This window comes from Salmonella bongori NCTC 12419, assembly GCF_000252995.1.
In the GTDB taxonomy this organism is placed as follows: Bacteria; Pseudomonadota; Gammaproteobacteria; order Enterobacterales; family Enterobacteriaceae; genus Salmonella; species Salmonella bongori.
Window position 1 is genome coordinate 3,801,965 of the sequence record NC_015761.1, and the last position, 57,671, is coordinate 3,859,635.

The 57,671-nt window shown below is 52.8% G+C and carries 54 protein-coding genes and 4 tRNA genes (2 of these 58 running past the window's edge); 44 read left to right on the plus strand and 14 right to left on the minus strand.

Annotated features, from left to right (window positions below):
* The 4 genes from SBG_RS17975 to rep form a co-directional block, all read left to right on the plus strand.
* Window positions 1-523, plus strand: the 3' portion of a protein-coding gene (locus SBG_RS17975) for a Crp/Fnr family transcriptional regulator (RefSeq protein WP_001024026.1). Its footprint begins 179 nt before the window's first position; the window shows 523 of its 702 coding nt (coding positions 180-702); its start codon lies off the left edge, out of view; the stop codon is at window positions 521-523.
* A 28-nt stretch (window positions 524-551) separates the two neighbouring features.
* A complete protein-coding gene (locus SBG_RS17980; protein WP_001182423.1) occupies window positions 552-1,295 on the plus strand; it encodes a nucleoside phosphorylase in 744 nt (247 codons plus the stop codon).
* Entirely contained in the window at window positions 1,295-2,023 is a 729-nt protein-coding gene (gene pnuC, locus SBG_RS17985) for a nicotinamide riboside transporter PnuC (RefSeq protein ID WP_000345355.1), read from the plus strand. Before SBG_RS17980 ends, pnuC begins: the two co-directional genes overlap by 1 nt.
* A 99-nt stretch (window positions 2,024-2,122) precedes the next feature.
* Complete coding sequence (gene rep / locus SBG_RS17990; RefSeq protein ID WP_001238845.1) at window positions 2,123-4,147, plus strand: DNA helicase Rep; 2,025 nt, start codon at window positions 2,123-2,125, stop codon at window positions 4,145-4,147.
* A gap of 67 nt (window positions 4,148-4,214) precedes the next feature.
* Here rep and gppA read toward each other — a convergent pair whose 3' ends face one another.
* Window positions 4,215-5,696 (minus strand): guanosine-5'-triphosphate,3'-diphosphate diphosphatase, encoded by a 1,482-nt coding sequence (gppA, locus tag SBG_RS17995; RefSeq protein ID WP_001089456.1) that lies wholly within the window; start codon window positions 5,694-5,696, stop codon window positions 4,215-4,217.
* Between the two features lie 136 nt (window positions 5,697-5,832).
* On the minus strand, window positions 5,833-7,098 hold the full coding sequence (gene rhlB / locus SBG_RS18000) for an ATP-dependent RNA helicase RhlB (RefSeq protein ID WP_000047519.1): 1,266 nt from the start codon (window positions 7,096-7,098) through the stop codon (window positions 5,833-5,835).
* A 144-nt stretch (window positions 7,099-7,242) separates the two neighbouring features.
* Between rhlB and trxA the strand changes: the two genes are divergently transcribed.
* The 20 genes from trxA to SBG_RS18095 all read left to right on the plus strand — a co-directional run bounded on the left by trxA (window position 7,243) and on the right by SBG_RS18095 (window position 24,417).
* Window positions 7,243-7,572: a thioredoxin TrxA gene (gene trxA / locus SBG_RS18005; RefSeq protein WP_001280776.1), complete on the plus strand. Its 330-nt coding sequence runs from the start codon at window positions 7,243-7,245 to the stop codon at window positions 7,570-7,572.
* A 249-nt stretch (window positions 7,573-7,821) separates the two neighbouring features.
* The gene (locus SBG_RS23260) at window positions 7,822-7,905 is read left to right on the plus strand and encodes a rho operon leader peptide (RefSeq protein WP_134820045.1); all 84 of its coding nucleotides are present in this window, start codon (window positions 7,822-7,824) and stop codon (window positions 7,903-7,905) included.
* Between the two features lie 87 nt (window positions 7,906-7,992).
* A complete protein-coding gene (gene rho, locus SBG_RS18010; RefSeq protein ID WP_001054532.1) occupies window positions 7,993-9,252 on the plus strand; it encodes a transcription termination factor Rho in 1,260 nt (419 codons plus the stop codon).
* Window positions 9,253-9,491: 239 nt separating this feature from the next.
* Window positions 9,492-10,595, plus strand: coding sequence for a UDP-N-acetylglucosamine--undecaprenyl-phosphate N-acetylglucosaminephosphotransferase (gene wecA, locus SBG_RS18015; protein WP_001050946.1), 1,104 nt, complete (start codon window positions 9,492-9,494; stop codon window positions 10,593-10,595).
* An 11-nt stretch (window positions 10,596-10,606) separates the two neighbouring features.
* Window positions 10,607-11,653, plus strand: a complete 1,047-nt coding sequence (gene wzzE, locus SBG_RS18020) for an ECA polysaccharide chain length modulation protein (RefSeq protein WP_000193418.1) — start codon at window positions 10,607-10,609, stop codon at window positions 11,651-11,653.
* Between the two features lie 55 nt (window positions 11,654-11,708).
* A complete protein-coding gene (gene wecB / locus SBG_RS18025) occupies window positions 11,709-12,839 on the plus strand; it encodes a non-hydrolyzing UDP-N-acetylglucosamine 2-epimerase (protein ID WP_000866681.1) in 1,131 nt (376 codons plus the stop codon).
* Window positions 12,836-14,098, plus strand: a complete 1,263-nt coding sequence (wecC, locus tag SBG_RS18030; RefSeq protein ID WP_000011248.1) for a UDP-N-acetyl-D-mannosamine dehydrogenase — start codon at window positions 12,836-12,838, stop codon at window positions 14,096-14,098. Before wecB ends, wecC begins: the two co-directional genes overlap by 4 nt.
* Complete coding sequence (rffG, locus tag SBG_RS18035) at window positions 14,098-15,165, plus strand: dTDP-glucose 4,6-dehydratase (protein WP_000822158.1); 1,068 nt, start codon at window positions 14,098-14,100, stop codon at window positions 15,163-15,165. Before wecC ends, rffG begins: the two co-directional genes overlap by 1 nt.
* 32 nt (window positions 15,166-15,197) lie before the next feature.
* Window positions 15,198-16,079 carry a glucose-1-phosphate thymidylyltransferase RfbA gene (rfbA, locus tag SBG_RS18040; protein WP_000676073.1) on the plus strand — a complete coding sequence of 294 codons (882 nt, stop codon included), beginning with the start codon at window positions 15,198-15,200 and terminating at the stop codon, window positions 16,077-16,079.
* The gene (gene rffC / locus SBG_RS18045) at window positions 16,057-16,737 is read left to right on the plus strand and encodes a dTDP-4-amino-4,6-dideoxy-D-galactose acyltransferase (RefSeq protein ID WP_001145146.1); all 681 of its coding nucleotides are present in this window, start codon (window positions 16,057-16,059) and stop codon (window positions 16,735-16,737) included. Before rfbA ends, rffC begins: the two co-directional genes overlap by 23 nt.
* 4 nt (window positions 16,738-16,741) lie before the next feature.
* The gene (gene rffA / locus SBG_RS18050) at window positions 16,742-17,872 is read left to right on the plus strand and encodes a dTDP-4-amino-4,6-dideoxygalactose transaminase (protein WP_000612085.1); all 1,131 of its coding nucleotides are present in this window, start codon (window positions 16,742-16,744) and stop codon (window positions 17,870-17,872) included.
* A gap of 1 nt (window position 17,873) precedes the next feature.
* On the plus strand, window positions 17,874-19,124 hold the full coding sequence (gene wzxE, locus SBG_RS18055) for a lipid III flippase WzxE (protein ID WP_000050282.1): 1,251 nt from the start codon (window positions 17,874-17,876) through the stop codon (window positions 19,122-19,124).
* Complete coding sequence (locus SBG_RS18060; RefSeq protein WP_000137504.1) at window positions 19,121-20,200, plus strand: TDP-N-acetylfucosamine:lipid II N-acetylfucosaminyltransferase; 1,080 nt, start codon at window positions 19,121-19,123, stop codon at window positions 20,198-20,200. Before wzxE ends, SBG_RS18060 begins: the two co-directional genes overlap by 4 nt.
* Window positions 20,197-21,555, plus strand: coding sequence for an ECA oligosaccharide polymerase (gene wzyE, locus SBG_RS18065; RefSeq protein ID WP_000055603.1), 1,359 nt, complete (start codon window positions 20,197-20,199; stop codon window positions 21,553-21,555). Before SBG_RS18060 ends, wzyE begins: the two co-directional genes overlap by 4 nt.
* A complete protein-coding gene (gene wecG, locus SBG_RS18070; protein ID WP_000149479.1) occupies window positions 21,552-22,292 on the plus strand; it encodes a lipopolysaccharide N-acetylmannosaminouronosyltransferase in 741 nt (246 codons plus the stop codon). The genes wzyE and wecG overlap by 4 nt, the downstream gene beginning before the upstream one ends.
* 205 nt (window positions 22,293-22,497) lie before the next feature.
* Window positions 22,498-23,883, plus strand: a complete 1,386-nt coding sequence (gene thrP, locus SBG_RS18075; RefSeq protein ID WP_000818385.1) for a bifunctional threonine/serine APC transporter ThrP — start codon at window positions 22,498-22,500, stop codon at window positions 23,881-23,883.
* A gap of 102 nt (window positions 23,884-23,985) precedes the next feature.
* Window positions 23,986-24,062 (plus strand) — tRNA-Arg (locus tag SBG_RS18080).
* 54 nt (window positions 24,063-24,116) lie between these two features.
* Window positions 24,117-24,192, plus strand: a tRNA-His gene (locus tag SBG_RS18085).
* Window positions 24,193-24,212: 20 nt separating this feature from the next.
* A tRNA-Leu gene (locus SBG_RS18090) sits at window positions 24,213-24,299 on the plus strand.
* A gap of 41 nt (window positions 24,300-24,340) precedes the next feature.
* A tRNA-Pro gene (locus SBG_RS18095) sits at window positions 24,341-24,417 on the plus strand.
* Window positions 24,418-25,006: 589 nt separating this feature from the next.
* On the opposite strand, the gene hemY is transcribed toward SBG_RS18095, so the two are convergent.
* The 4 genes from hemY to hemC are packed head-to-tail and all read right to left on the minus strand — an operon-like array spanning window position 25,007 to window position 29,087.
* Entirely contained in the window at window positions 25,007-26,203 is a 1,197-nt protein-coding gene (hemY, locus tag SBG_RS18100) for a protoheme IX biogenesis protein HemY (RefSeq protein WP_024135150.1), read from the minus strand.
* Window positions 26,204-26,205: 2 nt separating this feature from the next.
* Window positions 26,206-27,387 carry a uroporphyrinogen-III C-methyltransferase gene (gene hemX / locus SBG_RS18105; RefSeq protein WP_000138970.1) on the minus strand — a complete coding sequence of 394 codons (1,182 nt, stop codon included), beginning with the start codon at window positions 27,385-27,387 and terminating at the stop codon, window positions 26,206-26,208.
* 21 nt (window positions 27,388-27,408) lie between these two features.
* Window positions 27,409-28,149, minus strand: a complete 741-nt coding sequence (hemD, locus tag SBG_RS18110; protein ID WP_000026034.1) for a uroporphyrinogen-III synthase — start codon at window positions 28,147-28,149, stop codon at window positions 27,409-27,411.
* On the minus strand, window positions 28,146-29,087 hold the full coding sequence (hemC, locus tag SBG_RS18115; RefSeq protein ID WP_015703079.1) for a hydroxymethylbilane synthase: 942 nt from the start codon (window positions 29,085-29,087) through the stop codon (window positions 28,146-28,148). The genes hemD and hemC overlap by 4 nt, the downstream gene beginning before the upstream one ends.
* A gap of 376 nt (window positions 29,088-29,463) precedes the next feature.
* Here hemC and cyaA point away from each other — a divergent pair, with 376 nt between their 5' ends.
* Window positions 29,464-32,010 carry a class I adenylate cyclase gene (cyaA, locus tag SBG_RS18120; RefSeq protein WP_000281708.1) on the plus strand — a complete coding sequence of 849 codons (2,547 nt, stop codon included), beginning with the start codon at window positions 29,464-29,466 and terminating at the stop codon, window positions 32,008-32,010.
* Window positions 32,011-32,136: 126 nt separating this feature from the next.
* On the opposite strand, the gene cyaY is transcribed toward cyaA, so the two are convergent.
* Complete coding sequence (cyaY, locus tag SBG_RS18125) at window positions 32,137-32,457, minus strand: iron donor protein CyaY (RefSeq protein ID WP_000999924.1); 321 nt, start codon at window positions 32,455-32,457, stop codon at window positions 32,137-32,139.
* Between the two features lie 138 nt (window positions 32,458-32,595).
* On the opposite strand from cyaY, the gene lptM reads away from it, so the two are divergent.
* The 8 genes from lptM to corA all read left to right on the plus strand — a co-directional run bounded on the left by lptM (window position 32,596) and on the right by corA (window position 39,766).
* Window positions 32,596-32,799, plus strand: coding sequence for an LPS translocon maturation chaperone LptM (gene lptM / locus SBG_RS18130; protein WP_000799881.1), 204 nt, complete (start codon window positions 32,596-32,598; stop codon window positions 32,797-32,799).
* 37 nt (window positions 32,800-32,836) lie between these two features.
* Window positions 32,837-33,661: a diaminopimelate epimerase gene (gene dapF / locus SBG_RS18135; RefSeq protein WP_001160664.1), complete on the plus strand. Its 825-nt coding sequence runs from the start codon at window positions 32,837-32,839 to the stop codon at window positions 33,659-33,661.
* Window positions 33,658-34,365, plus strand: coding sequence for a DUF484 domain-containing protein (locus tag SBG_RS18140; RefSeq protein WP_000812754.1), 708 nt, complete (start codon window positions 33,658-33,660; stop codon window positions 34,363-34,365). Before dapF ends, SBG_RS18140 begins: the two co-directional genes overlap by 4 nt.
* Window positions 34,362-35,264: a tyrosine recombinase XerC gene (gene xerC, locus SBG_RS18145; protein ID WP_000128601.1), complete on the plus strand. Its 903-nt coding sequence runs from the start codon at window positions 34,362-34,364 to the stop codon at window positions 35,262-35,264. The genes SBG_RS18140 and xerC overlap by 4 nt, the downstream gene beginning before the upstream one ends.
* Window positions 35,264-35,980: a 5-amino-6-(5-phospho-D-ribitylamino)uracil phosphatase YigB gene (yigB, locus tag SBG_RS18150; protein ID WP_001213564.1), complete on the plus strand. Its 717-nt coding sequence runs from the start codon at window positions 35,264-35,266 to the stop codon at window positions 35,978-35,980. Before xerC ends, yigB begins: the two co-directional genes overlap by 1 nt.
* 138 nt (window positions 35,981-36,118) lie before the next feature.
* Window positions 36,119-38,281, plus strand: a complete 2,163-nt coding sequence (uvrD, locus tag SBG_RS18155; RefSeq protein WP_000383442.1) for a DNA helicase II — start codon at window positions 36,119-36,121, stop codon at window positions 38,279-38,281.
* A gap of 323 nt (window positions 38,282-38,604) precedes the next feature.
* Window positions 38,605-38,661: a YsgD/CorL family protein gene (gene ysgD / locus SBG_RS23265; protein ID WP_212723238.1), complete on the plus strand. Its 57-nt coding sequence runs from the start codon at window positions 38,605-38,607 to the stop codon at window positions 38,659-38,661.
* A 154-nt stretch (window positions 38,662-38,815) separates the two neighbouring features.
* The gene (corA, locus tag SBG_RS18160) at window positions 38,816-39,766 is read left to right on the plus strand and encodes a magnesium/cobalt transporter CorA (RefSeq protein WP_000947141.1); all 951 of its coding nucleotides are present in this window, start codon (window positions 38,816-38,818) and stop codon (window positions 39,764-39,766) included.
* A gap of 95 nt (window positions 39,767-39,861) precedes the next feature.
* On the opposite strand, the gene SBG_RS18165 is transcribed toward corA, so the two are convergent.
* The 4 genes from SBG_RS18165 to yigI all read right to left on the minus strand — a co-directional run bounded on the left by SBG_RS18165 (window position 39,862) and on the right by yigI (window position 42,791).
* Window positions 39,862-40,338: a DUF943 family protein gene (locus tag SBG_RS18165; RefSeq protein WP_000790636.1), complete on the minus strand. Its 477-nt coding sequence runs from the start codon at window positions 40,336-40,338 to the stop codon at window positions 39,862-39,864.
* On the minus strand, window positions 40,338-41,183 hold the full coding sequence (locus SBG_RS18170; RefSeq protein ID WP_024135152.1) for a YPO3983 family protein: 846 nt from the start codon (window positions 41,181-41,183) through the stop codon (window positions 40,338-40,340). Before SBG_RS18170 ends, SBG_RS18165 begins: the two co-directional genes overlap by 1 nt.
* A 200-nt stretch (window positions 41,184-41,383) precedes the next feature.
* Window positions 41,384-42,280: an EamA family transporter RarD gene (rarD, locus tag SBG_RS18175; protein WP_000339087.1), complete on the minus strand. Its 897-nt coding sequence runs from the start codon at window positions 42,278-42,280 to the stop codon at window positions 41,384-41,386.
* 43 nt (window positions 42,281-42,323) lie between these two features.
* Window positions 42,324-42,791, minus strand: a complete 468-nt coding sequence (gene yigI / locus SBG_RS18180; protein ID WP_001277139.1) for an acyl-CoA thioesterase YigI — start codon at window positions 42,789-42,791, stop codon at window positions 42,324-42,326.
* Window positions 42,792-42,955: 164 nt separating this feature from the next.
* Here yigI and pldA point away from each other — a divergent pair, with 164 nt between their 5' ends.
* The 3 genes from pldA (at window position 42,956) to rhtC (ending at window position 46,424) form a co-directional block, all read left to right on the plus strand.
* Entirely contained in the window at window positions 42,956-43,825 is an 870-nt protein-coding gene (gene pldA / locus SBG_RS18185; RefSeq protein WP_001201668.1) for a phospholipase A, read from the plus strand.
* A gap of 85 nt (window positions 43,826-43,910) precedes the next feature.
* Window positions 43,911-45,740 (plus strand): ATP-dependent DNA helicase RecQ, encoded by a 1,830-nt coding sequence (gene recQ / locus SBG_RS18190; RefSeq protein WP_000035586.1) that lies wholly within the window; start codon window positions 43,911-43,913, stop codon window positions 45,738-45,740.
* Between the two features lie 63 nt (window positions 45,741-45,803).
* Window positions 45,804-46,424: a threonine export protein RhtC gene (gene rhtC, locus SBG_RS18195; protein ID WP_000980082.1), complete on the plus strand. Its 621-nt coding sequence runs from the start codon at window positions 45,804-45,806 to the stop codon at window positions 46,422-46,424.
* Window positions 46,425-46,468: 44 nt separating this feature from the next.
* Here the strand turns inward: rhtC and rhtB are convergent, their stop codons facing one another.
* Window positions 46,469-47,089, minus strand: coding sequence for a homoserine/homoserine lactone efflux protein (gene rhtB / locus SBG_RS18200; protein ID WP_000142517.1), 621 nt, complete (start codon window positions 47,087-47,089; stop codon window positions 46,469-46,471).
* Window positions 47,090-47,199: 110 nt separating this feature from the next.
* Here rhtB and pldB point away from each other — a divergent pair, with 110 nt between their 5' ends.
* The 3 genes from pldB (at window position 47,200) to SBG_RS18215 (ending at window position 50,012) form a co-directional block, all read left to right on the plus strand.
* The gene (pldB, locus tag SBG_RS18205) at window positions 47,200-48,216 is read left to right on the plus strand and encodes a lysophospholipase L2 (RefSeq protein ID WP_000487638.1); all 1,017 of its coding nucleotides are present in this window, start codon (window positions 47,200-47,202) and stop codon (window positions 48,214-48,216) included.
* Between the two features lie 15 nt (window positions 48,217-48,231).
* Window positions 48,232-49,032 carry a sugar/pyridoxal phosphate phosphatase YigL gene (yigL, locus tag SBG_RS18210; protein WP_000284362.1) on the plus strand — a complete coding sequence of 267 codons (801 nt, stop codon included), beginning with the start codon at window positions 48,232-48,234 and terminating at the stop codon, window positions 49,030-49,032.
* 80 nt (window positions 49,033-49,112) lie between these two features.
* Complete coding sequence (locus SBG_RS18215) at window positions 49,113-50,012, plus strand: carboxylate/amino acid/amine transporter (RefSeq protein WP_001196221.1); 900 nt, start codon at window positions 49,113-49,115, stop codon at window positions 50,010-50,012.
* On the opposite strand, the gene metR is transcribed toward SBG_RS18215, so the two are convergent.
* The gene (gene metR / locus SBG_RS18220) at window positions 49,900-50,853 is read right to left on the minus strand and encodes an HTH-type transcriptional regulator MetR (RefSeq protein ID WP_000569778.1); all 954 of its coding nucleotides are present in this window, start codon (window positions 50,851-50,853) and stop codon (window positions 49,900-49,902) included. The genes SBG_RS18215 and metR overlap by 113 nt on opposite strands.
* Before the next feature lie 234 nt (window positions 50,854-51,087).
* On the opposite strand from metR, the gene metE reads away from it, so the two are divergent.
* Both metE and SBG_RS23580 read left to right on the plus strand, forming a co-directional pair.
* On the plus strand, window positions 51,088-53,349 hold the full coding sequence (gene metE, locus SBG_RS18225) for a 5-methyltetrahydropteroyltriglutamate--homocysteine S-methyltransferase (protein ID WP_000154201.1): 2,262 nt from the start codon (window positions 51,088-51,090) through the stop codon (window positions 53,347-53,349).
* A 13-nt stretch (window positions 53,350-53,362) separates the two neighbouring features.
* Window positions 53,363-53,665 carry a hypothetical protein gene (locus tag SBG_RS23580; protein ID WP_231845614.1) on the plus strand — a complete coding sequence of 101 codons (303 nt, stop codon included), beginning with the start codon at window positions 53,363-53,365 and terminating at the stop codon, window positions 53,663-53,665.
* On the opposite strand, the gene SBG_RS18235 is transcribed toward SBG_RS23580, so the two are convergent.
* Window positions 53,662-54,474, minus strand: a complete 813-nt coding sequence (locus SBG_RS18235) for a dienelactone hydrolase family protein (protein WP_000213967.1) — start codon at window positions 54,472-54,474, stop codon at window positions 53,662-53,664. The genes SBG_RS23580 and SBG_RS18235 overlap by 4 nt on opposite strands.
* A 258-nt stretch (window positions 54,475-54,732) precedes the next feature.
* On the opposite strand from SBG_RS18235, the gene udp reads away from it, so the two are divergent.
* From udp to ubiE, 3 genes are all read left to right on the plus strand, one after another.
* Window positions 54,733-55,494, plus strand: a complete 762-nt coding sequence (udp, locus tag SBG_RS18240; RefSeq protein WP_000045169.1) for a uridine phosphorylase — start codon at window positions 54,733-54,735, stop codon at window positions 55,492-55,494.
* Between the two features lie 140 nt (window positions 55,495-55,634).
* On the plus strand, window positions 55,635-57,065 hold the full coding sequence (rmuC, locus tag SBG_RS18245; RefSeq protein WP_000367671.1) for a DNA recombination protein RmuC: 1,431 nt from the start codon (window positions 55,635-55,637) through the stop codon (window positions 57,063-57,065).
* Window positions 57,066-57,159: 94 nt separating this feature from the next.
* On the plus strand, window positions 57,160-57,671 hold the 5' portion of the coding sequence (ubiE, locus tag SBG_RS18250) for a bifunctional demethylmenaquinone methyltransferase/2-methoxy-6-polyprenyl-1,4-benzoquinol methylase UbiE (RefSeq protein WP_000229011.1). Its footprint extends 244 nt past the window's final position; the window shows 512 of its 756 coding nt (coding positions 1-512); its start codon is at window positions 57,160-57,162; its stop codon lies off the right edge, out of view.

The following is a 57,671-nucleotide window of genomic DNA, read 5'->3' on the forward strand; positions in this document are numbered from 1 at the left end:
GCAATTTTCGCTCATCGTGGCCGGTGAAGTAGATGTTTTTTACGAGGCTGAAGATGGGCGTCGTTATCGGCAGGCGCGTTATGGCAAAGGTGACATGCTGGGTGAACTGGAGATATTTGAGTCGCGGCATTACATCTGTTCTGTCGTCGCCGTCGACAATGTACAGCTGCTCAGCCTGTCGCAGGCACATTTTTGCCGTTGGCTGACGCTGGATAACCATTTTAATCAGCGGATGCTGCGGTTTTTCAGTCAACAGTATTACCAGTTGTCGAAAAAGGCCAGCAGCGACAATTTGTACTCGCTGCATCAACGTGTATGCCAGGCATTATGGCAGCGTTTTCAACAATATGAATCGACCTCTATTTTGCTTAATAAACAAAATCTTGGTCAGGAGTTTGCGGCGACGACGCGCAGTATCAACCGGATACTGCACGATCTGAAATCACTGAACATTATCGATACCGACGGTGAGCGAATCATTTTGCTGGCTCCTGAAAAACTACAACAGGAGGCGGAAATCTGAACCTCGCAAAACAGTAAGGAGACGGGAGATGCAGCCCCATATTCGACTTAACACAAACATGACCCGCGCGAAATATGCGCTTTTGCCCGGTGATCCTGGACGGGTGGACAGAATCGCCCGCTTTCTTGATAACGCTGAGATCATAGGGCAAAACCGTGAGTTTCGTGCGGCTCGCGGTTGGTATCAGGGGGTTGAAATCGTGGTGCTCTCCACGGGAATCGGCGGACCCTCTACCGCCATTGCCATTGAAGAGTTAAGCCAGATTGGCGTCAATACGTTAATCCGTATCGGCAGCTGCGGCGCATTGCAGGACTCGTTAGCATTGGGGGATGTGATAATCGCCCACGGCGCGGTGGCCGATGACGGCACCAGCAAAACCTATGCGCCCGCCAGCTATCCGGCCTGTGCAGACCCGTATCTTACCGCCACGCTGATACAGCAGGCGCAACAGATGAATATCTCTACCGTTTGCGGGTTGGTGCGCAGCCACGACAGTTTTTATACTGACCGTGAAGCTGAACTGGATGCCGAATGGTCGGCCCGGGGGATTCTCGGCGCGGATATGGAAACCGCTGCGTTAATGGTTGTGGGCGCACTACGCGGGCTCCGTACGGCGTCGTTGCTAAACGTGGTCGTCGCTCATGATGGCTGTCTGGAGAGCAGTATTAACCATTATGTTCAGCAGGAAACCTTGTGTCAGCAAGGCGAAGAACGCCAGATTGCTCTGGCGCTTCAGGCCATTTATTTCGATAGTTTGCAAGGAGAGCAGTAATGGACTTTTTCAGCATTAACAATGTGATGGTCAACATTCCTCTCGGCGAAGGCGGATATGCGCTGTCGTGGATTGAGGCTATCGGCACCCTTTTTGGCTTATTGTGCATCTGGTGCGCCAGTCGGGAAAAAATCATTAATTACCTGTTTGGCTTGATTAACGTCACTCTGTTTGCCGCTATCTTTTTTCAGATTCAACTGTACGCCAGTTTGCTGCTTCAGGTGTTTTTCTTTGTGGCGAATATTTACGGCTGGTATGCGTGGAGCCGACAGAATGATGCCCAGGAAGCCGCTCTGAAAGTCCGCTGGCTTTCTCGCCAACAAACTTTGGCGCTGGGGGGCATATGCATAATTGCCATTCTACTGATGACGCTGTTTATCGATCCGGTATTCGCTATGTTGACTCGCGTTATGCTCGCACTGTTGCAAATGGTAGGCGTTCAGGTGGCGATGCCTGAACTACAGCCGGACGCATTCCCGTTCTGGGATTCCACGATGCTGGTGCTGTCGATTGCGGCCATGGTCCTCATGACGCGTAAGTATGTGGAAAACTGGCTGCTGTGGGTACTCATTGATGTGATTAGCGTTGTGATCTATGCGGTTCAGGGGGTTTACGCGATGTCGCTGGAATACATCCTTCTGACGGCGATTGCAGTGATGGGCTCTTATCGTTGGATCAAGAGTGCGCGACGTAACGGTTATACGCCGCTTGCCGCCAGCACCTGCTAATTTGCCTTTTACAGGCTGCCTGAAAAGGCAGCCTGTTACTCCCCTGGCCTCGCTTTCTGCTACAATCCCTCCCCCGTTCGAAGATTGAGCACTATTCCCATGCGTTTAAATCCCGGCCAACAACACGCTGTCGAATTCGTCACCGGACCCTGCCTGGTGCTGGCAGGGGCGGGTTCCGGTAAGACCCGCGTGATCACCAATAAAATCGCGCACCTGATCCGCGGGTGTGGTTATCAGGCGCGGCATATCGCCGCAGTGACTTTTACCAATAAAGCGGCGCGTGAGATGAAAGAACGTGTCGGGCAAACGCTGGGGCGTAAAGAGGCGCGGGGATTGATGATCTCAACGTTCCATACGCTGGGGCTGGAGATTATTAAGCGCGAATACGCCGCGCTGGGGATGAAATCCAACTTCTCGCTGTTTGACGATACCGACCAGACCGCTCTGCTCAAAGAGTTGACTGAAGGTCTGATCGAAGATGACAAAATTCTGTTGCAACAGCTGATCTCGACGATCTCCAACTGGAAAAACGATCTTAAAACGCCTGCGCAGGCGGCGGCCAGCGCGATCGGCGAACGTGACCGCATATTTGCTCATTGCTATGGTTTGTACGATGCGCACATGAAAGCCTGCAATGTGCTCGACTTTGACGATCTGATCCTGCTGCCGACGCTGTTATTACAGCGAAATGAAGAAGTGCGTGAACGCTGGCAAAACAAAATCCGCTATCTGCTGGTGGATGAATACCAGGACACTAACACCAGCCAGTATGAGCTGGTTAAGCTGCTGGTCGGGCAACGCGCGCGATTTACGGTGGTGGGTGATGATGACCAGTCCATCTACTCCTGGCGGGGCGCTCGCCCGCAAAACCTGGTGTTACTGAGCCAGGATTTCCCGGCGTTGCAGGTGATCAAGCTGGAGCAAAACTACCGTTCTTCGGGCCGTATTCTGAAGGCGGCAAATATTCTTATCGCCAATAATCCACACGTCTTTGAAAAACGCCTCTTTTCCGAACTCGGTTACGGTGCGGAACTGAAAGTCTTAAGCGCCAATAATGAGGAGCATGAGGCGGAGCGGGTAACGGGAGAACTGATCGCGCATCACTTTGTGAATAAGACTCAGTACAAGGATTACGCCATTCTGTACCGTGGAAATCATCAATCGCGGGTATTTGAAAAATTTCTTATGCAGAACCGCATTCCGTATAAAATTTCCGGCGGCACATCATTTTTCTCCCGTCCAGAAATTAAAGATCTGTTGGCTTACCTGCGGGTGTTGACCAATCCGGATGATGACAGCGCTTTTCTGCGTATTGTGAATACGCCAAAGCGTGAGATTGGCCCGGCGACATTACAGAAGCTGGGGGAATGGGCAATGACCCGCAGTAAAAGCTTGTTTACCGCCAGCTTTGATATGGGATTAAGCCAGACGCTAACCGGGCGCGGCTACGATGCGTTAACCCGCTTCACCCACTGGCTGGCGGAGATTCAGCGCCTGGCCGAACGTGAGCCTGTTGCCGCCGTGCGCGATCTCATCCACGGTATTGATTACGAATCCTGGTTATATGAAACGTCGCCAAGCCCGAAGGCGGCGGAAATGCGCATGAAGAACGTTAACCAGCTCTTCGGCTGGATGACCGAAATGCTGGAAGGCAGCGATATTGATGAACCGATGACGCTGACCCAGGTGGTGACTCGCTTTACCCTGCGTGACATGATGGAGCGTGGTGAAAGTGAAGAAGAACTGGATCAGGTGCAGCTGATGACCCTTCATGCCTCTAAAGGTCTGGAATTCCCCTATGTCTTTATGGTGGGCATGGAAGAGGGATTTCTGCCGCATCAAAGCAGCATCGATGAAGACAATATCGACGAAGAGCGTCGCCTGGCCTACGTAGGTATTACCCGCGCGCAGAAAGAGCTTACTTTTACGTTATGTAAAGAGCGCCGTCAGTATGGCGAGCTGGTACGCCCGGAGCCGAGTCGTTTCCTGCTGGAGCTACCGCAGGATGATTTAATTTGGGAACAGGAGCGCAAAGTGGTCAGTGCCGAAGAGCGCATGCAAAAAGGACAAAGCCACCTGGCTAATCTGAAAGCTATGATGGCGGCAAAGCGAGCAAAATCGTAGCGTAAAAGCGCGGCATCTTACCCGTAGGCCGGATAAGCGTAGAGTAGCGCCATCCGGCAAAACAGCATTACCGTACGTCCAGTGGCCAGTGGACATAGCTTTGCCACTGGCTTTCCTGATTGATCAATTCTTTACCCAGCGGGTGGTGCGCCAGCCAGCCGTCAGGCAAGGTCAATGTCAGATTCTCATTTTGCGCCTGTAACATAATGTCTGGTACCAGATCGTCACGGCGACGGCCGGCAAAGAGAATTGCCAATCGCAGCAAACGGCATAATTGTTCCGCAACACGGGGCGGTACGGCATTTTGCTGATGAAGCGAAGAGAGATCAACCGGGTTAGTTTGATTCAGCAAGAGGGTAGCGAGCAACTTTTTCTGCGCTGGCGTATAGCCAGGGAGATCCAGATGGCGTACTAAATAAGCGGCATGGTATGGCGCCTGTTTAAAATCTATGCTCAGACCGATCTCATGCAATTGGCAAGCGCTAAGCAACAGTTCACGACTGATAGGCTCAATATGCCAGGCATTTTCTACCTGTTTGAGGAAGTTATCCGCCAGCTTCGCCACGCGATTTGCCTGATCGGTATCGACGATAAAGCGACGCTGAATGTTTCGCAGCGTGCGGCTGCGAATATCCTGATCCACGGCCAGGTGCAGCATCCCGTACACCAGCCCTTCGCGTAGCGCGCCGCCTGCCAGCGTCATGCACTGGATATTCAGCTCGGTGAATATTGCGATCAGAATAGCCAGCCCGCTTGGGAAAACCAGGGCACGCTCAAGCGTCAGCCCTTCGATTTCCAGCTCTTCCAGACGCCCGCACTGTATTGCACGTTGTTTTAGCTGCTGAAGTTTGGCGAGCGTAATGCGCTCATCCATTCCCTGCGCCATCATGATTTCCTGCAGTGCCTGCACGGTGCCGGAAGCGCCCACGCAGACTTTCCAGCCATGAAAACGCAGTTCATCAGCGACCGGACGCAGCACATCGCGCGCGGCCTTTTCCGCTTTATCAAAGTTTTCTTGCGCCAGATTACGATCGCTAAAATAGCGTTCAAGCCACGTTACACAGCCCATAGACAGACTAAACAACGACGTAGTTTGCGCGCCAGTGCCGGTCACCAGCTCAGTACTGGCACCGCCAATATCCACTACCAGACGCTGATCTGCGCCACCGGTGGTATGGGCGACGCCCTGATAAATGAGCCGCGCCTCTTCTTCGCCGCTAATAACTTGCACCGGGCAACCGAGGATAGTCTGCGCTTTCGCGATAAACTCACCGGCATTGACGGCGAGACGCAATGTGGCGGTGGCAACCACACGGATTTGCGGCTGCGGAATATCCTGCAAACGTTCAGCAAACAGGCGCAGGCATTGCCAGCCGCGTTCCATCGCTTCGGCTGAAAGGTGATTGTCGCTGTTCAGACCGGCAGCCAGACGCACCTTGCGTTTAATTCGGGTCAGCGTCTGGATGCTTCCCGCCACCTCGCGCACCACCAGCATATGAAAACTATTTGAGCCGAGATCAATGGCTGCATACAGCGAGGTGGAATTCATACACTTCATCCTGCAACCTGTATCCGTGTTGGCGGTGTACTCTTCCCCAAATCACTGACTAAAGTAAGCTCATCGGGATTCGTTTTCTTGCCGTTTCGATACAGGCTCAGTGATTTTGTGTATGGCATAACTTTTCTTAACCTGAACGACGACGATTACGCGGAGCGCCTGCGCGGCGCGGTCCATTGCCGGGGCGCGAGCGCGTCAGGCGCAGCGGTTTAGGCAAATCCGTCATGAGCGCCTCTGGATTATATTTGCTGACCGGAATCGAGTGGCCGATATAGCTCTCAATCGCGGGTAAATTCAGCGCATACTCTTCGCAGGCCAGGCTAATAGAGTGTCCGCTAGCGCCTGCGCGGCCAGTACGGCCGATACGGTGAACGTAGTCTTCACAATCGTCCGGCAAATCGTAGTTAAAGACATGTGTTACGGCGGGAATATGCAGCCCGCGCGCCGCGACATCAGTCGCCACAAGAATGTCTAAATAGCCGCGGGTGAATTCATCCAGAATCCGCAGGCGCTTTTTCTGCGCGACGTCGCCGGTTAGCAAACCAACACGATGGCCGTCTGCCGCCAGATGTCCCCAAATATCTTCGCAACGGTGCTTTGTGTTGGCGAAAATAATGGCGCGATCCGGCCATTCTTCTTCGATTAGCGTTTGCAGTAAACGCATTTTTTCTTCATTAGAAGGATAGAACAGCTCTTCTTTAATGCGGTGGCCCGTCTTTTGCTCCGGCTCCACTTCAACATATTCGGCGTTATTCATTTGTTCAAACGCCAGCTCGCGAACCCGGTAAGACAGCGTAGCGGAGAACAACATGTTCAGACGCTGATTCGCAGGCGGCATACGGCGGAATAGCCAACGAATGTCTTTAATAAAGCCCAGATCGTACATGCGATCGGCTTCATCAAGTACGACGACCTGAATGGCGCCGAGGTTAATGTGATTTTGTTTGGCGTAGTCGATCAGTCGGCCCGTTGTACCGATAAGAATATCGACGCCGCTTTCCAGGACTTTGAGCTGCTTGTCATAGCCATCGCCGCCGTAAGCCAGGCCTAATTTTAATCCTGTCGCTTGCGCCAATGGTTCCGCGTCGGCGTGAATTTGTACGGCTAACTCACGTGTCGGCGCCATGATCAGTGCGCGCGGTTGGTTCATCTTGCGATCATCGATCGCAGGATGAGAGAGTAAATAATGAAACGTGGACGTCAGAAACGCCATCGTTTTCCCGGTACCGGTTTGCGCCTGCCCTGCAACGTCACGACCCGCCAGCGTTAGCGGAAGGGCCAGTGCCTGAATGGGCGTACAATTATAAAACCCTTTCTTTTCAAGGGCTTCAATCACCTGAGGGTGCAGGGCGAAGTCGGAAAACTTCTGTTCTGTTAAATGTGTTTTGCTCATAGTGTGGTAGAATATCAGCTTACTATTGCTTTACGAAAGCGTATCCGGTGAAATAAAGTCAACCTTTTGTTGGCGAAGTTAACATCAGCACCTTGTTGGTTAATGCTACACCAACGCGCCAGGCTTATTCCTGTGGAGTTATATATGAGCGATAAAATTATTCACCTGACTGACGATAGTTTTGACACGGATGTACTCAAAGCGGACGGGGCTATCCTCGTTGATTTCTGGGCAGAGTGGTGCGGGCCGTGTAAAATGATCGCTCCGATTCTGGATGAAATCGCTGACGAATATCAGGGCAAATTGACCGTTGCCAAACTGAACATTGACCAGAACCCTGGTACGGCGCCTAAATACGGCATCCGCGGTATTCCGACTCTGCTGCTGTTTAAAAACGGCGAAGTGGCGGCAACCAAAGTGGGCGCATTGTCTAAAGGTCAGCTAAAAGAGTTTCTCGACGCCAATCTGGCGTAATACCCATTATATGTCGAATGACAGAGGCGCGGATGGTATGGCCGGGCGTTTGTCATTCGTATAATGAAAGGTATCAGGCCGTTTCGTGGCGTCCGTTGTCCTTACGTTATTCTTAAATTGTCAGGATCTCTGGACGCCCGGTCTGAGTCGTGCTAAGTTAGTATTGACTTCGAATTAAACATACCTTATTAAGTTTGAATCTGGTTTTATCCGTCACTTCCCGTTTTTTCTCGCACGAGAAGTGGAAAGATTCCTGGCTCTTCGCTCATTCCGTCTTGTCGTTTCAGTTCTGCGTACTTTCCTGTGACCAGACAGCGAACAGACATGAGTTGATAGCCGTAAACAGGCATGGATGACCCTGCCATACCATTCACAACATTAAGTTCGAGATTTACCCCAAGTTTAAGAACTCACACCATTATGAATCTTACCGAATTAAAGAATACGCCGGTTTCTGAGCTGATCACTCTCGGCGAAAGTATGGGGCTGGAAAACCTGGCCCGTATGCGTAAGCAGGACATTATTTTTGCCATCCTGAAGCAGCACGCAAAGAGTGGCGAAGATATCTTTGGCGACGGTGTGCTGGAGATATTGCAGGATGGATTTGGTTTCCTCCGTTCCGCAGACAGCTCCTACCTCGCCGGCCCTGACGACATCTACGTTTCCCCCAGCCAAATCCGCCGTTTCAACCTCCGCACTGGTGATACCATTTCTGGTAAGATTCGCCCGCCGAAAGAAGGTGAACGCTATTTTGCGCTGTTGAAAGTTAACGAAGTTAACTACGACAAACCAGAAAACGCCCGTAACAAAATCCTGTTTGAGAACTTAACCCCGCTGCACGCGAACTCTCGTCTGCGTATGGAGCGTGGTAACGGTTCTACAGAAGACTTAACGGCGCGGGTACTGGATCTGGCTTCACCGATTGGTCGCGGTCAGCGTGGTCTGATTGTTGCGCCGCCGAAAGCGGGTAAAACCATGCTGCTGCAGAATATCGCGCAGAGCATTGCGTACAACCATCCAGACTGCGTGCTGATGGTCTTGCTGATTGACGAACGTCCGGAAGAAGTGACCGAGATGCAGCGTCTGGTGAAAGGCGAAGTGGTTGCGTCTACCTTTGACGAACCGGCATCCCGCCACGTTCAGGTTGCGGAAATGGTTATTGAGAAGGCGAAACGCCTGGTTGAGCACAAAAAAGACGTTATCATCCTGCTCGACTCTATTACACGTCTGGCGCGTGCCTACAACACCGTGGTGCCAGCTTCTGGTAAGGTGCTGACTGGTGGTGTGGATGCCAACGCCCTGCATCGTCCGAAGCGTTTCTTCGGTGCCGCGCGTAACGTGGAAGAGGGCGGCAGCCTGACCATTATCGCGACGGCGTTGATCGACACCGGCTCCAAGATGGATGAAGTTATCTACGAAGAGTTTAAAGGTACAGGCAACATGGAACTGCACCTCTCTCGTAAGATCGCTGAAAAACGCGTCTTCCCGGCTATCGACTATAACCGTTCCGGTACGCGTAAAGAAGAGCTGCTTACCACTCAGGAAGAGCTGCAGAAAATGTGGATCCTACGTAAAATCATTCATCCAATGGGTGAAATCGACGCAATGGAATTCCTCATCAATAAATTGGCGATGACCAAAACCAATGATGACTTCTTTGAGATGATGAAGCGCTCATAACCGAGCCATTACCTGAAAACGCCACGTTTTTACGTGGCGTTTTTGTTTTATATCTGTAATCTTAACGACACATTTACAAAAAGACGATAAACCAGAGCGGAACTTTGCGATTCATTCGTTATCGGTATCGTGTGGTTGATATTTAAACAATTCTGACTGATTCAGAGCAGGGTTTCCCTTCTGAATAAAGGTCTTCATGGTTATACTTCTGGTATTAATTTTATCTGAGAGCACGCATTGTGAATTTACTGACCGTGAGTACTGATCTCATCAGTATTTTTTTATTCACGACACTGTTCCTGTTTTTTGCGCGTAAGGTCGCAAAAAAAATCGGTTTAGTGGATAAACCCAACTTCCGTAAACGCCACCAGGGGCTGATACCGTTGGTTGGAGGAATTTCGGTTTACGCAGGGATTTGCTTCACATTCGGAATCGTTGATCACTATATTCCTCATGCGTCGCTTTATCTTTCTTGTGCGGGTGTACTGGTGCTTATCGGTGCGCTGGATGACCGTTTTGATATCAGTGTAAAGATCCGTGCGACCATACAGGCCGCGATCGGCATCATTATGATGGTGTTCGGTAAACTCTACCTGAGCAGCCTCGGTTATATCTTTGGCTCCTGGGAGATGGTGCTCGGTCCCTTCGGTTATTTCCTCACTCTGTTTGCCGTATGGGCGGCGATCAACGCCTTCAATATGGTGGATGGTATTGATGGTCTGTTAGGTGGGCTATCCAGCGTCTCGTTTGCGGCGATGGGACTGATTTTATGGTTTGACGGTCAAACCAGCCTGGCAATATGGTGTTTCGCTATGATCGCTGCGATTCTGCCTTACATTATGCTTAACCTTGGCATTCTGGGGCGGCGTTACAAAGTTTTCATGGGCGATGCCGGTAGTACTCTGATTGGCTTTACCGTTATCTGGATCTTACTGGAAACGACGCAGGGTAAAACCCACCCTATCAGCCCGGTCACCGCACTATGGATTATTGCTATTCCGCTAATGGACATGGTGGCGATTATGTATCGCCGTCTGCGTAAAGGAATGAGCCCCTTCTCGCCTGACCGCCAGCATATCCATCATCTTATCATGCGCGCTGGTTTTACCTCCCGTCAGGCGTTTGTCCTGATCACGCTTGCCGCTGCGATTTTGGCAGCCGTTGGCGTAACGGCAGAATATTCTCATTTTGTTCCTGAGTGGGTTATGTTGGTGCTCTTTTTGCTAGCATTCTTCCTCTATGGCTACTGCATTAAACGGGCATGGAAGGTGGCGAGATTTATTAAGCGTGTGAAGCGCCGCCTGCGCAGGCACCGTGAGAACCGGCCAAACTTAACCAAGTAAATGAGGATACGATGACACAACCATTACCGGGGGCACGCGCGGTGAGCGCTGAAAATGAACTGGATATTCGCGGGTTGTTTCGTACTTTATGGGCCGGAAAATTCTGGATCATTGGCGTTGGCCTGTTGTTTGCCCTTATTGCGTTAGCGTATACCTTTTTTGCGCGCCAGGAGTGGAGTGCGACGGCGATTACCGATCGCCCAACCGTAAATATGTTGGGGGGGTATTACTCCCAGCAACAGTTTCTACGCAACCTGGATATTAAGTCTGACCCCGCTTCTTCCGATAAGCCCTCGGTGATGGACGAAGCGTATAAAGAGTTCATCATGCAACTTGCCTCCTGGGATACGCGTCGCGATTTCTGGTTGCAAACGGATTATTACAAGCAGCGAATGGTCGGGAATAGTAAAGCCGATGCGGCGATGCTTGATGAACTGATCAACAACATCCAGTTTACGCCTGGCGATTTTACACGCGCTATCAACGACAGCGTGAAGCTTATTGCCGAAACGGCACCGGACGCCAATAATCTGCTGCGCCAATATGTTGCGTTCGCCAGCCAGCGGGCGGCGAGTCATCTGAATGATGAATTAAAAGGTGCCTGGGCTGCGCGTACGGTACAAATGAAAGCGCAGGTAAAACGGCAGGAAGAGGTAGCGAAAGCCATCTATTCACGTCGTGTAAACAGCATTGAGCAGGCGCTCAAAATTGCAGAGCAACATAATATTTCTCGTAGCGCGACGGATGTTCCGGCGGATGAATTACCGGACTCTGAACTCTTTTTACTTGGCCGTCCTATGCTGCAGGCGCGTCTTGAAAACCTGCAAGCGGTTGGTCCAGCGTTCGATCTGGACTACTTTCAAAATCGGGCAATGTTGAATACGCTTAATGTGGGACCCACTCTGGACCCTCGTTTTCAGACCTATCGTTATTTGCGTACGCCGGAAGAACCGGTAAAACGTGATAGCCCACGCCGTGCCTTCCTGATGATCATGTGGGGTATCGTTGGGGCGCTAATCGGTGCGGGCATTGCCTTAACCCGTCGCCGCACGATTTAGCAACACCTCTGCAGCAGGGGGCTGGGCCCCTGCTGTCTATTCGAAGAGAATCGATGTGAAAGTACTGACTGTATTTGGTACACGACCGGAGGCCATTAAGATGGCGCCTCTGGTCCATGCGCTGGAAAAAGATCCTCATTTCGAGGCCAAAGTATGCGTTACTGCGCAGCATCGGGAGATGCTTGATCAGGTGTTAACTCTTTTTTCGATTGTGCCTGATTACGATCTCAACATTATGCAGCCGGGACAGGGGTTGACGGAAATTACCTGCCGAATTCTGGAGGGATTAAAGCCGATCCTGGCGGATTTTAAACCGGATGTAGTGCTGGTTCATGGTGATACTACCACCACGATTGCTACCAGCCTGGCGGCTTTCTATCAACGTATCCCGGTAGGACATGTAGAAGCCGGGTTGCGAACCGGTGATCTCAACTCTCCCTGGCCGGAAGAGGCAAACCGCACGCTGACCGGCCACCTGGCGATGTACCATTTTGCGCCGACAGAAAACTCACGACAGAATCTGCTGCGAGAGAACATTCCTGATGGGCGTATTTTCGTCACCGGTAATACTGTTATTGATGCGCTGATTTGGGTACGCGACCGTGTCCTGGCAAGCGAGACGTTACAGGCGGAACTGGCCGAGCAGTACCCTTTCCTCAGCGCAAATAAGAAAATGATTCTGGTGACCGGACATCGACGTGAAAGCTTTGGTCAGGGTTTTGAGCATATCTGTCATGCACTGGCGGAAATCGCCGCGGCGAATCAGGATGTGCAAATTGTCTATCCGGTACATCTCAATCCCAATGTCAGTGAACCTGTCAATCGTATCCTCGGTCATGTTGAAAACGTATTACTGATTGAGCCGCAGGATTACTTACCCTTTGTCTGGCTGATGAATCACGCCTGGCTAATTCTGACGGATTCCGGCGGTATTCAGGAAGAAGCGCCGTCATTAGGTAAACCGGTACTGGTCATGCGTGAAACCACCGAACGTCCGGAAGCGATTACCGCCGGTACGGTAAGGCTGGTCGGTACGGACTCCCGGCGCATTGTGGCGGAAGTCATGCGTCTGTTGCACGACGAAAATGAATATCAAACCATGAGCCGCGCCCATAATCCTTATGGCGATGGGCAGGCATGCGAGCGCATTTTACAGGCGTTAAAAAGTCATCGGGTATCGTTATGAGTTTTACGACCATTTCTGTTATTGGGCTGGGTTATATTGGATTACCGACTGCCGCTGCTTTTGCTTCTCGCCAGAAGCAGGTTATCGGCGTGGATATCAACCAACATGCGGTAGACACCATAAATCGCGGTGAAATTCACATCGTGGAGCCGGAATTAGGCAACGTGGTGAAGACGGCAGTGGAAGGTGGTTTTCTGCGTGCAACAACGGTGCCTGTCGAGGCTGATGCTTATCTGATTGCGGTGCCGACGCCATTCAAAGGCGACCACGACCCTGACATGGCCTATGTTGAAGCCGCGGCGAAATCTATTGCGCCAGTGTTAAAAAAAGGCGCGCTGGTTATTCTGGAATCGACATCGCCGGTCGGCGCAACGGAGCAAATGGCTGGCTGGCTGGCCGGGTTGCGTCCGGATCTGACCTTTCCCCAGCAAGCGGGCGAGCAGGCCGATATTAATATCGCCTATTGTCCGGAGCGCGTGTTGCCGGGTCAGGTGATGGTCGAACTCATTAAAAACGATCGTGTTATTGGCGGTATGACGCCCGTATGTTCAGCTCGCGCCAGCGCGCTGTACAAAATTTTCCTTGAGGGTGAATGCGTTGTCACCAACTCCCGCACTGCGGAGATGTGCAAGCTAACTGAAAATAGTTTCCGTGATGTGAATATCGCCTTTGCTAATGAATTGTCGCTGATTTGCGCCGATCAAGGCATAAATGTCTGGGAATTGATCCGTCTGGCGAACCGCCATCCACGTGTCAATATCTTGCAGCCGGGGCCGGGCGTCGGCGGGCATTGCATTGCGGTCGATCCGTGGTTTATTGTGGCGCAAAATCCGCAGCAGGCGAGGCTGATTCGCACCGCCCGTGAAGTCAACGATGGCAAACCGCACTGGGTGATCGGGCAGGTAAAAGCCGCCGTTGCAGATTGCCAGGCGGCCACAGATAAACGCGCCAGTGAAGTGAAGATCGCCTGTTTTGGGCTGGCTTTTAAGCCGAATATTGACGATCTGCGTGAAAGTCCTGCGATGGGGATTGCGCAAAGTATCGCCCGCTGGCACAGCGGCGAAACCGTTGTTGTCGAGCCGAACATCCATCAGTTGCCGAAAAAATTAGACGGTCTTTGCATACTGGTGAAACTGGACGTGGCGTTGGCCGACGCCGATGTGCTGGTGCTGCTGGTTGATCACGACGAATTTAAAGCCATTCGCGGCGATGCGGTTCATCAACGTTATGTGGTGGATACCAAAGGAGTCTGGCGCTGATGAAACGGATTTTGGTGACTGGCGGTGCAGGATTTATCGGATCTGCGGTAGTGCGGCATATCCTCCAGGAAACGGCAGATGCCGTGGTGGTGGTGGATAAACTGACCTATGCCGGAAATCTGATGTCTCTGGCGCCAGTGGCGCAAAGCGACCGCTTTGCCTTTGAAAAAGTGGATATCTGTGATCGGGCGTCACTGGACCGTATTTTCCAGCAGTATCAGCCTGATAGCGTGATGCACCTGGCGGCGGAAAGTCACGTAGATCGCTCCATTGACGGTCCGGCCGCGTTTATCGAAACCAATATTGTTGGTACCTATACCTTGCTGGAAGCCGCTCGCGCTTACTGGTCCGCGCTTGATGCGAATGCTAAAGCGGCGTTTCGTTTCCACCATATTTCTACCGATGAAGTGTACGGTGACCTGTCTGGCGCGGACGATTTTTTTACCGAAACCACGCCGTATGCGCCAAGTAGCCCTTACTCCGCCTCCAAAGCCAGCAGCGACCACCTGGTGCGCGCCTGGTTACGTACTTACGGTTTACCTACGCTGGTCACCAACTGCTCCAATAACTACGGACCATACCATTTCCCGGAAAAGCTGATCCCGCTGATGATTCTTAACGCGCTGGCAGGCAAACCGTTGCCTGTTTATGGCAACGGTCAGCAAATTCGCGACTGGTTGTATGTGGAGGATCACGCCCGTGCGTTATATCACGTGGTGACAAATGGCGCGGTGGGAGAAACGTATAATATCGGTGGTCATAACGAACGTAAGAACCTGGATGTCGTCGGGACAATTTGCTCTCTGCTGGAAGAACTGGCCCCGCAAAAACCACAGGGACTGGCGAATTATCGTGATCTGATTACCTTTGTCGACGATCGGCCCGGCCATGACCTACGTTATGCCATTGATGCAACGAAAATCGCCCGCGAGCTGGGATGGACGCCGCAGGAAACCTTTGAAAGCGGGATGCGAAAAACGGTTCAGTGGTATCTCGCCAATGAGGCCTGGTGGAAGCCCGTGCAGGATGGCAGTTATCAGGGCGAGCGCTTAGGTCTGAAACGCTAAAAAGCAGGCTCTTACTCCTGGAGGAGAAACGAATGAAAGGCATCATTCTGGCGGGAGGTTCCGGCACCCGGTTACATCCCATTACGCGGGGCGTATCAAAACAGCTTCTGCCTGTCTACGACAAGCCGATGATTTATTATCCCTTGTCGGTACTCATGCTGGCGGGCATACGGGAAATTCTGATTATCACCACGCCGGAGGATAAACGAGACTTTCAGCGTTTATTGGGGGACGGCGCGGCGTTTGGTATCGATTTACACTATGCTGAGCAGCCCAGCCCGGACGGGTTGGCCCAGGCTTTTATCATTGGCGAAGCGTTCCTCAAGGGTGAGCCATCCTGCCTGGTATTAGGCGATAACATCTTTTTTGGTCAGGGGTTTAGCCCTAAACTCCGTCAGGTCGCATCGCGGACTGCAGGCGCCACGGTATTTGGCTATCAGGTCATGGATCCGGAACGTTTTGGCGTCGTGGAATTTGACGATGATTTTCGGGCAATCTCGCTGGAAGAAAAGCCGAAGCAGCCCAAATCTAACTGGGCAGTCACCGGTCTCTATTTTTATGACAGCAACGTCGTCGAGTATGCGAAACGAGTAAAACCTTCCGGACGCGGCGAGCTGGAGATTACCTCCATCAACCAGATGTACCTTGAAGAGGGTAAGCTGACGGTAGAACTGCTGGGCCGCGGTTTCGCCTGGCTGGATACCGGTACACACGACAGCCTGATTGAAGCGAGTACCTTCGTGCAAACGGTGGAAAAGCGTCAGGGCTTCAAAATTGCCTGTCTGGAAGAGATCGCCTGGCGTAATGGCTGGCTGGATGATGACGGTCTGAAACGCGCCGCCAGCCAGCTTGAAAAAACGGGCTATGGCCAATATTTACTGGAGTTGCTTCGTGCCCGTCCGCGCCAGTATTGAACCTCTATGCTGGGAAAATACGTTCTTTGGCATAAATAGCGCCATTGTACGTATTGATGCGTGCGCGCCCGAATTAACGCCAGAGGCGTTACAGACGTGGGAACGCGTGCAGGCGAAAGTGCCGGCTGAAAATACCGTCTGGCTGGAGGCATTGCAATCGCTGGGGTTCTCTTTGGTGGAAGGCGAGGTGGATTTCGCGTTGTCAGTAGCAAAAGGACATGATGCTCGACATGGCGCGGAAATTGCACAACTTACGGACATTCCTGTTTTGCGTCAGCTGGCCGGAGAGGCATTTGCGCAAAGCCGTTTTCGCGCGCCCTGGTATGCGCCCGACGCCAGCGCCCGTTTCTACGCTCAGTGGATTGAGAATGCGGTACGTGGCACGTTTGATCACCAGTGCCTGGTGCTTCGCGCCGCGTCAGGCGCTATCCGCGGTTACGTTTCGTTGCGGGAATTGAATGATACCGAGGCGCGTATCGGTCTGTTGGCCGGACGTGGCGCGGGAGCGGAACTTATGCAGGCGGCGATCTGTTGGGCGCAGAGTCGCGGCAAAACAATATTGCGGGTGGCGACCCAGTTGGGCAATACCGCCGCGCTTAAACGTTACATACAGAGCGGTGCCACTATCGATAGCACGGCTTACTGGTTATACAGGTGACAACATGATTCCTTTTAATGCGCCGCCGGTGGTGGGAACCGAACTTGAGTACATGCAGTCTGCAATGAGCAGCGGCAAACTGTGTGGCGATGGCGGCTTTACGCGTCGTTGCCAGCAGTGGCTGGAGCAACATTTCGGCAGCGCGAAGGTGTTGCTGACGCCTTCCTGTACCGCATCGCTGGAGATGGCGGCGCTGTTGTTGGATATCCAGCCCGGTGATGAAGTGATCATGCCGAGCTTTACCTTTGTTTCTACCGCTAACGCCTTTGTCCTGCGCGGCGCGAAAATTGTGTTTGTCGATATTCGCCCGGATACGATGAATATTGACGAAACGCTGATTGAGGCGGCGATCACCGATAAGACCCGCGCTATCGTGCCGGTTCACTATGCTGGCGTCGCCTGTGAAATGGACGTCATCATGGCGCTGGCGGAGAAATATAATCTGTTTGTTGTTGAAGACGCCGCCCAGGGCGTGATGTCCACATACAAAGGCCGCGCGTTAGGAACGATTGGCCATATCGGCTGTTTTAGTTTCCATGAAACCAAAAATTATACCGCTGGCGGCGAAGGCGGCGCGACGCTGATTAACGATCGTACGCTGATTGAACGCGCGGAGATCATCCGCGAAAAAGGCACTAATCGCAGCCAGTTCTTCCGTGGTCAGGTGGATAAATACACCTGGCGGGATATCGGCTCCAGTTATCTGATGTCCGATCTGCAGGCCGCCTACCTGTGGGCGCAGCTGGAGGCCGCCGATCGTATCAATCAACAACGACTGTCGTTGTGGCAGACTTACCACGATGCGTTAACGCCGCTGGTGCGCGCCGGACGTATTGAGCTGCCTTGCATACCGGAAAACTGTGAACATAACGCCCACATGTTTTACATCAAACTGCAGGATATCGCCGATCGCAGCGCGCTGATTAACTTCCTGAAAGAAGCGGAGATTATGGCTGTATTCCACTATATTCCGCTGCATGATTGCCCGGCGGGCGATAAATTCGGCGAGTTTATCGGGGAAGATGTCTACACCACGACAGAGAGCGAACGTTTGCTGCGTCTGCCGCTGTTTTATAACCTTGCGCCCGTCGATCAACGAACGGTGATTGCTACCTTGCTAAATTATTTCTCCTGATATGTCGCTTGCTAAAGCCTCCCTGTGGACGGCGGTCAGTACGCTGGTAAAAATTGGCGCCGGACTGCTGGTGGTGAAACTACTGGCCGTCTCTTTTGGTCCTGCGGGCGTCGGTCAGGCGGGTAACTTCCGCCAGATGATCACCGTCCTGGGCGTGCTGGCGGGCGCCGGGATATTTAACGGCGTTACCAAATTTGTTGCGCAGCACCATGATGACCCGACACGGTTACGTTCCGTGGTGGGCACTTCTTCTGCGATGGTGCTGGGTTTCTCGACGCTGCTGGCGCTGATCTTCCTGCTGGCGGCGGCGCCAATCAGCCAGGGACTGTTCGGTCACACACACTATCAAGGGCTGGTACGCCTGGTCGCGTTGGTACAAATGGGGATCGCCTGGGCGAACCTGCTGCTGGCGCTGATGAAGGGTTTTCGTGACGCGTCGGGTAATGCCTTATCGTTAATTGTCGGCAGTTTTTTGGGCGTTGCTGCCTGGTACCTCTGCTACCGTGTCGGCGGTTACGAAGGCGCGCTGCTTGGCCTGGCGCTGGTACCGGCGCTGGTCGTGGTGCCTGCCGGCGTAATACTGGTTAGGCGCGGTACAGTCCCGCTACGTTATCTGAAGCCCTCCTGGGACAACGGTCTGGCAGGGCAACTCAGTAAATTTACCCTGATGGCGCTGATTACCTCCGTCACGATGCCGGTCGCCTATGTGATGATGCGAAACCAACTGGCAGCGCACTATAGCTGGAGCGATGTCGGGATCTGGCAGGGCGTAAGTAGTATTTCTGACGCCTATCTGCAATTTATCACCGCCTCCTTCAGCGTTTACCTGTTACCGACGCTCTCACGTTTAACGGAAAAACAGGACATTACGCGTGAAGTGGTGAAAGCGTTGAAATTTGTTTTACCGGCTGTCGCGGCAGCGAGTTTTTCCGTCTGGCTACTGCGCGATTTTGCTATCTGGCTGCTTTTTTCCGCTAAATTCACCGCGATGCGCGATCTGTTTGCCTGGCAGCTGGTGGGTGACGTGCTGAAAGTTGGCGCCTATGTTTTCGGCTATCTGGTGATTGCCAAAGCGTCGTTGCGATTTTACATTCTGGCTGAAATTAGCCAGTTCATTCTGTTAACGGCGTTCGCCCACTGGCTGATTCCCGCTCACGGCGCGCTGGGCGCGGCACAGGCTTATATGGCTACTTATATTGTCTATTTTTCACTTTGTTGCGGCGTATTTTTACTTTGGCGTAGGCGAGCATGACTGAACTGATTCACGTCCTGGGATCGGATATCCCTCACCATAACCACACCGTGCTGCGGTTTTTTAATGATACGCTGGCCGCCACAAGTGAACACGCGCGCGAATTTATGGTTGTCGGCGAGGACAACGGCTTTATGGAGAGCTGTCCGGCGCTCTCGCTTCGTTTTTATGGTAGTAAGAAAGCGTTGGCGCAGGCGGTCATCGCCAAAGCGAAGGCAAATCGGCGCCAGCGATTCTTCTTTCACGGTCAGTTCAACACCAGCCTGTGGCTGGCGCTGTTAAGTGGCGGTATTAAGCCTGCCCAGTTTTACTGGCATATCTGGGGCGCGGATCTCTACGAAGTGTCCCACGGGCTGAAATTTCGCCTTTTCTACCCGCTTCGTCGTATCGCGCAGGGGCGAGTAGGGTGCGTATTCGCGACGCGCGGCGATCTCAGCTATTTTGCGCGCCAGCATCCGGGCGTGCGCGGCGAGTTGCTCTATTTTCCGACACGCATGGATCCCTCCCTGAATTCAGTGGCAAAAGGTGGTCAACGTACGGGAAAAATGACCATATTGGTGGGCAACTCCGGCGATCGGAGTAATGAACATATTGCGGCGTTACGGGCAGTGCATCAACAGTTTGGCGATACGGTAAATGTGGTGGTGCCGATGGGCTATCCAGCCAATAACCAGGCTTATATTGATGAGGTGCGCCAGGCGGGACTGGCATTATTTAGTACTGAAAACCTACGAATTCTTAGCGAAAAAATGGAATTTGATGCCTATCTGGCACTGCTTCATCAGTGTGACCTCGGCTATTTCGTTTTTGCTCGCCAGCAAGGGATTGGGACGTTGTGTTTACTGATTCAGGCCGACGTCCCGTGCGTGTTGAACCGCGACAATCCTTTCTGGCAGGATATGGCGGAACAGCATCTGCCCGTCCTGTTTACCACAGATGACTTGAATGAGCAGGTGGTCCGTGAGGCACAGCGCCAGCTCGCGTCGGTAGATAAAAGCGGCATCACCTTCTTTAGCCCTAATTACCTGCAACCGTGGCATAATGCGTTGAGAATCGCCGCAGGAGAAGCCGAATGAGTTTGATGCAATTCAGCGGGCTGCTGGTGGTCTGGCTGCTCTCTACGCTGTTTATCGCCACGCTGACCTGGTTTGAATTCCGCCGCGTGCGTTTTAATTTCAATGTGTTCTTCTCATTGCTGTTTTTATTGACCTTCTTTTTTGGTTTTCCGCTAACCAGCGTGCTGGTGTTTCGTTTCGACGTTGGCGTCGCGCCGCCGGAAATTTTATTGCAGGCATTGTTATCTGCGGCCTGTTTCTACGGCGTATATTACGTGACCTATAAAACGCGTTTACGCAAACGCGTTGTGGATGTGCCGCGCAAGCCGCTATTTACCATGAACCGGGTGGAAACCCATCTTACCTGGGTGATCCTGATGGGCATCGCGCTGGTGAGCGTAGCGATTTTCTTTATGCATAACGGCTTTTTGCTGTTCCGTCTGCACTCCTACAGCCAGATCTTCTCCAGCGAAGTTTCCGGCGTGGCGTTAAAACGGTTCTTCTATTTCTTTATTCCGGCGATGCTGGTGGTCTATTTCCTGCGTCAGGACAGTAAAGCGTGGCTGTTCTTTCTGGTGAGCACCGTCGCGTTTGGTCTGTTGACCTATATGATTGTCGGCGGCACGCGCGCCAACATCATTATTGCGTTTGCTATCTTTCTGTTTATCGGCATTATTCGAGGCTGGATCAGCCTGTGGATGCTGGCGGCGGCGGGCGTACTGGGGATTGTCGGTATGTTCTGGCTGGCGCTTAAACGCTATGGGTTAAATGTCAGTGGCGATGAGGCGTTCTACACGTTTCTTTATCTGACGCGCGATACTTTTTCGCCGTGGGAGAATCTGGCGCTGCTGTTGCAAAATTACCACAATATTGATTTTCAGGGGTTGGCCCCTATCGTGCGTGATTTCTACGTCTTTATTCCCACCTGGTTATGGCCGGGACGCCCCAGTATTGTGCTGAATTCCGCGAATTACTTTACCTGGGAAGTCCTGAATAACCATTCCGGCCTGGCGATTTCGCCCACGCTGATTGGATCGCTGATAGTCATGGGCGGAGCACTATTTATTCCGCTCGGCGCGATCGTTGTCGGGCTGATCATCAAATGGTTCGACTGGCTGTATGAACTGGGTAACCAGGAGACCAATCGCTATAAGGCGGCGATTTTGCACAGTTTTTGCTTTGGCGCCATTTTTAACATGATTGTGCTGGCGCGGGAAGGGCTGGATTCGTTTGTTTCACGAGTGGTCTTCTTCCTGGTGATTTTTGGCGCCAGCCTGCTGGTCGCTAAGCTTCTGTTCTGGCTATTTGATAGCGCCGGACTGATCCATAAACGCACCACTTCGCTCCCTCAGGCACAGGTAGAAGGAAAACTATGACCCATAACGCCAATGCGCCTCTCTATTCTCTACGTGGATTACCCCTGATTGGCTGGCGCGACATGCAACACGCACTGAATTATCTGTTTGCCGACGGGCAACTGAAGCAAGGCACGTTGGTGGCGATCAACGCCGAAAAGCTGCTGACGGCAGAAGATAGTCCGGAAGTACGCGCGTTGATAGCGGCGGCGGAATTTAAATATGCTGATGGCATCAGCGTCGTGCGCTCAATACGTAAAAAATTTCCGCAGGCGCAGGTCTCTCGCGTGGCTGGCGCCGATCTTTGGGAGGCGCTGATGGCGCGTGCGGGTAAAGAGGGTACGCCGGTCTTTCTTGTCGGCGGCAAGCCTGAAGTGCTGGCGCAGACGGAAGAAAAACTACGGGCGCAGTGGAACGTCAATATTGTGGGTAGCCAGGATGGTTACTTTACGCCGGAGCAGCGCCAGGCTTTGTTTGCGCGTATCCATGCCAGCGGGGCGAAAATTGTCACCGTCGCGATGGGATCGCCGAAACAGGAATTGCTAATGCGCGATTGTCGGGAAGTGCATCCCCATGCGCTATATATGGGGGTGGGCGGTACCTATGATGTGTTTACCGGTCACGTTAAACGCGCCCCGAAACTATGGCAGAACCTGGGGCTGGAATGGCTGTATCGTCTGCTTTCTCAGCCGAGTCGTATTAGCCGTCAGGTACGTTTGCTGCGCTACCTTCGCTGGCACTATACGGGCGACCTCTAATTTCCCCTTCTGAGCATTTGAGCAGCGCATTGTCCTTATGCGTTGCTCATTCACAATACAATCGATGCTTTATTACACAATAAATGCATTTTTTTAATGCTTCATTTGCCATTTATCCAAATTTAAGAAAATATTCGCAACAATCGATGTACCCATAACAATAACCGGCACGACCGGAACCGTTGCAAACACGACATGAGGATTTATGGCAGAGAAAAAACCGGAGCTACAGCGTGGGCTGGAAGCTCGTCATATTGAATTGATTGCCCTTGGTGGCACTATCGGCGTCGGACTCTTTATGGGGGCCGCCAGTACGCTGAAATGGGCAGGTCCATCCGTGCTACTGGCGTATATTATCGCCGGGCTGTTCGTCTTTTTTATTATGCGTTCGATGGGGGAGATGCTTTTTCTGGAACCCGTCACCGGCTCCTTCGCCGTGTACGCTCATCGCTACATGAGTCCGTTTTTTGGCTATCTTACCGCCTGGTCGTACTGGTTTATGTGGATGGCGGTCGGGATCTCGGAGATTACTGCCATCGGGGTCTACGTTCAGTTTTGGTTCCCGGAGATGGCGCAATGGATACCCGCGCTGATTGCCGTGGGGCTGGTAGCGTTAGCGAACCTGGCGGCGGTGCGTCTGTATGGTGAAATCGAGTTCTGGTTTGCGATGATTAAAGTCACCACGATCATTGTGATGATCGTGATTGGCCTGGGCGTGATTTTCTTCGGTTTTGGCAACAGCGGTCAGGCGATTGGCTTTGGTAATCTGACCGAGCATGGCGGATTTTTTGCTGGCGGCTGGAAAGGTTTTCTGACCGCATTATGTATCGTGGTAGCCTCTTATCAGGGGGTTGAGTTGATAGGCATTACCGCTGGTGAGGCGAAGAACCCGCAGGTTACGTTGCGTAGCGCGGTGGGTAAAGTGCTGTGGCGTATCCTGATTTTTTATGTTGGCGCGATTTTCGTTATTGTCACCATTTTCCCGTGGAATGAGATTGGCAGCAATGGTAGCCCCTTCGTACTCACCTTCGCGAAAATCGGCATTACCGCCGCGGCAGGCATTATCAACTTTGTCGTGCTGACGGCGGCGCTCTCCGGCTGTAACAGCGGAATGTATAGCTGTGGGCGTATGCTTTACGCGCTGGCGAAAAACCGTCAACTGCCAGCGGCAGTCGCGAAAGTCTCTCGCCACGGCGTGCCGGTGGCGGGTGTGGCGCTCTCTATTTTGATTTTGTTGGTTGGTTCCTGTCTGAATTACATTATCCCGAATCCCCAGCGCGTCTTTGTTTACGTTTATAGCGCAAGCGTATTGCCGGGGATGGTGCCATGGTTTGTGATTCTGATTAGCCAGTTACGTTTTCGTCGGGCGCATAAAGTGGCGATAGCGAGTCATCCTTTTCGTTCCATTATGTTCCCGTGGGCGAACTATCTGACGATGGTGTTTCTGGTTTGCGTTTTAATCGGCATGTACTTTAATGAAGATACCCGCATGTCGCTGTTTGTCGGCGTCATCTTCCTGTTGGCCGTGACGCTGGTCTACAAAGTTTTCGGCCTGAATCGTCACGGAACCGCCCACAAGGTGGGGGAATAAGCGACAAAACGCGCAAAGCGTAACCAAACGCGCATTTTATTTAAAAAGGCACTGGACAGCGGGGTGTGAAGTCCGTATTATCCACCCCCGCAACGGCGCTAAGCGCCCGTAGCTCAGCTGGATAGAGCGCTGCCCTCCGGAGGCAGAGGTCTCAGGTTCGAATCCTGTCGGGCGTACCATTTATTTAGGTGCTTGAGCTGCGGTGGTTTAATACCGCGTAAAAAGTTTCAGTGGTGGCTATAGCTCAGTTGGTAGAGCCCTGGATTGTGATTCCAGTTGTCGTGGGTTCGAATCCCATTAGCCACCCCATTAATATAGAGTTGTGAAACGCGAAGGTGGCGGAATTGGTAGACGCGCTAGCTTCAGGTGTTAGTGTCCTTACGGACGTGGGGGTTCAAGTCCCCCCCCTCGCACCACGACTCAACGAGTTGAACTAAAAACTCAAAAAGTAGTACATCGGCGAGTAGCGCAGCTTGGTAGCGCAACTGGTTTGGGACCAGTGGGTCGGAGGTTCGAATCCTCTCTCGCCGACCAATTTTGAACCCCGCTTCGGCGGGGTTTTTTGTTTTCTGTTCCTTTTTACTCCGTTATTCTGCGTATGTTGGCCTCGTGGGCTATGGAACGTTATTACCCCTCCGTGTTTGTCGCTATTCGGTGACAAATAATCTTTTGATATATAAAACTTTTATTAAACATCACCTGTTTTGTCTCCGATGGGCGACACATTAAAGCTTCGCCTGCAGCAGGGAGACGACAATGTCGTGAATTTTCTACGCTTTTTTATCTCCTACGCTTGTTTTTTAGCGGTGCAAAAATGGCACGTTATGTGCAATAATATATGGGTAGATGCTCATTCCATCTCTTATGCTCGCCGTCTGGCTTCATAAACTCAGGAATGATGCAGAGCCGTTTACGGTGCTTATCGTCCACTGACAGATGTCGCTTACGCCTCATCAAACACCCTGGACACAACGTTGAGTGAAGCACCCCTTTATGTTGTCATATAGACCTGTTTTGACGCCTGCCCCTTAACCGGGCAGGCGTTTTTTTATAGGGAACGTGGATGGGTTGCCGGGCGGTAGTGCAGGCCCGGTCAGCGAAGCGCCACCGGGCAGCAAGACGATTATTGTGAGGGATTGTTCTGTAACGTTAGCATCAGGCCGTCACGGCGCATGGCGGCAGCCTCCTCAGGCTGATGCAGTCGGTCGAGCGCATCGGCAAGCCAGGCGTAATCATAAGCGTCCGGACGCTGTTTCAGCGCGGCGCGGAACGCCAGAGTTGCCTCCTGCCATTCGCCGTGTTTCATCAGTGACTGGCCGAGTGTGCTCCATAACAGTGGGCGATCGCCTACCGTTTTGATTTGCTGGCGCAGCACTTTCTCCAGTTGTTCCGGATTATTGGTTTTGAGGCGGGGAATCGGTAATACCAGTCGATCGTCATACTGGCGTTTCAGGCCGTCGATGATAATTTGCTGCGCCATATCATGATCGTCACATTCGATCAGATGTTCAGCCATGGCGACCTGAAGCGCCACCTGATGGCGGGTTTTACGGCTTTGGTTTTTCCACCAGGTGCGTAATCCTTCGCTACCCTGCTCGGCGCGAGCCTGATCCATCAACCCTATCCATGCCTGTTGTTCAAGCCGTGCGCGATGCGCTTCATCGCCGACGTTTGCTTTCGCCATCGACGGGATGATATCCAGTAAAGAACTCCATGCGCCGGTACGAATATAGGCTTGTTCCGCCAGGCGCAACACCTCCGGGTGACGCGGTGTGACTTCCAGCAGCTTGTCCACACCGTGGCGCGCCGCATGATTTTCATTGCGCGCCAGCTGTAAACGTACGCGGGTGATCTCTACCGGGATGGTGTCGTTCCCCGCCAGCTCTGCCGCACGTTCAAGGTGTTGATTAGCGCGCGCTTCATCACCACGCTGCTGCGCTGCTTCCGCCGCCAACAGATAGTTCACTACCGGCTGCTCAGCATGATCGGCATTTTTTGACATCAGCTTTTCAACCTGCTGATAGTCTCCTTCCGCCAGCTTAAGCAGCGCCTGTTCGGTTTGCTTGCGGGCGCGGCGGCGTTTACGGCCGGCAAACCAACCACGGGTATGCGCACCGGTACGAAACAGACGGCGTAGCAGCCACTCAATGATGAATAACACCACCATAGTGACGATGAGAATGATCGCCAGCCCGGTGACGCTGGTTTCAATATTGTAGTTATCGGTCTGGATTAGCACATAGCCCTGATGACCGGCAATCATCGGACCGACCACAATGCCGGCGAGTAACAATACAAAGAGCAATAATACTTTCAGCATCATTATTCTCCTTGCGGCGCGGCTGCCGGGGCGTTTGTCTGCGTTGCAGGCACAGACGGCGCTTCTGTTGCAGAGGCCGTCGGTTGCGCCAGTAGATTACGTACGCGGGTTTGCATCAATTTTTCAAGAATTGCCTGGCTTTGCAGCGTTTCCGGCAGATCCATGGTGATATTTTGCTGGCTTAATTTATCAACCTCTTCCAGGAAGGCTTTTGTTGCGGCATCGTCAGTATCGTAGTAAGCGCGAACCCAGGTCGAAACGTTATCCAGCGCCTGGCGGTATGTTTCTTCCTGATGGCGTGGGACGGCCTGCGCGGCGACTAACAGGCGGGAGCGGATGTTTTCGCGCAGATAGACGTCCTGGTTCGGCGCCAGCAGCGGTACGGCGGTGTCATCGCGGCGACGAATAGTAATAAAGCTGTCCATAAAGTTCTGCCAGCTTTTTTGTAGGTTGACGCGCCATTCGCTTAGCGAACTGGACAACTCGCTGCTGTCTGAATCCATCGGTGAATCATCAGTATCGTTGTCAGCCAGGCGCAGATTATCTATTTGGTTAGAGAGCTGATTGAGTTTGAGAATAATACCGTCGTAGTCGATCTGCGTAACGGATGCCAGGCTGGCAATATCGTCAGTAATCGCACGCCGCGCGGTAATCAGGCTGGGGTCGTTCATGTCCGCCAGGCTGGCGTCAGCGCTTTTGAGCAACGCGGCGGCGGTAGTGACATCCTGATCGCTCCACAGCTTGCGTCCGGCGAGTTTTACCAGGAAATCAGCCTGCGCCAGCAGCCAGGTTTTTGCATCGCTGCCGGAAATAGTAGCGACTTTCTGTTGTACCTCATCAAGCTGCTTCGCCAGCGCCGCCTGCTGGCGATTCGCTTCATCTAACTGCGTCGCTTGTTTTTTGATAATCCCTTCCAGCTCCGCTTTTTGACTCTCCTGCGTCTTTTGTAAAGCAGTCAGTTGAGTTGCCAGCGCATCGTTGGTTTCTGTTTGCGCGGTCGCCTGTTGTTTCCCCCAACTGTAAAGCCCAATACCCGCCGCCAGAGCAATCGCGATTGCTACCGCGCTTAATACCAACGCGGCGCCATTCTTACTTTTTTTGCCGGCATTGGCTGGCTGTGGCGTGGTTTCCACGGTCTCCCTGGTCTCATCAACCACGGCGGAGGATTTTTCTTGTTCCGTCATTATGGCATCCCATTATGAGAGTTATTGTAATGCGCGCAATAGCGCATCGTTGTCGGCGTTATCAGCGACCTTAATATCCTGCCAGCCCAGTTCCCGGGCGAGGTTCGCCAGACGCTCACTGACGACCAGCAGCCGACAGCGTAGTAACCAGTGCTCACGATACCACTGGGGAATCAGCGACCAGAGCTGCTGCAACATTTCGCCGCTGGTAACAACAAGTGTTGTTACGCCGCGAGCATGCCAACGCATCGCTTCTTCTGCGCCATCGTAATGTTTCGCACTTCGTTGATAACATTCACAAAAACTGACTTCGGCTCCGCGAGCGGTTAGGGTTTCACCCAACAGTTCGCGCCCACCGTTGCCACGCAAAATCAGCGCGCGTTTGCCCGCAATATTTTGTAATTCAGGTAATTGTAGCAAGACTTCGCTGATTTCCCGATCCAACGGATAACGAATATCAAACCCGCTAACGGTATGAAGAGCGAGCGCTGTGGTGCGGCCAATCGCAAAATAGCGCGGTAACGCAGGCCAGTGCCGACCATCCTGCTGGAGGCGGGCATGAGCGAAGGCGACGGCGTGCTGAGAAAGGGCAAAAACCAGATCGTTTTCCGTCAGTGTCGCCAGACGGTCAGCAAGGGTAGGCAGTTCCTGACCGGCGACAAATTCAATCAGCGGAAAACTCCAGGCCACCTGCCCCAGTGTGCGCAGACGGCTCACTAACGCCTCCCCTGCGGGAGAGGGGCGGGTGACCAGAATACTCATGCGGGCGCCTCGCCGTTATAAACTTCCGTCAGAATCGCGCGCGCGCCGTTTTCCAGCAGTTCCTCTGCAAGCGAGATGCCCATTTGCTCCGCCTGCTCGGGAGAACCACGACGTTCGCCGCGCACCATCACCGAACCGTCCGGTGCGCCAACCAGCGCGCGTAGCCAAATTTCGCCGTTGATGATTTCTGCATAGCTGCCAATCGGCACCTGACAGCCGCCTTCCAGGCGGGTGTTCATGGCGCGTTCCGCCGTTACGCGCAGCGCGGTTTGCGGGTGATTCAACGGTGCGAGCAGTGCCTGCGTTCGCGCGTCGTCAAGACGACATTCAATCCCGACGGCGCCCTGGCCTACGGCAGGAAGCGAAACGTCGGGCGGCAAGGCTGTGCGAATACGCGATTCCAGGCCTAAGCGTTTCAGACCTGCCACGGCCAGGATAATGGCGTCATAGTCGCCGTTGTCCAACTTGCCGAGGCGTGTGCCGACATTGCCGCGCAACGAACGGATAATGAGGTCTGGACGGCGTTCCGCCAGTTGACACTGACGCCGTAAGCTGGACGTCCCGACGATACTGCCCGCGGGCAGATCATCCAGACTGTGGTATTTATTCGAGACAAAAGCGTCACGCGGATCTTCGCGCTCGCAAATTGTCACCAGGCCGAGACCGTCCGGAAAAGCCACCGGAACGTCTTTCATGGAGTGCACAGCGATATCGGCGCGTTTTTCCAGCAGCGCGATTTCCAGCTCTTTAACAAACAGTCCCTTGCCGCCCACTTTTGCCAGAGGGGTGTCGAGGATCACATCGCCGCGCGTGACCATCGGCACCAGTTCCACGATCAGTCCCGGGTGGGTTGCCATCAATGCGTCTTTGACATAATGTGCCTGCCAAAGCGCAAGGGGACTTTGGCGTGTGGCAATTCTTAAAACATTGTCTAACATGCTTGTTACCGTCATTATCAATCATTGACCATCCTAACATCCTTATAGAGAGGATGTTAGTTTTCCGGTCACCGTGAGTGAGAGGATAAGGCGCTGTGTCGTCAATGGCAGTGAATAATGACGAGACACCGCCAACTCGTATTTAGGAATTTACACGCAGCGAACGGTGCTACACTTGTATGTAGCGCATCTTTCTTTACGGTCAATGAGCAAGGTGTTAAATTGATCACGTTTTAGACCATTTTTTCGTCGGTATTAGATAAAAATATGCAGACGAAAAAGGGCAACGGTTATTTTTGACATACGGTTTATCCCGAATGGCGACGGCGAGATACTGACCTGGACCATGACGGGTAGCAACATCAGGCGATACGTCTTGTACCTCTATATTGAGACTCTGAAACAGAGACTGGATGCCATCAATCAACTGCGCGTGGATCGCGCGCTTGCTGCCATGGGGCCCGCTTTTCAGCAGGTTTACAGTCTTCTGCCGACATTATTGCATTATCACCATCCACTGATGCCGGGTTACCTTGATGGTAACGTTCCCAGCGGTATTTGTTTCTACACGCCTGATGAAACCCAACGCCATTATCTGAACGAACTTGAGCTGTACCGTGGTATGACGCCGCAGGCTCCGCCGAAAGGTGAACTGCCGATTACCGGCGTTTATACGATGGGTAGCACCTCTTCTGTCGGGCAGAGCTGCTCGTCCGATCTGGATATTTGGGTGTGTCACCAGTCCTGGCTCGACGGCGAAGAGCGTCAGTTGCTGCAGCGTAAGTGTAGCCTGCTGGAAAGCTGGGCCGCCTCGCTTGGCGTTGAGGTCAGTTTCTTCCTGATCGACGAAAACCGTTTCCGTCATAACGAAAGTGGCAGCCTGGGCGGCGAAGATTGCGGTTCTACGCAGCACATCTTGTTGCTTGATGAGTTTTATCGTACCGCGGTGCGCCTGGCCGGAAAACGTATCCTGTGGAGTATGGTGCCATGTGACGAAGAAGAGCATTATGACGACTATGTTATGACGCTCTACGCCCAGGGCGTGTTAACGCCAAACGAATGGCTGGATCTGGGGGGCTTAAGTTCACTCTCCGCTGAAGAGTACTTTGGCGCCAGTCTGTGGCAGTTGTACAAAAGCATCGACTCTCCGTACAAAGCAGTGCTGAAAACGCTGCTACTGGAAGCCTACTCATGGGAATACCCCAATCCACGCCTGCTGGCGAAAGATATAAAACAGCGCCTGCATGACGGCGAAATTGTCTCGTTTGGTCTCGATCCTTACTGCATGATGCTGGAACGGGTCACTGAATACCTGACGGCTATTGAAGATCCGACGCGGCTGGATTTAGTCCGCCGCTGTTTCTACCTGAAAGTGTGCGAGAAGTTAAGCCGCGAGCGCGCCTGCGTAGGCTGGCGCCGGGAAGTATTAAGCCAGTTAGTCAGCGAGTGGGGATGGGACGATGCGCGTCTGGCCATGCTTGATAATCGCGCGAACTGGAAAATCGATCGGGTGCGTGAAGCTCACAACGAATTGCTCGACGCAATGATGCAGAGCTATCGCAATCTGATACGCTTCGCGCGGCGCAACAACCTCAGCGTGAGCGCCAGCCCGCAGGATATCGGCGTACTGACGCGTAAGCTGTACGCCGCTTTTGAAGCGTTGCCGGGTAAAGTCACGCTGGTGAACCCGCAGATATCGCCGGATCTCTCTGAGCCGAATTTAACGTTTATCCATGTGCCGCCGGGGCGCGCCAATCGTTCAGGCTGGTATCTTTATAACCGTGCGCCGAACATGGACTCTATCATCAGCCATCAGCCGCTGGAATATAACCGTTATCTTAATAAGCTGGTGGCCTGGGCGTGGTTCAACGGCCTGCTGACGTCACGGACGCACCTGTTTATTAAGGGCAACGGGATTGTCGACTTGCCTAAGCTGCAGGAGATGGTGGCCGATGTTTCGCACCATTTCCCGCTGCGTTTGCCAGCGCCAACGCCAAAAGCGCTCTACAGCCCCTGTGAAATTCGTCATTTGGCGATTATCGTTAACCTCGAATATGACCCGACGGCGGCGTTTCGCAATAAAGTGGTGCATTTTGACTTCCGTAAGCTGGATGTTTTCAGCTTTGGCGAAGAGCAAAACTGTCTGGTAGGCAGTATCGACTTGCTGTATCGCAACTCATGGAATGAAGTGCGTACTTTGCACTTTAACGGCGAGCAGGCGATGATTGAGGCGTTGAAAACGATTTTGGGGAAAATGCACCAGGATGCCGCGCCGCCGGATAGCGTGGAGGTGTTCTGCTACAGCCAGCATCTTCGCGGCCTGATTCGCACCCGCGTGCAGCAACTGGTCTCCGAATGTATCGAGCTACGTCTTTCCAGCACCCGCCAGGAGACCGGTCGCTTTAAGGCGCTGCGTGTTTCCGGGCAGACGTGGGGGCTTTTCTTCGAACGCCTGAACGTCTCGGTACAGAAACTGGAAAACGCCATCGAATTCTACGGCGCTATTTCGCATAACAAACTACACGGCCTGTCGGTACAGGTCGAAACTAATCATGTGAAATTGCCGTCAGTGGTGGATGGCTTCGCCAGCGAAGGGATTATTCAGTTCTTTTTTGAAGAAACGGGCGATGCGAAAGGCTTTAATATTTATATACTGGACGAAAGTAACCGGGCGGAAGTATATCATCATTGCGAAGGTAGCAAGGAAGAACTGGTGCGCGACGTCAGCCGCTTCTATTCATCATCGCACGATCGCTTCACGTATGGCTCCAGCTTTATCAACTTTAACCTGCCGCAGTTCTACCAGATAGTGAAAACCGAGGGACGTGCGCAGGTCATTCCATTCCGTACGCAGCCCCTTAACGCGGCACCACCAGCTAACCAGGACCATGACGCACCGCTATTACAGCAGTATTTCTTATAGTTAGCGCCGGATAATCGTTGTGCCCGGCATCACGCGTATTGTGCCGGATGGCGACGCAGGCGCGTCTTATCCGGCCTGTGGTTGGCTCCAGGCCCCGTAAGCGCTGATCACCGGGTAATAAAACACTTAGCGGAAGCTTACCGTCTCGCCCGCCTGCTGCGTTGCCGCCTGCTCCAGGAGATGCCAGAAGGTGGCGCCGCTGCGATCGCAAACCCACTCGTCGCCTTTCAAATCAAAATGATAGCCGCCCTGTTTGGTTGCCAGCCACACCTGATGCAGCGGTTCCTGACGATTAATAATGATCTTACTGCCGTTCTCAAAGCTGAGGGTCAGCACGCCGCCGTTAATTTCGCAGTCGATATCGCTATCGCCGTCCCAGTTATCAAGGCGCTCTTCAATGGTTAGCCACAGAGCGTCAGCCAGGCGATGAAATTCACTGTCATTCATTGTCGTTTCCCGTTTTTTCGTGATGGCGGCAGTATAACCTGGAACAAAAGGCGTTGCAGTTTACCGCCAAACTCTTGCTTTTACGCCTTCTCCTGCGATGATAGAAAACAGAAAGCATGAACTTACAGGCAATCCATAATGAAAAACGTGTTTAAGGCATTCGCTGTACTTCTGACTCTGTTCAGCCTGACGGGCTGCGGTTTGAAAGGGCCGCTCTATTTCCCGCCCGCTGATAAAAATGCGCCGCCGCCGACGAAAAAAGTCGATTCACCAACGCAGTCCACGATGCCCGATAAGAACGATCGCGCAACGGGAGAGGGGCCATCCCAGGTCAATTACTGAGGATAATTTTCTGTCCCCCGCGTGAACGGAGTGAATAATGCAATTCTCTAAAATGCATGGCCTTGGCAACGACTTTATGGTCGTCGACGCGGTAACGCAGAATGTCTTTTTTTCGCCGGAGCTGATTCGCCGGCTGTCCGACAGACACCTGGGCGTAGGGTTCGATCAACTATTGGTGGTTGAGCCGCCCTATGACCCTGAACTGGACTTTCATTACCGGATCTTCAACGCCGACGGCAGCGAAGTCTCGCAGTGTGGCAACGGCGCACGCTGTTTCGCACGATTCGTTCGTCTGAAAGGGCTAACTAATAAACGTGATATTCGGGTCAGTACCGCGAATGGCCGGATGGTGCTGAGCGTCACAGAAGATGAGCTGGTGCGGGTGAACATGGGAGAGCCAAACTTTGAACCCGCACAGGTCCCTTTTCGCGCCAACAAAGCGGAAAAAACGTATATTATGCGAGCGGCGGAACAGACCATACTGTGTGGCGTGGTTTCTATGGGCAATCCGCACTGTGTGATTCAGGTTGATAACGTCGACACAGCGGCTGTTGACACGCTGGGACCGGTTCTGGAAAGCCATGAACGTTTTCCGGAACGCGCCAATATCGGTTTTATGCAGGTCGTAAGACGCGAGCATATCCGCCTGCGTGTTTATGAACGCGGCGCAGGAGAAACCCGCGCGTGCGGCAGCGGTGCGTGCGCCGCCGTCGCGGTGGGAATTCAGCAGGGACTCCTGGCTGAAGACGTACGCGTGGAATTACCGGGCGGTCGACTGGATATCGCCTGGAAAGGTCCGGGTCATCCGTTATACATGACTGGCCCGGCGGCACATGTCTACGACGGATTTATCCATTTATGAAGCAACCAGAGGAAGAACTACAGGAAACGCTCACAGAACTGGACGACCGGGCGGTTGTTGATTATCTGCTGCGCCACCCTGAGTTTTTTATCCGTAATGCCCATGCTGTGGAGGCGATGCGCGTTCCGCATCCCGTTCGGGGAACGGTTTCGCTCGTGGAGTGGCATATGGCTCGCGCGCGTAACTACATCAATGCGCTTGAAGAAAATATGACGCTGCTGATGGAACAGGCTCATGCCAACGAACACCTGTTCTATCGCCTGCTGCATCTACAAAGCCGTCTGGCCGCCGCGGAGAGTCTGGATGAGATGCTGATACGGTTTCACCGCTGGGCGCGCGAGTTGGGGCTTGCCGGCGCAACGATCCGTTTGTTCCCGGATCGCTGGCGACTTGGCGCGCCATCGCGCTATACGCATCTGGCCTTAAACCGTCAAACTTTCGAGCCGCTACGTATCCAGCGCCTGGGGCAGTCGCAGCACTATCTTGGTCCGCTAAACGGACCGGAACTGCTGGTGGTCCTGCCGGAGGCGAAAGCAATTGGTTCGGTTGCGATGTCAATGCTGGGCCGTGACGGCGATCTAGGCGTTGTGCTTTTCAGCAGTCGCGACGCCCATCATTATCAGCCGGGACAGGGGACACAGCTTCTGCAGGAGATCGCGCTGATGTTGCCGGAACTGCTGGAACGCTGGATTGAACGCGTATGACGGATGCCGCACTTTCTCAGGATGTCTCACGGTTTCTGCGCTATTTAGGCGTGGAGCGCCAGCTTAGCCCGATTACTCTGCTGAATTATCAGCGTCAGCTTGATGCCATTATTGCTTTAGCCGGAGAAACGGGTCTGAAAAGCTGGCAACAATGTGATGCTGCGATGGTACGCAGTTTTGCGGTGCGCAGCCGGCGCAAAGGACTGGGTCCCGCCAGCCTGGCGCTAAGTCTCTCGGCATTGCGTAGCTTTTTTGACTGGTTGGTCAGCCAGGGCGAGTTGAAAGCCAACCCGGCGAAGGGCGTCTCCGCGCCGAAAGCGCCGCGTCACCTGCCGAAAAATATCGATGTCGATGACGTTAACCGCCTGTTGGATATTGACCTCAACGATCCGCTCGCCGTACGCGACCGGGCGATGCTGGAGGTCATGTACGGCGCGGGGCTGCGTTTATCTGAACTGGTTGGTCTGGATATAAAGCACCTTGATCTTGATACCGGCGAAGTGTGGGTAATGGGAAAAGGCAGCAAAGAGCGACGCCTGCCGATTGGCCGTAACGCGGTGGCATGGATTGAGCACTGGCTGGATCTGCGCGGCCTGTTCGCCAGCGATGAAGAAGCATTATTCCTGTCGAAGCTCGGCAAGCGTATCTCCGCGCGCAATGTCCAAAAACGGTTTGCTGAATGGGGCATAAAGCAGGGGCTGAACAGCCACGTGCATCCGCATAAGCTGCGCCACTCGTTCGCGACCCATATGCTGGAGTCGAGTGGCGATCTGCGCGGTGTGCAAGAGCTGTTAGGCCATGCCAACCTTTCCACCACCCAAATTTATACTCATCTTGATTTTCAACACCTTGCTTCAGTGTACGACGCGGCGCATCCGCGCGCTAAACGGGGGAAATAATGCGTTTTTACCGGCCTTTGGGGCGTATCGCCGCGCTCACCTTTGACCTGGATGATACCCTTTATGATAACCGTCCAGTGATTTTGCGTACTGAGCAGGAAGCGCTCGCGTTTATGCAAAATTATCACCCGTCGCTACGGTCGTTTCAAAACGTCGACTTACAGCGGATACGGCAGGTGGTGCGCGAAGCGGAGCCGGAAATTTATCATGATGTGACCCGGTGGCGTCATCGCGCGATAGAGCGGGCCATGCTGGATGCGGGACTATCGGCGCAGGAGGCTATTGCCGGCGCGAATGCGGCGATGATGCACTTTGCCAAATGGCGCAGTCAGATTGAGGTTCCGCAGGCGACCCATGAGACGTTACAGCGGCTTGCGGAAAAATGGCCGCTAGTGGCTATCACTAACGGTAACGCCCAGCCGGAACTGTTTGGCCTCGGCGATTACTTTAAGTTTGTCCTGCGCGCAGGTCCGGATGGCCGCTCTAAGCCGTTCAGCGACATGTACTTCCTGGCGGCGGAAAAATTAAACGTGCCGATTGGCGAGATCCTGCATGTCGGCGACGATCTGACCACCGATGTGGCTGGCGCTATTCGTTGTGGAATGCAGGCCTGCTGGATTAAACCCGAAAATGCCGACCTGATGCAGACGCCGGACAGCCGTTTACTGCCTCATATGGAAATTTCGCGGTTGGCATCTCTCACCTCGCTGATATAATCACCAGAAGTTCTGTATAAATTCCCAGGCATTCTGGCGGATGGCGTCATGCTTATCCGCCCTACGATAACGTAGGCCCGGTAAGCGAAGCGCCACCGGGCGTTTTTTAGTTTTCATGTTTTTTACGCGGCGGTGCCAATGGACGTTTCTTACCTGCTCGACAGCCTTAATGATAAACAGCGCGAAGCGGTGGCCGCGCCACGTAGCAACATGCTGGTGCTGGCGGGCGCGGGAAGCGGGAAAACCCGTGTACTGGTGCACCGCATCGCCTGGCTACTGAGCGTAGAAAACAATTCGCCGTATTCCATCATGGCGGTGACCTTTACCAACAAAGCGGCGGCGGAAATGCGTCATCGTATTGGCCAGTTGATGGGCACCAGCCAGGGGGGGATGTGGGTAGGGACGTTCCACGGTCTGGCGCACCGTCTGCTGCGCGCGCATCATATGGACGCTAATCTGCCGCAGGATTTCCAGATTCTCGACAGTGAAGATCAGATGCGTCTGCTTAAACGTCTGATTAAGGCGATGAATCTTGATGAGAAGCAGTGGCCGCCGCGTCAGGCGATGTGGTACATCAACAGTCAGAAAGACGAAGGACTACGCCCGCACCATATCCAAAGCTACGGCAATCCGGTGGAGCAGACCTGGCAGAAGGTGTATCAGGCCTATCAGGAAGCGTGCGATCGCGCTGGCCTGGTGGATTTCGCTGAGCTACTGCTGCGCGCTCATGAACTATGGCTGAACAAGCCGCATATCCTGCAGCACTATCGCGAGCGATTTACTAATATCCTGGTGGACGAATTCCAGGATACCAACAACATTCAGTACGCCTGGGTTCGTCTGCTGGCGGGCGATACCGGTAAAGTGATGATTGTCGGCGACGATGACCAGTCGATCTACGGCTGGCGTGGAGCGCAGGTAGAAAATATTCAGCGCTTCCTCAATGATTTTCCCGGCGCGCAGACTATCCGTCTGGAACAGAACTACCGTTCAACCAGCAACATTCTTAGCGCGGCGAACGCTCTGATTGAGAATAACAACGGGCGCCTGGGTAAAAAGCTGTGGACCGATGGCGTTGACGGCGAGCCGATTTCGCTCTATTGCGCCTTTAACGAACTGGATGAAGCGCGCTTTGTGGTTAACCGCATCAAAACCTGGCAGGACAACGGCGGCGCGCTTGCGCAATGCGCCATCCTTTATCGTAGCAACGCCCAGTCGCGCGTACTGGAAGAGGCGTTGTTGCAGGCCAGTATGCCGTACCGTATTTATGGCGGTATGCGCTTCTTCGAGCGCCAGGAAATTAAAGATGCACTCTCTTATCTGCGTTTGATTGCCAACCGCAACGACGATGCGGCGTTTGAAAGGGTGGTGAATACCCCGACGCGTGGTATCGGCGATCGTACGCTTGATGTGGTGCGTCAGACCTCGAGTGACCGCCAGCTAACGTTGTGGCAGGCTTGCCGCGAACTGCTACAGGAGAAGGCGCTGGCTGGACGTGCAGCCAGCGCGCTACAACGCTTTATGGAGCTTGTCGACGCCCTGGCGCAAGAGACTGCTGACATGCCGCTGCATGTGCAGACCGACCGGGTGATCAAAGACTCTGGCCTGCGTACCATGTACGAGCAAGAGAAAGGTGAAAAAGGCCAGACCCGTATCGAAAACTTAGAGGAGCTGGTGACAGCAACGCGCCAGTTTAGCTACAACGAAGAAGATGAAGACCTGATGCCGTTACAGGCGTTTCTTTCCCATGCGGCGCTGGAGGCGGGCGAAGGACAGGCGGATACCTGGCAGGATGCGGTGCAGCTCATGACATTGCATTCGGCAAAAGGACTGGAGTTTCCGCAGGTCTTTATCGTTGGGATGGAAGAAGGGATGTTTCCCAGCCAGATGTCGCTGGATGAAGGGGGACGTCTGGAAGAGGAGCGTCGCCTGGCCTACGTCGGCGTTACGCGCGCCATGCAGAAGCTGACCTTAACCTATGCCGAAACCCGTCGTCTGTACGGCAAAGAGGTTTACCATCGCCCGTCGCGCTTTATCGGCGAGCTGCCGGAGGAGTGTGTGGAAGAGGTGCGTTTGCGCGCCACTGTCAGCCGCCCGGTGAGCCATCAGCGACTGGGAACGCCGCTGGCGGAAAACGATACGGGGTATAAGCTCGGGCAGCGGGTGCGTCACGCGAAGTTCGGCGAAGGGACTATTGTTAACCTGGAGGGCAGCGGTGAGCACAGTCGTCTGCAGGTCGCCTTCCAGGGGCAGGGCATCAAATGGTTAGTGGCCGCGTATGCGAAACTGGAAACGGTCTGATCGAATCACATATTGCCGGGTGGCGATGCTGGTGCGTGTTAGCCGGCCTACGAGTTGGTTAACATTTTGATTCATAGGCCGGATAAGGCGTTTACGCCGCCATCCGACGTGAATGATTACCTGATGGTGCTGCGCTTATCAGGCCGACAGTTTTGTACCTGTAATCTCTCACTTAATAGTCTGAAATCATAGATAAATCCCTTCTCTCTGCTAACCTTTCTGCATAAGGGGAAATTATTGCTTTTTCGCGTTTCGTTGCGTGTTGACGGCAAATTTTTGCTGGCGTAACATGCGCGCAAGATTACGCTAAGAGGACATTCGCCTTGGACACACCCAGTAGATACTGGCTCATTATCCTGTCATCCAGGATCAACTCCTAAGGCTATCCCTTTTTGCTGATAGCCTTAGCGGTTGTCAGCGACCTTTCATTTTTCCCGTCGCGTTGAGTCAGGCTGTTTAATGGTCTGAAACCCAATTTGTTTCTGTGTGCCCATCTGAACTGTCCGATATTTTTACGCATTGGGAGTCCCGGTCATGCTGAGCGCATTTCAACTGGAAAAAAACCGACTGACCCGGCTGGAAGTCGAGGAGTCACAAACCCTGATTGATGCCGTATGGATCGATCTGGTCGAACCGGACGATGACGAGCGATTGCGCGTGCAGTCTGAGCTGGGCCAAAGTCTGGCGACACGTCCTGAACTGGAAGATATCGAAGCCTCTGCGCGCTTCTTTGAAGATGAAGATGGGCTACACATTCACTCCTTCTTTTTCTTCGAAGATGCGGAGGATCACGCCGGTAACTCCACTGTGGCATTCACTATTCGCGATGGGCGTCTGTTTACGCTGCGTGAGCGCGAACTACCCGCCTTCCGTTTGTATCGTATGCGCGCCCGTAGCCAGGCGATGATTGACGGTAATGCTTACGAATTACTGCTCGATCTGTTTGAAACTAAAATCGAACAACTGGCGGATGAAATTGAAAACATCTATAGCGATCTGGAAAAACTGAGCCGCGTGATTATGGAAGGGCATCAGGGAGATGAATACGACGAAGCGCTTTCCACACTGGCGGAGCTGGAAGATATCGGCTGGAAGGTTCGCCTGTGTTTGATGGATACCCAGCGCGCGCTAAACTTCCTGGTGCGCAAGGCACGTTTGCCGGGCGGACAGTTGGAGCAGGCACGCGAGATTCTACGAGATATCGAATCCCTGCTACCGCATAACGAATCACTGTTTCAGAAAGTAAACTTCCTGATGCAGGCGGCAATGGGGTTTATTAACATTGAGCAGAACCGGATTATCAAGATTTTCTCGGTGGTCTCTGTGGTCTTCCTGCCGCCAACGCTGGTGGCTTCCAGCTACGGCATGAACTTTGAGTTCATGCCGGAACTGAAGTGGAGCTTTGGCTATCCCGGTGCGATTATTTTTATGATCCTTGCCGGGCTGGCACCGTATCTCTACTTTAAGCGTAAGAACTGGCTGTGATTTTAATGCCGCCGGATGGTGTTTCGCTTATCCGGCCTACCGTTCCAGCAGAACGCCGAGTCATAGTGGTAGTTCATTTCAGCTACCGCTATGCTTTATGGATGGAAAACTCTCTCTATTTGTTTCTCGGGCGTTAACTGGAACTCATGCTCGCCATCAATAACGGTTACACCAAAAGTAGTATTACTATTGGAATACTCATCAACGATTAATAAATAGTCTTTCACAATACAATCAGCATCATCCTTAATGGTCGGAAAGCAATATAAATCTTCATACGGCCCATCGTGATAATTTTTAGCATTAGTAAAGCCGTTGCCAATATCTATTACATAATAGCGAAACCAGTCCTGATCCAGTAAATGGTATTTTCTCTTAAATTCTTCCCTGTGCGTCAGGTACCACCTGATTTTATCTCTGTCAGTCCACGGCAGATGATCCACAACCAGAAACACTGTCGAGCCAAAATCTGAATAGGCATACAGAATTTTAACCGGCCGCAGGGTCCACAGATTATAGGTCCCGGCCAGCAAGAATAAACACAGCGCTATTTTTTTACATTTATTTTTCATCAGTAAGCGCCGATTCTGGTGACGGTATTAAAATTTGTGAAAAAAGGTTTAAAGGCAAAATCTTTGTGCCGCTGTAAAAAGAACCATATGCGGAAAAAACGAAATTCGCGATAAAAGTTATTCTTGATATCGGCAACATCCAGCCCAAAATGATCCTGCGCAGCGAAATGTAGCGTAGCGCTCCAGCCCATGGCGTACTTCTGAATATTCGTGAGGGTTATCTTTTGCGCAGCAATATCGTGAACGCAGATCCCCAGTCCATTGATTCTGTCCTCCAGATTATTAAATTTAGCGAGATGTGAACTAAGCAAGTTTGTTTTGATTCCATGCAATATTACAGGTAAATAGATTTGTCTTATGTTTTTTTTAAATTCCATCTGAATGTAGTCTTTAATTATAAAAAGAGGGCTGTCTTTTATATTCTTATTTACTCTTTTATGAAAGGCGGAATTTAGTTGCTGGCTATAAAATGCGCTGCCATTTCCATATCTGAAATGTCTGATGAGTTCATCTATTAGTGTTTGATATTCACCATAGAATGAAAACATTTTTGCCAGTTCTTTCATTTCTGTGAATAGAATATCGACACATTCATCGTGAGATATTTCTCTGCCGAGGTTTGTTAAGCTAAACACGCCATCTACCATGTAAGGTCTGGGAAAATCATAATATATAAGGCGATAAGGATCGACTTTTTCTGATATGTCATTCAGGCCGAGCGCCAGAAGCTCTTCTTCTCCCATGTCGCCACATTGCATGTCACCGGCAGAATTATCGTTGAAGCGTGTGACGGGTTCAAAGAGGGTATAAGGGAGATACATTGATGAATTGAACATATGAGTAATTTCCATTTATCTGATTAATAATCAGTGACTTATCGATTGCTGCGGATGAATGTTACAAGAAAGGGATGGCAGAAAAGTGGCTTCGCTTCACACCTCTTTATGAACTATTAAATCAGGATTGTTACTTCAGGTTGAGTTAAAAGCAGGCGCTACGCCTTATCAGGCCTACGGGATTGGTAGGCCTGTTAAGCAAACCGCAATCACAATCCTTTACGCGTTCTGCGCTGGGTATACAGCGCATCCATCACAAAAATCGCCAGCGCGACCCAGATAAACCCGAACGTCACCATCTTATCCGCGCCCGGATGTTCATCATAAAAGGTGACTGCCAGCAGGAACATCAGCGTTGGGCCAATGTACTGGAAGAAGCCTAGCGTTGAGAGGCGCAGACGCGTTGCCGCGCCGGTGAAGCACAGCAGCGGAATGGTGGTGACGACGCCGGCAGCAATCAACAGCAGGTTTAATGACAGGGGATTCTGCCCCATATGACTGGTGGCGCTATCGGCAATGCCGAACAAATAGATCGCGGCTATCGGCAGCAGCCATAGCGTTTCGAACAACATGCCGGTTTGCGCTTCTACGGCAATTTTCTTGCGTACCAGTCCATAAAAGGCGAAGCTAAACGCCAGTCCTAAGGCAATAACAGGCAATGAACCGAAGGTCCAGAGCTGCACCAGAACCCCGCATCCCGCCAGTAGCACGGCCAGCCACTGCATACGTCGGAATCGCTCACCGAGAAAAATCATCCCCAGCAGGATATTCACCAGCGGGTTAATAAAGTAACCGAGGCTGGCTTCCAGCATATGATGGTTATTCACAGCCCAGATAAAAAGCAGCCAGTTGCCGCCTATCAGCACTGCCGACAGCGCCAGCAGAAAAATTTTCTTTGGTGTTTTCAGCAGCGTTTTAACGCCTGACCACTGGCGGCTGACGCTCATCAGCGCCACCATAAAAAAGAATGACCAGATTACGCGGTGGGTGAGGATTTCATCCGCCGGAACGTAATAAATTAGCTTGAAGTAGGCGGGGGCGATCCCCCAGATAAAATAGGCAGCAAGAGCGAGTAATACGCCCTGCCGCGTTTGTTTTGCATCCATCCGGAAAACTCGTATCTGAAGTGTAACAACAGTTTACCTGCTTTTATCCCACCATATAAGTGGCGGTAGCGCTGGCGATGTACAGCTGATCTTCATTGTGTAATTCCACGCGGGCGACGGCCACTTTATTACCGGCGCGCAGCAGGCTACTGGTAGCCGTAAAGCGATTGCCTCTCCCCGGCCGCAGATAATCGACGCGCAGGTCAATTGTCCCCATCCGTGACAGGCGTTGGCGTAATTCATCTTCGCTAATCGTTTCGTGTCGGGTCAGAGTACTGCCGACGCATACCAACCCGGCGGCGACATCCAGCGCCGAGGCGATGACGCCTCCGTGCAGGATACTCTGCGCCCAGTTGCCGACCATCATCGGTTGATTATTGAATCCCAACTGGGCAAACGCTTTTTCGTAGCGCTCCAGCTCCAGCCCTAATGCCCGGTTAAAAGGCATATGGTAGACAAACATTTCGCCCACTAATTTCAGCGCTTGTTCAGCAGTAAGTACGGCAGACATAAATTTCTGGCATCTCGTCAGTTAATAAAATGTTGATATTATGCTTCTTAATTGTTGTTTTCCACTTTAAGAACGGATAACTAACGTCCAGGTGTGTAAATATGTAAAAATGGTTGGCAGAAAATGATACGTGCTGAAAATATTTCGTCAGGAGAAGAGCAAGAATGCGGGCGATTCTGAATTGGTTGTTGCCAGCCACCTTACTGCCAGTGGCAGCATATGCGCAAGAAGCGACGGTGAAAGAAGTTCATGATGCGCCTGCAGTGCGGGGGAGCATTATCGCTAACATGCTGCAGGAGCATGATAATCCTTTTACGCTTTACCCTTATGACACGAATTACTTGATCTACACCTATACCAGCGATCTAAACAAAGAGGCCATTCGTACCTATAACTGGTCAGAAAACGCGCGCAAAGATGAAGTGAAATTTCAGCTTAGCCTGGCGTTCCCGCTCTGGCGCGGTATCTTAGGGGATAATTCCGTGCTGGGCGCTTCCTATACACAGAAATCCTGGTGGCAGCTTTCAAACAGTAAAGAGTCTGCGCCGTTTCGTGAAACCAACTACGAACCGCAGCTTTTTCTCGGTTTTGCTACAGATTATCGTTTTGCCGGCTGGACATTACGCGATGTGGAGATGGGCTACAACCACGACTCTAACGGGCGATCTGACCCTACCTCGCGTAGCTGGAACCGACTGTATACACGCCTGATGGCCGAAAATGGCAACTGGCTGGTAGAGGTCAAACCGTGGTACGTAATTGGCAGTACCGATGATAACCCGGACATCACCAAATATATGGGTTATTACCAGCTTAAAATTGGTTATCACCTGGGCGAGGCAGTGTTAAGCGCCAAAGGCCAGTACAACTGGAATACCGGCTATGGTGGCGCGGAGCTTGGCTTAAGCTACCCTGTTACCAAACATGTTCGCCTTTATACCCAGGTGTACAGCGGTTATGGCGAATCGCTGATCGACTATAATTTTAATCAGACACGTGTTGGCGTCGGCGTGATGCTTAACGATATCTTCTGATTAATGATTGTGTTTTAAACATTGCAGTTTCTGTCGCAGGCGCTGAAAATAGCGCCTGTTTTGATTTCTGGCATATGGGGTTAATGTGGCGCAGGCGGAAGTGTTGAATCTGGAGTCAGGGGCTAAACGGGTTTTGCAGGAAACCTTTGGCTACCAACAGTTTCGCCCGGGCCAGGAAGCGATTATTGATACCGCGCTCTCCGGTCGCGACTGCCTGGTCGTCATGCCCACCGGGGGCGGAAAATCCCTGTGTTACCAAATCCCCGCATTGTTGCTGGACGGGTTGACCGTCGTCGTTTCGCCGTTGATCTCGTTGATGAAAGATCAGGTCGATCAATTGCTGGCGAACGGCGTGGCGGCAGCATGTCTGAACTCCACCCAAAGTCGCGAGCAGCAGCTTGAGGTGATGGCGGGGTGCCGTACCGGACAGATTCGTCTGCTGTATATTGCGCCGGAACGTCTGATGCTGGACAACTTTCTCGATCATCTGGCGCACTGGAATCCGGTTTTGTTAGCCGTAGATGAAGCGCACTGTATCTCGCAGTGGGGGCATGACTTCCGTCCGGAATATGCGGCTCTCGGACAGCTTCGCCAGCGTTTTCCCGCTTTGCCATTTATGGCATTGACCGCCACCGCCGACGACACCACGCGCCTGGATATTATTCGCCTGCTTGGACTTAACGATCCATTAATCCAGATCAGTAGTTTTGACCGGCCGAATATCCGCTATATGCTGATGGAGAAATTTAAGCCGCTCGACCAGCTCATGCGCTATGTCCAGGAACAACGCGGTAAGTCCGGTATCATCTACTGTAACAGCCGGGCGAAAGTGGAAGATACCGCTGCGCGCCTGCAAAGCCGCGGCATTAGCGCGGCGGCGTATCATGCGGGGCTCGAAAACGCTATTCGCGCCGATGTGCAGGAAAAATTTCAGCGCGACGATCTGCAAATCGTGGTCGCGACCGTCGCTTTCGGAATGGGGATTAATAAACCTAACGTACGTTTCGTCGTGCATTTCGATATCCCGCGTAATATTGAATCCTACTATCAGGAAACGGGCCGCGCCGGACGCGACGGACTGCCTGCGGAAGCCATGCTATTTTACGATCCGGCTGATATGGCCTGGCTACGTCGTTGTCTGGAAGAGAAACCAGCCGGACAGCTTCAGGATATTGAACGGCATAAACTGAATGCGATGGGTGCCTTCGCCGAAGCGCAAACTTGTCGTCGCCTGGTGCTGCTGAACTATTTCGGTGAAGGACGTCAGGAACCGTGTGGTAACTGCGATATCTGTCTCGATCCACCTAAACAATACGATGGCTTAAACGATGCGCAAATTGCGCTTTCTACCATTGGCCGGGTTAACCAGCGTTTTGGCATGGGCTACGTGGTGGAGGTGATCCGCGGCGCGAATAACCAGCGCATCCGCGATTTTGGCCATGATAAACTCAAGGTATATGGCATGGGTCGCGAAAAGAGCCATGAGCACTGGGTAAGCGTGATTCGCCAGCTTATTCATCTGGGTCTGGTGACGCAAAATATTGCGCAGCACTCCGCGTTACAACTGACGGATGCCGCGCGTCCGGTACTGCGTGGAGACGTTCCGCTGAAGCTCGCTGTGCCGCGCATCGTCGCCCTCAAACCCCGCGTGATGCAGAAGTCGTTCGGCGGTAATTACGATCGCAAATTATTCGCTAAGTTGCGCAAACTGCGTAAAGCCATCGCTGATGAAGAGAATATCCCGCCGTATGTGGTCTTTAACGACGCCACGTTGATAGAGATGGCGGAACAGATGCCCGTTTCCGCCAGCGAGATGTTGAGCGTTAACGGGGTTGGGATGCGCAAACTGGAGCGTTTTGGCAAAGAATTCATGGCGCTCATCCGCGCGCATGTCGATGGTGATGACGAAGAGTAGTCAGGCTGGCAAAAAAATGCCAGGATGGTAACTCCCTCAACTATTTTCCCGCGAGTCATTTTTATGATGATGCTCTTTTTCACCGTGGCAATGGTGCATATCGTTGCGCTAATGAGCCCCGGCCCCGACTTTTTCTTCGTGTCCCAGACTGCCGTCAGCCGCTCACGTAAAGAGGCGATGATGGGCGTACTGGGTATTACCTGCGGCGTAATGGTATGGGCGGGCGTGGCGCTGCTTGGCTTGCATCTCATTATCGAAAAAATGGCCTGGCTGCACACTATTATTATGGTAGGCGGCGGTTTATATCTGTGCTGGATGGGCTATCAAATGCTGCGTGGCGCGCTGAAAAAACAGGATGCGACGGCACCGTCTCCGCACGTTGAACTGGCGCAGAGTGGCCGCAGTTTTCTCAAAGGGTTGCTGACCAATCTGTCGAACCCGAAAGCAATTATCTATTTCGGCTCCGTTTTTTCACTGTTCGTTGGCGACAACGTCGGCGCTGCGGCGCGCTGGGGCATTTTCGCCTTAATCACCCTGGAAACATTGGCCTGGTTTACTGTCGTCGCCAGCCTGTTCGCACTGCCGAAAATGCGTCGTGGCTATCAGCGTCTGGCGAAATGGATTGATGGCTTTGCCGGCGCTCTGTTTGCAGGCTTTGGCATTCACCTGATTATTTCGCGCTGATTGCCTGCAGGCCGGATAAGCGCCAGCGCCATCCGGCATGAGTATTACGCATGTCTTGCCGACGCCAGGAGCGCGCCTACCAGCATAAATAACGAACCAAACGCTTTATTCAGCGCCTTCATCTGCTTGGGTCCTTTAATCCAGGCGGCAATGCGTTGCGCCAGTGTGGCGTAACCGGTCATCACAATCATATCCACCACAATCGTGGTGACGCCGAGAATGAGGTACTGCGCCAGTTGCGGCTGTTGTGGCATGATGAATTGCGGAAACAGGGCGGCAAGAAAGACAATGCTTTTGGGATTGGTTAGATTGACAAAGACCGCGCGCCTGAACAGCCGGCTCCGCGATTGCGTCTGGGCGAGGGTATGCAGATCGATGGCGCCTGCGGCGCGCCACTGCTGGATACCCAGCCAGATAAGATAAGCCGCACCAGCCCATTTCAGAATTTCAAAGGCGATGAGCGAGCTTGAAAAGAGCGTACCCAGGCCGATGCCCACCAGAACAATATGAATACCCAGTCCGGTCTGTAATCCGGCGATAGAAGCTGCTGCGCCACGATATCCATGGTTGATAGACGTCGTCATGGTATTGATAGCGCCGGACCCCGGAGAAAGACTTAACAAAGTTGAGGTCAGCAGATAGGCGAACCACCATTCAAAGGTCATGTGAAACTCCCTGGTTGTCTGTTTTTGTGCCACAATACGCTACTGCCGCTGTGTTGTGTCAGGCACGACACAAAAAACGATTTTACCTGGTAAACGAGGCTGGATATCCGATGTTTCAGCAGCAAAAGGACTGGGAAACAAGAGAAAATGCGTTCGCTGCTTTTGCCATGGGGCCGCTGACGGATTTCTGGCGTCAGCGGGAAGAGGCGGAATTTATCGGCGTGGACAATATTCCGGTACGTTTCGTCCGTTTCCGGACCGATTCCAATGACCGGACCATCGTTATTTGTCCTGGTCGCATTGAGAGCTACGTAAAATACGCCGAACTGGCGTATGACCTCTTTCATCTTGGGTTTGATATCTTCATCATCGACCACCGCGGGCAAGGGCGTTCCGGGCGGATGTTATCGGACCCGCATCGTGGCCATGTCGATCATTTTAATGATTATGTTGATGACTTAGCGGCGTTCTGGCAGCAAGAAGTTGAGCCGGGACCGTGGCGCAAGCGTTATATTCTGGCGCACTCAATGGGCGGCGCGATAGCCACTCTGTTCCTGCAGCGTCATCGTGTGCGGTGCGACGCTATTGCGCTCACCGCGCCAATGTTTGGTATTGTGATACGCTTGCCTTCCTTCATGGTGCGCCATATTCTCGACTGGGCCGAAGGGCACCAGCGTATCCGTGAAGATTACGCCATTGGAACAGGTCAGTGGCGGGCGTTGCCGTTTGGCATGAATGCGTTAACCCACAGCCGTCAGCGCTATCAGCGCAACTTACGTTTTTATGCCGATGAACCACAATTGCGCGTCGGCGGCCCCACCTGGCACTGGGTGCGCGAAGGTATTCTGGCGGGGGAACAGGTACTGGCGGGGGCGAGCGATGACGCGACGCCTACACTCCTGATTCAGGCAGAAGAAGAGCGGGTAGTAGACAACCGCACCCATGACCGTTTTTGTGAAATCCGCGCTGCGGCGGGACACCCTTGTGAAGGGGGAAAACCGCTGGTTATCAAAGGCGCGTACCATGAGATCCTTTTTGAAAAGGACGCCATGCGCTCAGTCGCGCTTAACGCCATTGTTGAATTTTTCAACGAACCTAATTTATCCAGCGGAAATCGCTTTGCTTAGAGGTTAAATTCTATTATGTATCAGATTGTTGCGTCTGATTTAGATGGCACGCTACTCTCCCCCGACCATACGTTGTCCCCTTTTGCAAAAGAGACATTGAAGCTGTTGACCGCACGCGGCATCCATTTTGTCTTTGCTACTGGTCGTCACCATGTCGATGTGGGGCAAATCCGCGATAATCTTGAAATCAAATCTTACATGATCACCTCCAACGGTGCGCGTGTACATGATACCGACGGGAATTTGGTTTTTACGCATAATCTGGATCGTGACATCGCCAGCGATCTGTTCGGGGTGGTGAACGCGAATCCGGATATCGTGACCAACGTTTATCGTGATGACGAATGGTTTATGAACCGCCATCGTCCGGAAGAAATGCGTTTTTTCAAAGAGGCGGTATTCAACTACTCGCTGTTTGAGCCTGCGTTGCTGGAGCCGGAGGGCGTCAGTAAAGTCTTTTTCACCAGCGACACCCATGAAAAGTTATTGCCACTGGAACAGGCGATTAACGCGCGTTGGGGCGACCGGGTAAACGTGAGTTTCTCTACGTTGACCTGCCTGGAAGTGATGGCGGGCGGAGTATCGAAAGGTCATGCGCTGGAAGCCGTTGCCAAAGCGATGGGGTATAATCTGGAAGACTGTATTGCGTTTGGTGATGGTATGAATGATGCCGAAATGCTGTCGATGGCGGGTAAAGGCTGCATTATGGGGAGTGCCCATCAGCGCCTGAAAGATTTGCATCCGGAACTCGACGTTATTGGTTCCAACGTCGATGATGCCGTGCCGCATTATCTGCGCGAGCTCTTTTTACGATAATGTGATCGTTTGTTAGTTGACCAGTTGTCAACTTAACTCTCCGCTACAATGGATATTCCTTGTTTTAAGAGACATCCATTGTGGCGCTTCTTATTATTACCACCATTCTGTGGGCTTTCTCGTTTAGTTTTTATGGCGAGTACCTTGCCGGACATGTTGACAGCTATTTCGCGGTGCTGGTACGTGTGGGCCTGGCGGCGCTGGTATTTCTGCCCTTCCTGCGAACCCGCGGACACAGCGTAAAAACCATCAGCCTGTATATGCTGGTAGGGGCGATGCAGCTCGGTATTATGTATATGCTGAGCTTCCACGCTTACCTCTATCTGACCGTATCCGAATTGCTGCTGTTTACTGTTCTGACGCCGCTCTATATCACGCTGATTTACGATGTGATGAGTAAACGCCGTTTGCGCTGGGGCTATGCATTTAGCGCGTTGCTGGCGGTCATTGGCGCCGGGATTATTCGTTACGATCGCGTGACCGACCATTTCTGGATAGGTTTACTATTAGTACAGCTTTCTAATATCAGTTTCGCCATCGGGATGGTGGGATATAAACGCCTGATGGAAACCCGTCCCATGCCGCAGCACAACGCCTTTGCGTGGTTCTACCTGGGGGCATTTTTGGTGGCGGCGGTGGCGTGGTCGCTGTTGGGGAATGCGCAGAAAATACCGGCAACAACCCTGCAGTGGAGCATTCTGATCTTCCTTGGCGTGGTGGCGTCCGGCATTGGCTACTTTATGTGGAATTATGGCGCCACTCAGGTGGATGCCGGGACGTTGGGCATTATGAACAATATGCATGTTCCTGCGGGACTGCTGGTTAATCTTGCGATCTGGCATCAGCAGCCCCACTGGCCGAGTTTTATTACAGGCGCGGCTGTGATCCTGGCTTCGCTGTGGGTGCATCGAAAGTGGGTCGCTCCGCGCTCCGCACAAACGGCAGGTGATCGCAGGCGTGGTCGCGCGCCGAGCGAATAAATGCTTCAGTCACCGCCTGACGCTGGTCGCCGTCGCGTACGGCGGCATACAGGCGACTCCACAGGCCATCACCCAGGGGTTTGGTCACGACCAGACCCTGACGCTCAATATTTTCCACCACCCAGTGTGGCAGCGCGGCAATGCCCATCCTGGCCGCCACCATCTGAATCAGCAAGAGCGTATTATCCACGCTTTTCAACGTTGGACTGATGCCCGCGGGTTGCAGGAAATGACGCCAGACATCCAGTCGATTGCGCTGTACCGGGTAGATCAACAGTGTTTCACTGGCTAAATCCTCTGGCGTAATTTGCGTTTTGCTGGCCAGTGGATGGTCGGGCGCCAGCACCAGCCGTACTTCAAAATCAAACATCGGCGAATAGTGCAGCCCGCTGCGCGGCAGAATATCCGAGGTCATCACTAAATCCAGCTCGCCTTGTTGCAAGGCTGGCTGCGGATCAAAGGTGACGCCGGATTCAAAATCCATCTCGACCTGTGGCCAGTTTGTACGGAAGTTTTCCAGTGCCGGGGCCAACCACTGAATACAGCTATGGCACTCAATGGCGATGCGCAGACGGGTTTGCTGCGGTTCGTTGCACGCCTGCAGCGCACGGCTGATTTGCGGCAGCACCTGGTTTGCCAGTTGCAGCAGGATCTCCCCTTGCGGCGTAAAGCGCAGCGGCTGACTCTTACGCACAAATAGCCGAAAGCCAAGGCGTTGTTCCAGATCGCTGAACTGATGAGACAGAGCGGATTGGGTCTGGTGCAGCACTGCCGCAGCCGCAGCCAGCGATCCACTATTTCGCAATGCCTGGAGCGTTTTCAGGTGTTTAATCTCGATCATGAAAGTCCTTCACTTTGCCATGAACAATTTGCGCTTGAGGAATATACAGTACCTTTACATTATGGATGTGTAAACATCCAGACGTCCAAAATCCGTCGTCTTTTAAATTGATGGTGCGTTGGCGGCGTTTCCTCACCCCGGTCACTTACCGATGTAAGCTCCCGGGATAAGCAAACTTGCCGCCTTCCCTGAATTTAAAATACTTAGGATTTACATATGATTAGAGGAAGCAAAATGACAATATTGACTCACACCCTTGGTTTTCCTCGCGTTGGCCTGCGTCGCGAGCTGAAAAAAGTGCAAGAAAGCTACTGGGCGGGGAACGCTACCCGTGAAGAACTGCTGGCGATTGGGCGCGAACTGCGTGCGCGTCACTGGAAGCAGCAAAAGCAGGCCGGTATTGATCTGCTGCCGGTGGGGGATTTCGCCTGGTACGACCATGTTCTGACCACCAGCCTGCTGTTAGGCAACGTGCCGGCTCGTCATCAGAACAACGACGGTTCCGTGGATATCGATACTCTGTTCCGCATTGCCAGGGGCCGCGCGCCGACTGGCGAACCGGCGGCGGCAGCGGAAATGACCAAATGGTTTAATACTAACTATCACTACATGGTACCGGAGTTCAGCAAAGGCCAGCAGTTCAGACTCACCTGGACGCAATTACTGGAGGAAGTGGACGAAGCGCTGGCGCAGGGTCATAAGATCAAACCCGTACTGCTGGGGCCGGTCACGTATCTGTGGCTGGGCAAAGTGAAAGGCGAGCCGTTCGATCGCCTGACGTTGCTGAAGGACATTCTGCCGGTCTATCAGCAAATACTGACGGAACTGGCGAAGCGCGGCATTGAGTGGGTACAAATTGATGAGCCGGCGCTGGTGCTGGAACTGCCGCAGGCGTGGCTGAATGCCTTCAAACCGGCGTATGACGCGCTTTCAGGCCAGGTGAAGTTGCTGTTGACGACCTATTTTGAAGGCGTGACGCCAAACCTTGACACCATCACCACGCTGCCGGTACAGGGTCTGCATGTAGATCTTATTCATGGCAAAGATAACGTAGCGGAATTGCACCAACGTTTGCCTGCCGACTGGTTGCTCTCCGTGGGCCTGATTAACGGACGTAACGTCTGGCGCGCCGATCTGACAGAAAAATACGATCAGATCAAAGAGATCGTCGGTAAACGCGTGTTGTGGGTGGCTTCTTCCTGTTCGCTGCTGCACAGTCCAATTGATCTGAGCGTTGAAACCCGCCTCGATGACGAAGTGAAAAGCTGGTTTGCCTTTGCGCTGCAAAAATGCGGTGAACTGGCGTTGCTGCGCGATGCGCTGAACAGCGGCGAAACGGCGGCGCTTGAGGAATGGAGCGCGCCTATTCAGGCGCGTCGTCACTCCCGCCGCGTACATAATGCGGCGGTAGAAAAACGCCTGGCGACCATCACCGCGCAGGATAGCCAGCGTGAAAATCCTTATGAAGTTCGCGCTGAGGCCCAGCGTGCCCGCTTTAAATTACCTGCCTGGCCGACAACGACCATCGGTTCGTTCCCGCAAACTACGGAAATTCGCGGCCTGCGTCTGGACTTCAAAAAGGGTAATCTCGACGCGAATAACTACCGCACCGGCATCGCCGAACACATCAAACAGGCTATTATCGAGCAGGAGCGTTTAGGGCTGGATGTGCTGGTACATGGCGAAGCCGAGCGTAACGATATGGTGGAATACTTCGGTGAGCACCTCGATGGCTTTGTCTTTACCCAGAACGGTTGGGTGCAAAGCTATGGCTCCCGCTGTGTGAAACCGCCGGTAGTGATTGGTGATATTAGCCGTCCGGCACCGATTACCGTGGAGTGGGCGAAATATGCCCAGTCACTGACCGACAAGCCGGTAAAAGGCATGCTCACCGGCCCGGTCACCATCCTCTGCTGGTCCTTCCCTCGCGAAGATGTCAGCCGTGAAACCATCGCTAAGCAGATTGCGCTGGCGTTGCGTGATGAGGTGGCAGATCTGGAAGCCGCAGGCATTGGCATTATTCAGATTGACGAACCGGCGCTGCGCGAAGGTTTACCGTTGCGCCGCAGCGACTGGGACGCCTATCTGGCGTGGGGCGTGGAAGCCTTCCGCATTAACGCGGCGGTGGCGAAGGATGAAACCCAGATCCACACCCACATGTGTTACTGCGAGTTCAACGACATTATGGATTCGATCGCCGCGCTGGACGCGGATGTGATCACCATTGAGACCTCCCGCTCGGATATGGAGTTGCTGGAGTCGTTCGAAGCGTTCGACTACCCGAACGAAATCGGGCCGGGCGTGTACGATATTCACTCGCCGAACGTGCCGAGCGTCGAGTGGATTGAAGCCCTGCTGAAGAAGGCGGCACAGCGTATTCCGGCACAACGCCTGTGGGTGAATCCGGACTGCGGTCTGAAAACTCGCGGTTGGCCGGAAACCCGCGCGGCGTTAGCGAACATGGTCAAAGCCGCGCAAAATCTGCGACAGGCGTAACCATGCAAGCCCGGTGAGTGATAACGCCGCCGGGCATTATGCCGGACGGTTGCATTTGCCCGGCCTTACCCCTTCACCCTTTCCCTACTTTCTTTTTTCTTTAGCGTCTTTTGACAACGGGTTGTACAGTATGCTGGAGCAGCATAACGAGAATATTGACAGCTATCAGGACGTCATTATCCCTGTCCCTGCGGTAGCGGCAAAAAATATAAAAAATGCTGCGGTAAAGCATAACTGTCGCTGCTATCACGGTTTATTGGGTCTACACGACCTGGGCGTTGTAGACCCAACAAGTATGGTAACGCGCGGTGGTTAGCTTTTTTTTCCTCCGTATTGCGCGAACCATTCCAGCATTCTTTGCCAGCCGTCTTTCGCCGCAGCTTCATGGTAGCCCGGACGATAGTCGGCATTGAACGCATGTCCGGCATCCGGATAGACCACAATTTCTGCTTTCGCATTCGCGGCGCGTAACGCCTGGCGCATGGTTTCCACACTTTCCTGCGGAATACTGGTATCCTGCCCGCCGTATAAGCCCAGCACCGGCGCGTTAAGATCGGTCGCAATATCAACAGGGTGTTTCGGCGAGTTGAGCGAGGTATCGCCCATCAGCTTACCGTACCACGCTACCGCGGCTTTTAACTGTGGATTGTGCGCGGCATATAGCCAGGTAATCCGGCCCCCCCAGCAGAAACCGGTGATCATCAACCGATGTACATCGCCGCCGTTACGCGAAGCCCAACTGGCGACGTGATCCAGATCAGCAAGAACTTGCGAATCCGGTACCTTAGCGACCAGACCGCTTAATAATGTCGGAATATCGGCGAAATCATTGGGGTCGCCTTCCCGGAAATAGAGTTCCGGCGCGATGGCGAGATAACCTTCCAACGCCAGTCGCCGGCAGATATCGCGAATATGTTCGTGTACACCAAAAATTTCCTGTACCACCATAACCACAGGCAGCGCGCCGTCATTCGCTTTTGGTCTGGCGTAATACGCTGGCATGTCGTCCCCCTGGGACGGAATTGACGTTATTCCCGCGCTAATGGCGTCATCGGGGGTATGGATTGCCGTAGGAGCCAGCGGGGTGGCTGCAGGTGCAAAGCCGGATGGATGTGTCGTTGTCATGGTATTCTCCGTACCCTTAAAAAATAGCGCAATATTAACTATAGACAGTGTGTAACAAACCACATTGCCTTAAAGCGGCTATCTTTTGTGCAATGGTTGGCGATATTGATTATTTATTGTGATGTACATCACTTTTTAATGGTAAGCGAGTGCAATTGTTTTACGCCATAGTGATGGTTGTCACGAAAATATCTTTATGCCTTAGGTAAAGTGTCTTTTTGCTTCTTCTGACAAACCCGATTCACAGAGGAGTTTTATATGTCCAAGTCTGATGTTTTTCATCTCGGCCTCACCAAAAACGATTTACAAGGGGCCCAGCTCGCCATCGTCCCTGGCGATCCTGAGCGTGTGGAAAAGATCGCCGCGCTGATGGATAAGCCGGTTAAGCTGGCATCTCACCGCGAATTCACCTCCTGGCGCGCTGAGCTGGATGGCAAAGCAGTTATCGTTTGCTCTACCGGCATCGGCGGCCCGTCTACCTCTATCGCTGTGGAAGAACTGGCGCAACTGGGTATTCGTACCTTCTTGCGTATCGGCACCACGGGCGCCATTCAGCCGCACATCAATGTCGGCGACGTTCTGGTAACGACCGCATCCGTACGTCTGGATGGGGCGAGCCTGCATTTTGCGCCGATGGAATTCCCGGCGGTTGCCGACTTTGCCTGCACCACTGCGCTGGTTGAAGCGGCGAAATCGATTGGCGCCACGACTCACGTTGGCGTAACCGCCTCTTCCGACACTTTCTATCCGGGTCAGGAACGTTACGACACCTATTCTGGCCGCGTTGTTCGCCGCTTCAAAGGTTCTATGGAAGAGTGGCAGGCGATGGGCGTAATGAACTACGAAATGGAATCCGCTACGCTGTTAACCATGTGCGCAAGCCAGGGTTTACGCGCAGGTATGGTGGCGGGCGTTATCGTCAACCGTACCCAACAAGAGATTCCGAATGCGGAAACGATGAAACAAACTGAAAGCCACGCGGTGAAAATTGTCGTGGAAGCGGCCCGTCGTCTGCTGTAATTCTCCTCTCTTTTTGCAAAGGCCGACGCGTTCGGCCTTTTCTTTTTGCGTGGCGCCTCGCAGGAAATTCCTTTTAAACTGGACGTTTATACAGCACAATTCTATTTTGTGCAGGATAGTGTGGTTCCAGGAGAGGTGTTGTGGATATGACTCTTATGATAAGCGTTGTCGTGGCGCTGGCGGCTGGGGCGGTGATTGGCTGGCTGGCGACGAAAGCGCACGCCGATCAAATCCGCGCCGATCTTATCGAAGAACGGCGTGAGCTGGATATCGAACTTAGCGCGGCCCGGCAGCAATTAGCGCAAGAAGCGCACTGGCGCAGTGAATGCGAGTTACTTAATAACGAACTGCGTAGCCTGCACAGTATTAATACCTCTCTGGAAGCTGATCTACGTGAAGTCACGACCCGTCTGGAAGCGACTCAACAACACGCGGAAGACAAAATTCGTCAGATGATCAACAGCGAACAGCGTTTAAGCGAGCAGTTTGAGAATCTGGCGAACCGTATCTTTGAACACAGTAATCGTCGTGTAGACGAACAAAACCGACAAAGCCTGAATAGCCTGCTGACGCCGCTGCGTGAGCAACTGGACGGTTTTCGACGTCAGGTTCAGGAGAGCTTCGGCAAGGAAGCGCAGGAGCGGCATACGCTGGCGCATGAAATTCGTAACCTGCAGCAGCTTAATGCGCAGATGGCGCAGGAAGCGATCAACCTGACTCGCGCCCTGAAAGGGGACAATAAAGCGCAGGGAAACTGGGGCGAAGTCGTGCTGGCGCGGGTGCTGGAGGCATCCGGACTGCGTGAAGGCCACGAATACGAAACCCAGGTCAGTATTGAGAACGATGCGCGCTCGCGGATGCAGCCGGATGTCATCGTCCGCCTGCCGCAGGGCAAAGATGTGGTCATCGACGCTAAAATGACACTGGTTTCCTATGAGCGTTATTTTAATGCTGATGACGACTATACGCGCGAGATAGCCGTACAAGAACATATCGCCTCGGTGCGCAATCACATTCGTTTACTGGGGCGTAAAGATTATCAGCGGCTTCCCGGACTTCGCTCGCTTGATTATGTGCTGATGTTTATCCCGGTAGAGCCCGCTTTCCTGCTGGCGTTGGATAAACAGCCTGAACTGATAACTGAGGCGTTAAAAAATAACATTATGCTGGTAAGCCCTACGACGCTGCTGGTGGCATTACGGACGATCGCCAATTTGTGGCGTTATGAGCACCAAAGCCGTAATGCGCAGCACATCGCGGAAAGAGCGAGTAAGCTTTACGATAAAATACGGCTTTTCGTGGATGATATGTCAGCGATTGGCCAGAGTCTGGATAAAGCGCAGGATAACTACCGCCAGGCGATGAAAAAGCTCGCTTCCGGACGTGGCAACGTTCTGGCGCAGGCGGAGGCCTTCCGGGGACTGGGCGTGGAAATCAAACGCGAGATTAATCCGGATTTAGCTGAACAGGCCGTTACGCAAGACGAAGAATATCGTTTACGCGCAATCCCGGAAGGGCGTCAGGATGAGCATTATCCCGACGACGAACGGGTAAAACAGCAGTTAAGCTAACCCGTATGGAGTAGTTTCGTCCCGGCGCAGAGTAGGGCAAATTGGCCCAATCTGTTACACTTCTTGAACATTTTATCGATAAGCAGGCACTGAGATGGTGGAAGATTCACAAGAAACGACGCACTTTGGCTTTCAGACCGTCGCTAAAGAGCAGAAAGCTGACATGGTGGCCCACGTTTTTCATTCTGTGGCGTCAAAGTACGATGTGATGAACGACTTAATGTCATTTGGTATTCATCGTTTGTGGAAGCGCTTCACTATTGATTGCAGTGGCGTACGCCGTGGACAAACCGTTCTCGATTTAGCGGGCGGTACGGGCGATCTTACCGCTAAATTTTCGCGGATGGTCGGTGAAACCGGCAAAGTGGTTCTTGCAGATATTAATGATTCAATGCTTAAAATGGGGCGTGAAAAATTGCGCAACATTGGCGTGATCGGCAACGTTGAGTATGTGCAGGCGAATGCGGAAGCGCTGCCTTTCCCTGACAATACTTTTGACTGCATCACCATCTCTTTTGGCTTGCGTAACGTCACCGATAAAGAGAAAGCCTTGCGTTCCATGTTTCGCGTGCTTAAACCGGGCGGGCGTTTACTGGTGCTTGAATT

Excerpts from the sequence above, each read along its gene's own strand:
- thrP (WP_000818385.1), top strand. The coding sequence starts at position 22,498 with ATGGCAGAGAAAAAACCGGAGCTACAGCGTGGGCTGGAAGCTCGTCAT.
- lptM (WP_000799881.1), top strand. The coding sequence starts at position 32,596 with ATGAAAAACGTGTTTAAGGCATTCGCTGTACTTCTGACTCTGTTCAGC.
- pldB (WP_000487638.1), top strand. The coding sequence starts at position 47,200 with ATGTTTCAGCAGCAAAAGGACTGGGAAACAAGAGAAAATGCGTTCGCT.
- wzxE (WP_000050282.1), top strand. The coding sequence starts at position 17,874 with ATGTCGCTTGCTAAAGCCTCCCTGTGGACGGCGGTCAGTACGCTGGTA.
- trxA (WP_001280776.1), top strand. The coding sequence starts at position 7,243 with ATGAGCGATAAAATTATTCACCTGACTGACGATAGTTTTGACACGGAT.
- yigI (WP_001277139.1), bottom strand. The coding sequence starts at position 42,791 with ATGTCTGCCGTACTTACTGCTGAACAAGCGCTGAAATTAGTGGGCGAA.
- rhtB (WP_000142517.1), bottom strand. The coding sequence starts at position 47,089 with ATGACCTTTGAATGGTGGTTCGCCTATCTGCTGACCTCAACTTTGTTA.
- pldA (WP_001201668.1), top strand. The coding sequence starts at position 42,956 with ATGCGGGCGATTCTGAATTGGTTGTTGCCAGCCACCTTACTGCCAGTG.
- wecG (WP_000149479.1), top strand. The coding sequence starts at position 21,552 with ATGACCCATAACGCCAATGCGCCTCTCTATTCTCTACGTGGATTACCC.
- rarD (WP_000339087.1), bottom strand. The coding sequence starts at position 42,280 with ATGGATGCAAAACAAACGCGGCAGGGCGTATTACTCGCTCTTGCTGCC.
- rhtC (WP_000980082.1), top strand. The coding sequence starts at position 45,804 with ATGATGATGCTCTTTTTCACCGTGGCAATGGTGCATATCGTTGCGCTA.
- SBG_RS18060 (WP_000137504.1), top strand. The coding sequence starts at position 19,121 with ATGACTGAACTGATTCACGTCCTGGGATCGGATATCCCTCACCATAAC.
- rffA (WP_000612085.1), top strand. The coding sequence starts at position 16,742 with ATGATTCCTTTTAATGCGCCGCCGGTGGTGGGAACCGAACTTGAGTAC.
- hemX (WP_000138970.1), bottom strand. The coding sequence starts at position 27,387 with ATGACGGAACAAGAAAAATCCTCCGCCGTGGTTGATGAGACCAGGGAG.
- SBG_RS18235 (WP_000213967.1), bottom strand. The coding sequence starts at position 54,474 with ATGACAACGACACATCCATCCGGCTTTGCACCTGCAGCCACCCCGCTG.
- gppA (WP_001089456.1), bottom strand. The coding sequence starts at position 5,696 with ATGAATTCCACCTCGCTGTATGCAGCCATTGATCTCGGCTCAAATAGT.
- SBG_RS18140 (WP_000812754.1), top strand. The coding sequence starts at position 33,658 with ATGAAGCAACCAGAGGAAGAACTACAGGAAACGCTCACAGAACTGGAC.
- xerC (WP_000128601.1), top strand. The coding sequence starts at position 34,362 with ATGACGGATGCCGCACTTTCTCAGGATGTCTCACGGTTTCTGCGCTAT.
- uvrD (WP_000383442.1), top strand. The coding sequence starts at position 36,119 with ATGGACGTTTCTTACCTGCTCGACAGCCTTAATGATAAACAGCGCGAA.
- rfbA (WP_000676073.1), top strand. The coding sequence starts at position 15,198 with ATGAAAGGCATCATTCTGGCGGGAGGTTCCGGCACCCGGTTACATCCC.
- SBG_RS17980 (WP_001182423.1), top strand. The coding sequence starts at position 552 with ATGCAGCCCCATATTCGACTTAACACAAACATGACCCGCGCGAAATAT.
- metR (WP_000569778.1), bottom strand. The coding sequence starts at position 50,853 with ATGATCGAGATTAAACACCTGAAAACGCTCCAGGCATTGCGAAATAGT.
- wzzE (WP_000193418.1), top strand. The coding sequence starts at position 10,607 with ATGACACAACCATTACCGGGGGCACGCGCGGTGAGCGCTGAAAATGAA.
- rhlB (WP_000047519.1), bottom strand. The coding sequence starts at position 7,098 with ATGAGCAAAACACATTTAACAGAACAGAAGTTTTCCGACTTCGCCCTG.
- udp (WP_000045169.1), top strand. The coding sequence starts at position 54,733 with ATGTCCAAGTCTGATGTTTTTCATCTCGGCCTCACCAAAAACGATTTA.
- cyaY (WP_000999924.1), bottom strand. The coding sequence starts at position 32,457 with ATGAATGACAGTGAATTTCATCGCCTGGCTGACGCTCTGTGGCTAACC.
- metE (WP_000154201.1), top strand. The coding sequence starts at position 51,088 with ATGACAATATTGACTCACACCCTTGGTTTTCCTCGCGTTGGCCTGCGT.
- yigB (WP_001213564.1), top strand. The coding sequence starts at position 35,264 with ATGCGTTTTTACCGGCCTTTGGGGCGTATCGCCGCGCTCACCTTTGAC.
- rho (WP_001054532.1), top strand. The coding sequence starts at position 7,993 with ATGAATCTTACCGAATTAAAGAATACGCCGGTTTCTGAGCTGATCACT.
- hemC (WP_015703079.1), bottom strand. The coding sequence starts at position 29,087 with ATGTTAGACAATGTTTTAAGAATTGCCACACGCCAAAGTCCCCTTGCG.
- pnuC (WP_000345355.1), top strand. The coding sequence starts at position 1,295 with ATGGACTTTTTCAGCATTAACAATGTGATGGTCAACATTCCTCTCGGC.
- hemY (WP_024135150.1), bottom strand. The coding sequence starts at position 26,203 with ATGCTGAAAGTATTATTGCTCTTTGTATTGTTACTCGCCGGCATTGTG.
- corA (WP_000947141.1), top strand. The coding sequence starts at position 38,816 with ATGCTGAGCGCATTTCAACTGGAAAAAAACCGACTGACCCGGCTGGAA.
- rffG (WP_000822158.1), top strand. The coding sequence starts at position 14,098 with ATGAAACGGATTTTGGTGACTGGCGGTGCAGGATTTATCGGATCTGCG.
- wzyE (WP_000055603.1), top strand. The coding sequence starts at position 20,197 with ATGAGTTTGATGCAATTCAGCGGGCTGCTGGTGGTCTGGCTGCTCTCT.
- SBG_RS18165 (WP_000790636.1), bottom strand. The coding sequence starts at position 40,338 with ATGAAAAATAAATGTAAAAAAATAGCGCTGTGTTTATTCTTGCTGGCC.
- rep (WP_001238845.1), top strand. The coding sequence starts at position 2,123 with ATGCGTTTAAATCCCGGCCAACAACACGCTGTCGAATTCGTCACCGGA.
- dapF (WP_001160664.1), top strand. The coding sequence starts at position 32,837 with ATGCAATTCTCTAAAATGCATGGCCTTGGCAACGACTTTATGGTCGTC.
- hemD (WP_000026034.1), bottom strand. The coding sequence starts at position 28,149 with ATGAGTATTCTGGTCACCCGCCCCTCTCCCGCAGGGGAGGCGTTAGTG.
- yigL (WP_000284362.1), top strand. The coding sequence starts at position 48,232 with ATGTATCAGATTGTTGCGTCTGATTTAGATGGCACGCTACTCTCCCCC.
- wecC (WP_000011248.1), top strand. The coding sequence starts at position 12,836 with ATGAGTTTTACGACCATTTCTGTTATTGGGCTGGGTTATATTGGATTA.